Origin of the sequence: Vibrio sp. ECSMB14106 (genome assembly GCF_000972265.1) — a bacterium.
Lineage (GTDB): Bacteria > Pseudomonadota > Gammaproteobacteria > Enterobacterales > Vibrionaceae > Vibrio > Vibrio kanaloae.
In genome coordinates this window covers 115,343-173,013 of sequence record NZ_LAUM01000010.1, presented here as the reverse complement: position 1 = coordinate 173,013, position 57,671 = coordinate 115,343, and the positions used below count along the sequence as shown (strand labels likewise).

The following is a 57,671-nucleotide window of genomic DNA, read 5'->3' as shown; positions in this document are numbered from 1 at the left end:
CAATTTTTGGATCGGTTAGTTGACCAATATTCGTAATGTTATACTTCTCTGCCGTTTTCTTATCAATCAAGTAGCCCTGAGCTGCACCGCTTACATATTGGCCTTCACGATAAAACTTATCATCGCCACCTGCCATTTTGTATTTATCATCATGAAGTGGAAACCAGCCTACTGATAGGAATGTGGCGTCACCTTTTGCGATCGAGGTGTAACCTACGTTGTAGTCCACTTCTTGCGTCGATTTCACGTCATAGCCAAGTTCTTCTAAAGCACGATTAACGATCAAAGTTTGGAATGTTTCTTCCGCTACAGACGATTGAACAGGTTGAACGGAGACACCTTCACCCGGTAAGCTTGCTGCCCACACATTTGTTGATGCGGCTAATGTAGAAACGATGCTAACAGCGAATTTGCTCTTCCATGAATTATTCATTAGTGTTTTTCCTTGATTGTAGTTTTGATTGGTTACCGCGATTTAAAGCATTAAGTAAAATGGAAACAGGTCCCATACGGTACCAGCGTAGTTTTGTATCACCTGCATTAGCCCCTAAAACTTGAGTAATTCGATCAAGTAGGATTGCAAGAATAACAATGCCTAGGCCACCGACAGCAGCAAGCCCCATATCTAAACGACCGATACCTCTCAGTACCATTTGGCCTAAGCCGCCTACTGCGATCATTGACGCTATAACAACCATAGACAGAGACAACATAAGTGTTTGGTTTACACCTGCCATTATGGTTGGTAAGGCAAGCGGCAGTTGAATGCGATAAAGCATTTGCTTTTTATTGGCACCGAATGAATGTCCCGCTTCAATCAATTCTTCCGGTACTTGTTGGATACCCAAGATGGTCAAACGTACCACTGGTGGCAGTGCGAATATGATAGTAACCACCACGCCCGGAACGTTACCGATACCAAACAACATTACGATAGGTACCAAATAAACAAAGGCCGGAGTAGTTTGCATCGCATCGAGAATTGGACGCACAAATTTAGCGGCAGTATTACTTCGGGCCAACCATATACCCATTGGTAAGCCGATCAATAAACAGAAGAATACCGATGTCATCACCAGTGAAAGAGTGGTCATCGCTTCAGACCAAGCGCCAATCAAGCCAATAAAAGTAAGGGATACTGCAGTCGCAACACCAAGCTTGAGGTTTGAAAACTGCCATGCAACCAAAAACAAAATGATCAGCATGAATGGTGCTGGTGTAGACACAAGTGCCGTTTCAAATGAACTTAAAATGAAATCGATAGGTATACGTACTGCCTGAAATAATGGTCGCCCATGTTCAACTAGCCAATTCAATCCAGATTCAACCCAATTATCAACAGGCAACACTGCTTCCACGAATGGGTTCAGTGGATCAAAAGGTGCAGTCTCTACTGTTTCGCTGCTTAGCCAATCAGCCGATGGTGATGTATCACTTGCTTGACCCCATGGGTCACTTGCAGGTTGAGCTGAAGGTTCTGATTTAGTGGATTGTGACCACGGGTCATTATCTATTTGTTCTGACGACATGCTCTACCCCTTATCCAATGTTTGTAGCAGTCGTGATTTAGTTACCACGCCAAAGTAAGTACCTTTATCGTCGACAACAGGAACGGAGTAAGGAACACCGCCAACAAGGCCAAGTACGTCGTTGATTGGTAAATCCGGGTTAAGAGTTAAGCCATCATCTAATTGAGCACTAACTAATGACTTATTTTCTTTGTGCGCTTTACGAAGAGATTCAACAGAAACAATGCCGGAGTAGTGACTGCTCTTCTCAATAACGATGCCGTATTCACGGTCGTTATCCATCAATATCTGTAATGCGGAGGCTGGGCCGTCATGTTCTGACTTCTTAAATACCGCCGCAGGTTTCTTGCGAGCAATATCTTTGACGGTCAATGCACTCGCCACATTAACACCTCGGAAAAAGGCTTCAACATAGTCATTAGCAGGGCTATTTAAGATCTCATCTGGTGTACCAACTTGAACCACCTCACCATTTTGCATAATCGCAATTCGATCCCCGATTCTCATTGCCTCATCAAGATCATGAGAAATAAAAACAATCGTACGCTTGTCGTCATTTTGCAGTCGAATTAACTCGTCTTGCATTTCAGTACGAATCAAAGGGTCGAGTGCAGAAAACGCTTCGTCCATTAATAAAATGTCAGGGTCACAGGCGAGAGCACGAGCCAAACCAACGCGCTGTTTCATCCCACCAGACAATTCATCCGGATAAGATTCTGAATATGGGCCAAGGCCTACTCGTTCTAGTGCTGTAAATGCAGACTGTTTGCGTATATCGGCTTCAACACCTGCGAGCTCAAGGCCAAAAGCTGCGTTCTCGATCACCGTCATATGTGGCATCAAGGCGAAATTTTGGAAAACCATAGAGATGTTATTACGGCGAACTTCGCGGAGTCTATCTTCTGAGATGTGGGCAATATCTTTGCCTCGAAGAAGCACATTGCCCTTGGTAGGTTCAATCAAGCGGTTAAGAAGGCGTACTAGGGTTGATTTGCCAGATCCTGACAGTCCCATTATGACGAAAATTTCACCTTCTTGAATACTCAAAGAAACATCGTTAACACCGATCGTTAGCCCTGTCTCTTCGAAAACTTTGTCTTTATCCGCACCTTCATCAATCATTGAAAAAGCACGATCAGTGTCTTCACCAAACACCTTGTACAGTCCCTTAACTTCCAGTATGGGATCCATGTAATCTAATCCTTTCTTAGTTTTTTTAAGCTTAAAAACGGCTATTTAAGATTAAAAGTAGTTTATTTAAACCCGGAAAACAATTAGCACTCTAAGCAATTGCCTAGTGAGAATCAAGAGATTCTATACTGTAAAAAAACCGATTAAGACTATAATTAGTCATAAAAAAACCGATCAAACACCAACCAAAAACAACATAAAATATTGATATTTATATAAATTCAAAAACAACATAAACCTTAATAATTCTGTGTCAATTGCTGACAGATTATTGAATAATTATTTAAAACTTGAGTGAACAATAGAGTCAACGAACCAATAACAAATAAAATGGTTCGTGTACAAATCATTAGGATGCGAACTATCTATCAAAATTTCAGAACAAGAGATTGACTTTGTTCAATGAGTAAATCAAAGGCAGACTCAAACAAGGCCACGGCTCTCCATAAACTGCTAAAACAAGCTTGGAGTAACTGGTAGCCCCTACTTCCAACCTGGAAGCCAATGTTCCTTGTCGGTTAGATCCCTCCAGTTGATGTCTTCCTCTCGTTTCGTCATCACCGCTTCTATCGAACAACGAATGACCTCCCCTTCTTCAAATTCTACTTCTGTGACCATAAAGTGTTTTTCTTTCTTTAATGGGCTAACAGCAGTCCATTTACTGCGGAGCAGTTTCTTTGGGTTAATTCGATTCATGATTCTTTCCTACTCAGTACATTGATGTTTTATCTATAAGCTTCAAAGAGTTAAAAAGATCATTTTAAGTTGAAAAAGCCCACGACTAAAATCCAGATAAGTCATAACTAAAGTCAATAAAACAAGTCGTAGACTCGGTACACTAGCTGCCATCAGTTCAGAGACAAATCCCCATGAACCAAACAGAATTATTCCAACAAAAAATGGCGAGTTTCACCTCGATTGAACAAGCGCTTGATTACTTCGAAATTGGGTTTGATAGCAAGTTCATCGACCAAAATAGAGTCGAGCTTGTGAAACGCTTTAATGGTTATCTGATCCTGTCAAAACCCGATGATTGGTTCTCTGGACGAAGAGCGCTAAAAAACGCTTATTGTAAGGTTCAACGCAGCAAGTTAGATCGCCACACACGTTCTGCCTGTCGTGGGTGTACAACATGCCAGCGTCGATAGACAGGAAGTACTGTTCAAAATAGAGAACTAAAAAGTAGATAGTTGAAATAACATCTCATTACGATTTAGTTAGTGGTTTGCTCGAAAAAAAGTGTGCTAGTCTTACGGCAACTCAACTACGAGATAAAAACTACAATGAAAATTTTCAGCAATTTCGAAAGCGGCAACATTCACGTCGTTTCAGCAGATTCACCACAAAACATTCAACTGACTATCCCAGCAGACTACCAAACTGAAATCTCTCAGTGGTTTCACTTCCGCTTAGAAAGTGAAGCTCAACAAGCTCACCACTTTGAAATCGGTCAATTGGCAACATCTGCCTACCCTGAAGGCTGGAAAGATTACGATGTGGTTGCATCGTATGACCGTGAAGAGTGGTTCCGTATCCCATCTCAGTTCGATGGCGAGACATTAAGCTTCGATATCATCCCTGAACACGATTCAATGTACTTCGCGTACTTCGCACCGTATTCATACGATCGTCACCAAGATCTTCTGCACAGTGCTCAAACGCACCCAGCTTGTAAGCTTGAAACTTTGGGCCACACGCTAGACAACAATGACATCACTTTGCTAACCATTGGTGAGCCAAGTGAAGAGAAGAAAAATATCTGGGTTATTGGTCGCCAACACCCGGGCGAGACGATGGCTGAGTGGCTGATCGAAGGTCTGCTGCAACGCCTGCTTGATGAAACAGATACAGTCGGTCGCTCTCTTCTAGACAGCGTTGTGTTCCGCGTTGTACCAAACATGAACCCAGATGGCAGCATCCGCGGTCACCTGCGTACTAACGCTATTGGCGTAAACCTGAACCGCGAATGGCAATCACCTTCTATGGAACGCAGCCCAGAGGTATTCCTTGTTCGCGAGCGTATGCTAGAAACAGGCGTTGACCTATGTCTAGACATTCACGGCGACGAAGCGATTCCATATAACTTTGTCGCGGGTAGCGAAGGCACGCCTTCATACAACGAGCGTATTGCTAAACTAGAGAATCACTTCAAGCAAGCACTACTGACGATCACACCAGAGTTCCAAGATGAATTTGGTTACGATAAAGACGAACCGGGCAAAGCGAATATGACGGTTGGCACAAACTGGATCGGTGAGCAGTTCAAGTGTTTAGCTTACACCGTCGAGATGCCATTTAAAGATCACATCAGTCACGCTGACGAACTTTACGGCTGGTCTCCAGAGCGAAGTGTCGCGTTTGGTCACGACATGCTAGCCGCGGTTTGGGCAACAGTAGACGCGCTATAAGGCGAACTAAGCTTATTAGCTTTACCTGTATCGCCTTTGGTTTATAAGAATCTGGGCTATAGATAGAACAAAGCCCAGCACTTGCGAAAGTGCTGGGCTTTTTAACCTCTGTTTAGAATGAGCGATTTGCGCCTTAAGGAATCTAACGTCCGTGACTTTTAAGCCACTCTCAGGCTAGCAAAAAACACTGGGTATCTTTGCCTAATGTGCCTTTGTTCAGACACCATATCTTTGAAGCTTGGTCCTTGTGATAACTGGACAATCACTTCATCGCCTTCTTGTCTCAGCACTGCACCACTAATATCAATAGTATTGTTATCATGCAGTCTTAAGCTGCCCGCCATAGAGAAACCTCGATAAACAGGGATGATGTTACGCATCATCAGGCGTACACCCTTTTCAGACACTTCACTGACATGAAAAAGCTCATCCTTAATTCGCATCACCGGACGTGCCTTTTGAGGGTACTTTAAGCGGTAATATTTGCGTTTCTGGGTGAATGACTCTTCACGCATTGGTGACTCCCTGTCTCTGTTTATTCGGTCAAGCAATAGACTTTATCTTCAATTGGGTTTTAAATTACACATTCACTCAATTAATAGCTAATTATTATATCGGCCTGAGAATATAATACTTTAGGTATTTGATCCGAGCACTAAGTATGAGCTCAATACTGTACAAAAATCTATACTGAACTGTTAGTTGACTATATTCCCAGAACATTTTTTACTTTGTTTTCGATATGCTTGTCATTATGGTTACAAAACTGATTCTCTAACATTTGCAGCCCTGTTAGACTCCACCTCCCTTTTGATACTTGGTTCATTTATGTCATTTGCTAGCCTAACCCTTAACGCAAAAACCGTCTCCGCGCTCCCATCTCAATTCAATAATCCAACAGAGATACAACAAGCGGTAATTCCTACAATTATTGCGGGGAAAGACGTACTTGCATTAGCTCAAACGGGCAGCGGTAAAACATTGGCATTCGGCTTACCTTTACTGAATAACATCAACCAAGATGTACATGAACTGCAAGCACTGATCATTGTTCCAACCCGTGAACTTGCATCTCAAGTGACCAAATCTTTAGAGCCGATCGCGACAACGCTCAATATCAAATTGGTAACGCTAACGGGCGGCGTGAATACTGATGATCAACAGCAACAATTATCGATGAGACCACAATTAGCCATCGCCACACCAGGCCGTCTACTTGCTTTAATTAAAAGTGGTGAACTGGATGCAGCCCAGTGTTCATCATTGGTTCTTGATGAAGCCGATCGCCTGATCGACATGGGCTTTTGGCCAGATATTCAAGCGATTACTGCAGCACTACCGAGCAAACGTCAGTCACTGCTGTTCTCTGCGACACTTCCGCCCGAATTAGTAGGTCAGGCTGAAGAGCTTCTTTCAAATCCAGTTAAAGTCACGACACACCAAGAAAACAGCGTGGTCGCGGCTATTGAAGAAACCCTGTATTTAGTGAACAAAGGCAGTAAAGCTCAAGCGCTCATCGCCCTACTCAATCAACACACATGGCCGCAAGTATTGGTATTTATTGGCGCAAAAGACAATGCCGATGCATTAACCAAACGATTGAATAAAGCCAAAATCAGTGTGAGTGCGTTACATGGAAATAAGAGCCAAGAAGAACGAGAGCAAGCTTTAGAAAGTTTCAAAAATGGCGAGACTCGTGTGCTTATCGCAACCGACGTGATGGCTCGAGGCATCCATATTGACCAGTTACCTGTCGTAATTAACTTCGAATTACCCTCTCACTCAGCAACTTACGTACACCGCGTTGGTCGCACAGCAAGAGCAGGAAGTACTGGCTGCGCGATCTCTCTGGTTAGCCACAGCGAAACAGACTACCTCAATGCAATTCGCACCCTAACCAATAAGCCGTTGGTGCTGCAACCATTAGAAGGTTTCCCGGTTACCGACAAACCTGCATCTGAAGCGACCGCTCGCAAGCGTCCACCTAAAGATAAAATGGCGAATAGAAGAACAGCCAAAAAGAAGAGCATTAAGCAATTTAAAGGCAAGCCAAGTTCTTCGAAATAAGCAAAGAAAGTCGATTAGCCCAGTTTTTACTGGGCTTTTTTATATGCAACAAAACATAAATTCACACCCAAACACCTCCCTAAAGATGCCAACTTAAATGACACTTTTGTGAATTATGATGCCAACGTATTGATTCTTGGTTGCTCAAAAAAAATACTCTTAAATCACGTTGACGCCCCTATATCTGGCAACTAGATTTTTCTATTAGTGTCTACAACAGGAGGTCATTGAAATGAAACGTGCTAGCTCTACATATCGATTACAACTGATTAAGGAAGTGGCAACCCGCCGAGATCGTCAACGTTCCAATGACCCGATGGCAAACTACATACAAACCCTAATAGATAACAAAGATGATTGTGATACTTCGGTTGAACGCAACCAGAGGTTCAGTGGCAGTCATTTTGATGAGCACATAGGTGGTTGGGTAAGTGACCACTGGGGTAACAAGTAGGACAACGAGAGTAATCCAACCAGCATAACCGCTGTAGAATTCGTCTCCGCATTAACCTATCATCTGCAACAATTCCCTATCCTAGAGTAAGCAGAAAGTGTCTGAGTTAAAAAGAGAAAAAGAAGTAATGGTTGCCTTCCAAGTGATACCTCGCGTTAAAGAAGGTAACAACTTCGAAGTGGTTGATAAAGCCATTGAAGTGGTGAAAGCTGCCGATGTACCTTTCCAAGTTGGTGCGATGGAAACCACAATGAAAGGTGAACTCAACCAATTACTCGGTATAATTAAACAAGCAGAACAAGCTTGCTACGATGCAGGGGCTGTAGAAGTGATCACGAACATTAAGATTCACAGTAAAACCACCGAGGCCGATGATACATTTTGCACGTACCATCGTGGTGTAACGAAAGCGAATCACATGTTTATTTAATATCATTTTTGTTTCCGAAAACTGAGCTTTAAGAAAGACTCTGAAAAACCTGTGGTGTTACTGGAAAGGCATGTCTGAGAGGTGAGAAAGGATTTCCATTCGTTCTTCTTCTGACATCGAATGCCAATCACGCGGAGCAACTTCAGGGTCATCTTTTGCCCCGATCGGTTTTCGGTCCAGTGCTTTGACTGGCTCTTTTTTGAGTTTTACGTTCTTTTTATTCATACCGACACCACTCCTTCAGGTACAAAGGTACCTACCTTAATATTACACCCCAACCATTATGTAAAGTAATAGTTACTTCGGAGTTAAATAAAATCTTAATGCTTGCTCTTTAGCCAAAAAGATCTCCTTGGGGACTTGTGTTTCCCTCTTCATCGACCTGCTTACCAACCAAGTTTTTTTGCTTCATTATTTTTCGTCTATAGCGCTGACGACACAGCTTAATCACGTGCAATTGTTCTGACGGAGTCATCGACATCCAATTAAAGCGCTCTTCTCTTTTGCGCATACAACCATTGCAATAGCCTTTATCATCGCTTGAGCAAACCCCAACGCAAGGGCTTGGAACCTGGAAAAACTCTAACTGCTCCACCATGCCTCCTTACACATCAAAATCGAGCTTACTAATTAAAAAATAAGCGATTAATTTGTCGCCCAACTCGTGAAATTCATACTAAACTATGACCTTATACTGACACATATAGTGTTTTGTAAACTATACTTTGAACCCATCAAGTTACACTTATTCGGTAACTTCGTTCTTTCCTTTGGAGCCTTATAATATGAAGTTTAGTTCAAAAAAATTACTAGCAGTAGCCGCTTTACCTATGATGCTAGCAGCATGCACAACAACAGGTGACAACGCGATGCAAGTAACACCAACCGATCTACAGCACCATAATTGGGAACTTGCGCAAGTTGATGGCAAGGACATTGTGAAAAACGAAGACCAAGCAGCTCCTCGTCTAGAGATCGGCGAAAAGATGACGGCAAATGGCATGGCTGGTTGCAACAACTTCTTCGGTCAAGGCGAGCTGAAAGACGGTCAATTCCGTATCAAGCAAATGGGCATGACAATGAAAATGTGTCACGGCTCTGCGATGGAAATCGAACAGTCAGTTTCTGCTACTCTAAGCGAGTGGAGCGACGTAACCCTAACAAACGATACGCTAGTACTGAAAAACGATGTACACACGCTAACGTACACAATTCGTGATTGGGTAAACTAATCCGTTCTCGAAATAGATATTGATTAAAGGAGCCTTCATGGCTCCTTTTTTATTGCCTGCTTACCCTCACAACACCTTCAAAATTAACACTCATCGCCGACTTTTCGTACCAACCTCCAATAAACCTCAAAAATCTCTCATTTAGATGCAATAAATTCAACGGTTCAGCGGTCTGTTACTAGGATGGCAAAAGCCTAGAGTCTGTCGAGTTTTCGAGATGATTACGTATCGAACAAAACTCAACCGCGAACTCCCTGCTTGTTCTCAAGTAATTGATTGAATTTACTGTTGAATTAGAATTTATTTCAGAAACAGATAGAATAACTATTAGCGCATGTTGATCTTTCGTTAACCACGAAAGGTCAACACGCCCTAGGGAGTTTGAAAATACAATGCTCTTGCCCGTTCACTACCAAATGGAAAAGTTTATGAACAAGATAGTAAGTACGTTAGGAATCATGGCAACCGTTGCATACAGCGCAACCATTTATGCTGATGAAGCAACATCCACCGACAGTTGGAACCAAATCGAACAGCAGGCAGAGGGAGAAACTGTCTACTTTCACGCTTGGGGCGGTAGCCAAGAGATCAATCGTTACCTACAGTGGGCGGGCAAGAAATTACAAAGTGAGTACGGTGTCACGTTAAAGCATGTGAAAGTAACCGATATTGCGGAAACCACCACTAGGCTGCTTGCTGAAAAAGCGGCAGGAAAGAACAGTGAAGGCAGTGTCGATATCGTCTGGATCAATGGCGAGAACTTTCGCTCGATGAAAGACAACGCACTATTGTTTGGACCATTTACAGAATCACTTCCAAATTGGCAGTATGTTGATAAGTCTTTACCGATTGATGTTGATTTCTCAGAGCCGACAGAAGGCTTAGAAGCACCATGGGGCGTGGGACAACTTGTGTTCATTCACGATCAAGAGACGCTGCACAATCCACCACAATCATTCTCAGAGATGTTGAGCTACGCTCAGGCTTTCCCGAACCGCTTAAGCTACCCTCGCCCACCAGAGTTTCATGGCACGAGCTTCATTAAGTCTCTACTGATTGAACTAACAAACAATAACCCTGCGCTGGCTCAGCCGGTTTCAGAAGGCAACTTCCAAGAAGTGACGGCACCACTGTGGGCTTACTTAGATAAATTCCATAAAGTGGCATGGCGCGGTGGCAAACAATTCCCGGCAGGCACATCGGAAAGCATCCAACTTCTGGATGACGGACAGATCGATCTCGCGATTACGTTCAATCCAAACTCTGTTTATTCAGCACAAGCAAGTGGTCGCTTAGCCGAAACCACTAAGGCTTATGCGTTAGAAAGCGGCGCTCTGTCTAACATTCACTTCCTTGCGATTCCTTGGAATGCCAATGCAACCGCGGGTGCTCAAGTGACCATCAACTTCTTGTTGAGCCCAGAAGCACAATCTCGCAAAGGTGACCTCAATGTTTGGGGTGACCCTTCTGTATTGAGCAGTAAGTACTTAACCGGCAGCGCTAAAAATACTCAGCAATTTAAATCGATTGATGAACCGCATCCTAGTTGGCAAAACGCGCTCGAGAAAGAGTGGCTTAAGCGATACGGTAACTAACCTCCATGCTACGCGCTCTATATTTTGTTGTTATAGCTGTATGTATCATCCCAACCATTCCTGGGGTAGCGGGAGTCGTGGCTTCGTCACTGAGTTTCATCCCGCCCCTTGGTTTAGAGGAGCCGACACTCAACGGTTTTAGCCAAGTCTTTCAATGGGAAGGGGCTTGGCACTCTATTGGCTTAAGCCTAGGTTCAGCAATTGGAAGCAGCTATATCGCCTGCTTCCTGACCTTTTGTATTCTTCAAGCTTCTTGGGGAAACAAGTTTTGGAGAAAGATTGAGTTAATGCTATCGCCAATGCTTGCCATTCCACATGTGGCTTTCGCTATCGGCTTTGCTTTTCTGTTTAGTCCAACGGGACTTGGCGCAAGAGCGGTACATTACTTGCTCGGCGAATCGGCTACCAGCTCTGAATTGGCGTTATTGGTGAAAGACCCATACGCGTTTGGCTTAATCATTATGCTCGCACTCAAAGAAGTCCCTTTCTTGTTGCTGATGAGCATTTCGATACTTCAGCAAATTGATGTAGAGCGTATCACTAAGGTCAGTGCATCTCTGGGTTATAGCCGTGCTCAGATCTGGTGGAAATGTATTTTCCCACAATGGTTTACTAAGCTTCGCTTCCCAATGCTGGCAGTACTCGCTTACAGTGTCTCGGTTGTCGATATTGCTCTGATCATTGGCCCAACCAACCCGCCGACCTTTGCCGTTTTGGTATGGCAATGGTTCAACGATCCTGACCTTAACCTACTCCCGCGAGCTGCTGCTGGTGCCATCGTTTTATTTGGTTTAGCTTCGTTGATCATCGCCTTGGCGCGTTTAGTTGAATGGGCGGTTCTTAAGTACTTTCGAACTTGGCAGTATTCCGGAAGAACAGGGGCAAACCTCCCGGGGAAAACGGTATTCACAGTGCTTGCTAGTCTTTCACTGCTGATCATTCCATTGATGGTAATTTGGAGCGTTGCTCAGCGTTGGCGCTTCCCTGATTTACTGCCGAGCCGCTACAGCATGCGTTTCTGGGAGTTCGAATGGGATGGCATCATGAGTACTGTGGGTCAAAGCTTATGGATTGGTCTTATTGCCGCTTCAATCGCTTTGTTGCTTGCGCTGGTGGCTCACGAATACAGAATCAAATACAAGTGGCAAGTTCCGGGCTTCATTATCGCTATTCCAATGCTAATACCTCAACTCTCGGTATTGTTTGGTATGCAAGTCACGACCCTCTACATCGGCAGTAGTGCCTATGAGTTCTGGGTGATTTGGGCGCATGTTTTCTTTGCTTTCCCGTTTGTGTATCTGTCTTTGGACGGCCCGTGGAAAAGTTTCAATGATGGGTTGATTAAAGCCTCGCTGAGCCTAGGTAAATCGCCCTTTCAGAGTTGGTATTCGATCAAACTGCCGATCTTGCTTCCTGCTATCGCCTTTGCTTGGGCGGTTGGGATCAGTGTGAGTTTGGCTCAGTACTTGCCGACATTGATGCTCGGTGCGGGCCGTATTAGCACGATCACCACAGAAGCCGTTGCCCTAACCAGTGGTTTCGACCGCAGGGTGACAGCAATCTATGCCATTTGGCAGGCCCTATTGCCTCTGTTCTTTTTCTCTTTAGCGATATTAGTCAGCCGACTTCAACTTAGATATCGCCGTCTTACTTTTAAAGGTTTCCTAAGTAATGAGTCTGTACCTCAACGACCTCGCCATCCGTAAAACCGATGGAGATTCGCTGTTCTCAGCGCTAAACGTAACATTAGAATCTGGCCAAATACTGGCTTTGATGGGGCCGAGTGGCTGCGGAAAGTCGACCTTATTGGATGCGATTGCTGGTCACTTAAGTGAAGAGTTTTCATATTCAGGCACCGTTGTATTAAACGATATTCAGTTGGACGACCTGCCTTCACATCAGCGTGAAGTCGGTATCCTGTTTCAAGATGACTTACTATTCCCTCATCTAAAAGTATGGGAAAACTTAGCGTTCTCTCTGCCTAATTCGGTTAAGGGTTCCGCTCGTCAACAGCAAGCAATGGCTGCGCTAAAAGACATAGAGCTAACTCACTTGGCAGAGTCTTTCCCGGATCAAATATCTGGTGGTCAACGCGCAAGAATAAGCTTAACTCGTATGTTGTTAGCCAAGCCTAAACTAGCCCTGCTTGACGAACCGTTCAGCAAACTGGACCAAGAGTTAAGAGCACAATTTCGAGATTGGGTGTTTGAACAATTGACCAAAGCGAATATCCCTACATTAATGGTCACGCACGACGAAGCCGATGTACCTCAAGGGGCAGAAGTACTGTCTTGGCCATGGAGAAGTAACCATGCTGGATAAGTACTCTATTAAGGTCATTAAGTGGCCATTAAATCAATCAGCCAAACTACTTAATAGATTCGGCATCACAGCCAACCAAACCACCCTGTTTGGGTTTCTGGTTGGATGTTTAGCGTTTCCAGCATTGGCATTTCAACAATACGAATGGGCGTTAGGGTTTATTGTATTTAACAGGGTTTGCGACGGGCTTGATGGGGCCTTGGCTCGAACCCAAGGCATCAGTGATGCAGGCGGGTTCCTCGATATCAGCCTAGATTTCCTATTCTACTCGCTGATCCCTTTTGGATTCGTCATTGCCAACCCAGAACATAACGCCATTGCCGGTGCATTTTTGATCTTCTCTTTTATCGGCACAGGCAGCAGCTTTTTGGCGTTTGCGGTGATGGCAGGCAAGCGAGGCATCGAAAACCCAGTCTATAAGCATAAGTCTTTGTACTACATGTCAGGGCTAACCGAAGGCACTGAAACCATCGCGTGTTTCATTGCCTTTTGTATTTGGCCGCAACACTTTGCGGTTATTGCTTACACCTTTGGTGCGGCGTGTTGGCTAACTACGTTCATGCGAATTTATTTTGGGTTCCAGACCCTCAAGACTCAGCAAGAGAGTTAGCAATCTAACGACAAAAACAAGATACAAAAACGCCGCTCAATATGAGCGGCGTTTTTTCTAACTGGTGTTTAAAAACAATTAAGCGTCAGCAGAAGCGCTAATCTCAAACCTCAGTACCTTAAGGCTTGAATCAAGGTCAACATCGACAAACTCAGGCGGGTTATCTAGGCGCTCAATAAACTCAACGTTTGGCGCTTCTTCTGCCATCGTCTCGATAAGGAAGTTAGGAGAAACCGCTGGTGAGTTAACACACGCAATCACTTCACCGCCTTCTGTTAGAAGCTCAGGCAAACGACGTAAGATCTTTTTGTAATCTTTAGTTAAAGCAAAGCTGCCTTTTTGGAACGAAGGCGGATCAATGATAACGAGCTCGTAAGGGCCGCCCTTCTTGATTTTCCCCCACGACTTAAAGATATCGTAACCAAGGAAGTTAACCGAACGCATATCGTGATCATTCAGACGGTGGTTATCGCGGCCTTTGTTTAGTGAGCCACGCGACATATCCACATTCATGCACTGACGAGCGCCACCAGCGATAGCCGCGACAGAGAAACCACAGGTGTATGCGAACAGGTTAAGAACGTTCTTATCCTTGGCATGATCTTGTACCCATTGACGACCATTGCGCATGTCTAGGAACAAACCGAAGTTCTGATTACGGCCAATATCTAATTGGTACTTAAGACCGTGCTCAACCACAACCGGAGAATCATTCAACTCGCCCCATAGAACCTCTGAAGGCGCGCCATCGGCATAACGGTGTTGCAGAACAATGCTTGTGCCCTGCTTTGATTGCCAGATATCTTTGTTGGTGAGTTCAACCAATCCAGCTTTGAGAGATGACAAGAATTCATCGTCTACTTCTTTAAACACGTTAACCAGTAGTTGTCCATCAACCCAGTCACATGTCAGTTGCTCTAGACCAGGCCAAAACTTACCGCGGCCGTGGAAAATACGGCGTAGTTCGTTTGGTACTTCATTAAGTTGCTGTTCAATATGACTAAAAAACAGAGGTAAAGCTGATGCTTCCATTATTTCACTCACTTAGTGTTTAGCTTTGGCCAAGTTAATGACCAAGGTTCAAGCCAGTTGTCTAAACCGTTCGACACGGTTTCCTGATGCCACTTCTCACCCAAGGAGTTTAGGCTTCTTGGATCGCAAACATATTCGTAGGCCTGTGATTGATAGGTAAATCGAATCGCGAAGGCATGCAGATAACCTCTGTCAGCCTCACTCGACGGATTATAAATAGGGTCGCCAACAATGGCTGAGCCGATCGATTTCATCGCGACACGGATCTGATGAGTTCGCCCCGTATAGGGTTTACATAAAAGCAGACGTTCACCGGGTTCAGCCGTTGCTGATAAAAACTGAGTAATCGCCGGATTCTCTTTGGATGTCAGAAGTTTCCAACTTGAGCGTCTTGATCGCTCCATATCTCCAGAAATCAAACCCTGCTTTTTCTTTGGCTTCTTAGAACCAATCGCAAGGTAATATTTCTCTACTTCACGCTTTGCAAATAGCTGTGAAAGCTCGCTCGCCGCCAACGCATTTTTTGCTAGCAGTAGAATGCCCGAGGTCATTTTATCTAGTCGATGAACGAGATACAGCTTAGGCTCATTAATTGCCTTAGCAACTTCTTGAAGCAACATGGTATCGCCATCGTCTTTGTGGACGCTGACTCCAGGATGCTTATTGATAAGTAAAAAATCAGAGTGGTTCAGAAGAATATCGAACATGTAAAGGCTAGCTCCATTGTAGAGCGTGGAGTATACCGTGTCTGAACCCATAATCCAGCTACGAAAAAGTCCAACGAACTCAATAAACTTTCTTTCTCACGAACAATTTCACACTAAACTTACCTAAATCAAAATGCTGATCAACTAATCGTTAATGGTATTTATACTAAGTACCAAGAGGGTAACTTTAGTTATTGTTATTAACGAATAGAGTCGTAAGCATAAAAAAACGGGAGCCTCAAGCTCCCGTTTATCCATTGACTTTAGCTTACGATTAGAATTTTTTAGAAATTACCGCAGAGCCAGCAATGATACCAATACCTAGTAGCATAATTGCCCCTTTACCGCTGTCGAAGCCAGAAGAGATACCCATAAACGCTACGATAGCGATAGCTACTGGGATGATGTACTTAACTAGCGTGTACCACAGACCGAACAATGGGAAAGAAACTTCACCGTCGTTAGTGATTTCTTTCTCTAGGTCAGCACGGTTTAGTCTCCAACCAGCAAAGATACATACCAACATACCGCCAACTGCCAGGAAGATCTTGTCAGTCAATAGGTCAAAGATATCGAATGCACCAGTATCAAACAGTGTTGGACCGAAGCCACCAAGTGATAAAGAAGCAAAGATACATAGAATAGCCATCACTGAACTTGCAGTCAGTACTGCTGTTACACGCTTCATGCCTTTTTCATCAATTAGGTAAGAAACCACAACTTCAAGTAGAGATACTGAAGAAGTCAGTGCCGCAACACTCAGACCAACGAAGAACATAAGAGCAAATAGAAGACCAACTACGCCGCCCATTTCAGCAAATAGCTGAGGAACAACCACGAATACTAGACCCGGACCAGCTGCAGGTTCCATACCGAATGCGAACATTGCAGGGAACATTGCAACACCAGCTAGGATAGCAACACCTGTATCCATTGCCGTAACCATAGCCGTAGTTTGAACTAGGTTTTCTTTCTTCTTAAGGTAAGAGCCGTAAGTCAACATACAACCCATACCAAGACTTAGTGAGAAGAATGCTTGACCTAGCGCTGCTAGAATTACACCGCTGTCTACTTTAGAGAAGTCAGGGCTGAATAGGAATTCAAGACCAGCCATCGCGCCCGGAAGCATGATACCTTTAATTGATACCACGATAAGGATGATGAAAAGAATTGGCATCAATATCTTACCCGCCTTCTCAATACCACCAGAGATACCTTTAATAACGATAACAACGTTAAGCAATAGATACAGGCCCATCCACATTAATGGTTGAACTGGGTTTGAGATAAAGCCGCCGAAGCTATCACCAATGGCTTCTGGTGCATCAAGAAGACCACCAGCAATTTTACCAATGTATGCGATTGACCAACCACCTACAACTGGGTAAAAGCCCATGATCAATAGGCCGCTAAACACACCGATTACACCGGCGAACGTCCAACGACGGTCTGTTGTTTTAAATGCACCTACTGCTGATCTTTGCGTATGACGGCCAATCGCAAATTCAGTCAACATGACACTGAAACCGATAAAGATGACAAAAAACAGGTAGATTGCAACGAATGCACCGCCGCCGCTTTCGCCTGCTGTGTAAGGGAATTTCCAAATGTTACCTAAGCCAACAGCAGAACCTGCTGCAGCCATTACGAATCCTAACTTCGAACCCCAGGTATCGCGAGGTGTTGTGGTTGTATTACTCGTAGCCACGTGTACTCCAAACTTTTGTGTTATGTGATGTTGTGTTTTGCTTTGGGTGGCGTCTTTAAAAGATAAGGTGTATAAATAAATTTACACAACTAAAAGATTTGATTGACGCTCGTTATATAGCAAGTAAACCAGTTTAAAAATAAAATTGGAAGCGCGAACCGTACATATTTCGTTACCAGTGTAAATTTTTATGGTTAAATAGTACGCTTTCGCTCAAAACAATCGCTTTCTTCTTAAGTTAACTAAAACTTAACAACTTTAACCTATTTACAGCTTTTGCTCTATTTTGTAAATAGTTGATTCCTTAAATTCCCATATTCTTAAAATAGCATTACTATCTAACTGTCTCTTTTTTCGAGTATTCAATGTGGAAAAGTTCTACCATTTTTTAACTTTGGCTTCTGTTGCTTTGTACTGGGTTCTTGTCGCCGGTGTAACTTTACGTATCGTACTAAAACGACGTTCTCTCAGTGTTTCTCTTTCCTGGCTCATGATTATTTACATACTTCCTATTGTTGGAGTCGCTTTTTACTTCCTTTTTGGTGAGCTGAATCTGGGTAAAAAGCGAGCTGAACGTGCGCACCGAATGTTTACTCCCTTTGGTGATTGGTTCCGCCAGTTAAATAATTGCCAACTTCACCAGCCCGGTAAAGTCGGCTCCCCAATCCACAAGATTGATGAACTTTGTAACAATAGGATGGGCATTCCTGCACTCAGTGGTAACACGCTTTCACTGCAAGCTTCTCCTAATGAGAGCTTACAATCAATTATCGAAGATATAGAAAATGCACAGACCAGCATTAAGATGGTTTTCTATATTTGGCACCCTGGTGGCCTGACCGATTCTGTAGCTTCAGCTCTTATCCGAGCAGCAAAACGCGGCGTCGATGTTAAGGTTTTGCTCGATTCAGCAGGTAGCCCTCGCTTCTTCAGGAGCCACTGGCTTCTAATGATGAAAAACGCGGGCGTCCAAGTTGTGCAAGCGTTGGAAGTGAGCCCATGGCGTATTTTTTTGCGACGCTTAGATTTAAGACAACACCGCAAAATCATCGTAATTGACGAATCCATTGCTTATACCGGTTCAATGAACATGGTTGACCCTATCCATTTCAAGCAGAGCTCAGGGGTGGGTCACTGGATCGACGTAATGGTCCGTATAACGGGCCCAACCGTTAACGTGCTGTCGGCAATCCATGGTTGGGATTGGGAAGTTGAAACGGGCGAACGAATTCTTCCCGACTTACCGAAATGTCCTGTTGAAGAAATAATGACTCATCATCCAGTTCAAGTTGTTCCATCAGGCCCGGGGATGCCTGAGTATTTAATCCTGCAAGTTCTAACTATTGCCATTAATCAGGCAAATAAATCTCTATGCATCACTACACCCTACTTTGTCCCTAGCGCAGACTTATTAGAGACACTTAAAATGACAGCTCAACGTGGTGTAAACGTAGAACTGATCATTCCGCACAACAACGATTCGTTAATGGTTAAATGGGCTTCTCGCGCCTTTTATACCGAACTGCTTGAAGCGGGAGTGAAAATTTATGAATTTTATGGTGGCCTTCTCCATACGAAGTCCGTCGTTGTTGATGAAGAATTCTGTTTGATCGGCACGGTCAATATTGACATGCGTAGTCTCTGGCTCAATTTTGAAGTCACACTTGCCGTCGATGATGTGCACTTCACACGACAACTATCAGAATTACAAAAGTCTTACATAGAGTCGGCTCATCAAGTTGAGTTAGAAAGATGGGAAAAAAGAAGCCTACGTAACCGCTTCTTTGAAAGGTTGTTCTATTTGTTCAATCCACTGCTTTAATAAGATCAAAGAATCAGTAACAACTCACTTCCTAACTACGCTTGTAACCGTTAATCCTAAACCACGACAAAAATTAAAAAGTGTAAAAACTCCAGCCTCCCTCTTGATTTGGGGGCTGTTGGCGTGTTTTAAATAGAACATAACCATCGATAAGGAATTCACAGCATGTCCGAAAGCAAAACCACCAAACTCATCACAGCAGGTCGTGATAAGAAGTGGACCAATGGCGTCGTAAACCCACCAGTTCAACGAGCTTCTACTGTCGTTTTCAACACAGTAGAAGAGAAACGTAAAGCGACCGTTAATCGCGCTAACCAGACTCTTTTCTACGGACGCCGTGGCACTACAACTCATTTCGCGTTTCAAGATGCAATGGTTGAAGTTGAAGGCGGTGCAGGCTGTGCTCTTTATCCTTGTGGTACAGCAGCAATCTCAAACGCAATCTTATCTTTTGTAGAAACAGGAGACCATATTCTCATGGTCGACACCTGTTACGAACCAACTCGTGATTTTTGCGAAACCATCATGAAAAAGATGGGTGTGGAAACAACTTACTATAAGCCAACCATTGGCGAAGACATTAAAGATCTTATAAAGCCAAACACCAAAGTGCTTTTTACCGAGTCTCCGGGTTCGGTCACCATGGAAGTACAAGACATCCCAACACTAGCACGTATTGCTCACGAGCATGAAATCATCGTTATGCTAGACAACACTTGGGCAGCAGGCGTTAACTTCTCTCCGTTTGATTTCGGTGTTGATATCTCGATTCAAGCAGCGACCAAATACATCGTTGGCCATTCTGATGTAATGTTGGGGACCGCTGTTGCCAACGAAAAATGCTGGGAACAACTACGAGAACAGAGTTACTTGATGGGACAATGTGTCTCTCCAGATGACGCTTATCTTGGTCTTCGTGGTATTCGGACTCTTGATGTTCGACTACGCCAACACGCAGAAAGTAGCTTGAAAGTCGCAAAATGGTTAGAGACTCGTCCTGAAGTTGACCACGTTCGTCACCCGGCTCTAGAGACTTGCCCTGGCCATGAGTTCTTCAAACGAGATTTTACTGGTGGTAATGGCTTGTTCTCTTTTGTTTTAAAGAACTCAAACCCACAAGCAACGACGGCGCTGCTTGACGGCATGACCCACTTTAGCATGGGTTACTCATGGGGTGGATTTGAGAGTTTGATTCTAGCGAATGAACCAAGCAGCTTTAACAGCCTGAGAACCGTAGCAAACCCAAACTTAGAAGGAACTCTGATACGCGTTCATATCGGCTTAGAAGACGTCGATGACTTGATTGCAGATCTAGAAGGTGGCTTAGAACGTTACAGCGCTCTGGTTTAATTTTAAGAGTCATACCAATCGTATTATTCATATCAAAAAGGCAGGACTATCCTGCCTTTTCTATATTCGATTGCCTCACAATTATTTCGTCAAAAGAAATAGCACTTTATTTATGAGGACAACCGACTAAGTGATCATTGACCATACCGGTCGCTTGCATGAACGCGTAACAGATTGTTTCCCCGACAAACTTAAAGCCTCTCTTTTTCAAAAACTTACTCATCGCTTTAGATTGCTCGGTAGAAGCGGGAACTTGAGACATCTCGGTCCATTGATTCACAATCACTTCGTTATCGACAAATTGCCATAAGGCATTTGAAAGAGAGCCGAACTCTTTCTGTAATTCAAGCGTTGCTCGCGCATTGTTGTATACCGAAGCAATCTTACCCTTATGCTTAACCACATCGAAGTTTTCAATGATATTCGCCACATTGTCTTCATTGAGTTCGGCTAGCTTGTTGAGATCATAGTTATCAAATGCGGCACGGTAGCCTTCGCGCTTTTTGAGTATCGTGATCCAACTCAGGCCAGCTTGTGCCCCCTCTAACGTAATGAATTCAAACAACACTTGGTCGTCGTAAACAGGTACGCCCCACTCAGCGTCGTGATATTCCCTTTCCAGTTCATGTTTAAGAGCCCATGCGCAGGTTCTATCCGATGTGTTCGCTGCCATTTTTGTATTCTCTTTTATCAATCGGTATATAAAAATAACGCCCCATTCAGGGGCACTATTTCAAAGGTTAATTGCCGTTAAGCCACTTTAATCTTATGGAATAGACGATACAACACAGGTACTACGATTAACGTCAGTACAGTCGCAAAGCCTAAACCAAACATAATGGTTACTGCCATTGGCTTGAAAAAGATATCAGGCAGTAACGGGATCATACCTAAAATGGTCGTAATCGCGGCCATGCATACCGGACGAACACGGCTTAATGCAGCGTCAACAACCGCTATGTACGGATCTTTACCTGACTTCATTTCAATCTCAATTTGATCCAGCAGTACAATACCGTTTTTGAGCAGCATTCCCGATAAACTCAAGAAACCTAACAGCGCCATAAAACCAAATGGTGTATTCAAGGCTAACAGGCCTGTCGTTACCCCTATTAACGCCAACGGAACCGTTAACCAAACAATTAAAGGCTCTTTCACTGAGTTAAATAAGAACACGGTAATCAAGAACATGAACAAATAGCCAAGAGGCATGGTTGTGAACAGTGACGCCTGTGCATCTGCTGACGATTCATATTCACCACCCCATTCCAATGAGTAACCCGGAGGCATCTCAATCGCTTCAATTTGTGGTTGTAATCGTTTTTGCAGAGTCGAAGCAGTTTCTTCACCCAACAAGTCATTATCGGCCATTACCGTTAGCATGCGCTTACGGTTCTTACGAATGATCAGTGGATCTTCCCATTCCAGCTCGTAGCCTAACGTGACTTGTTGCAATGGGATGTATTCACTTAATGCTGGGCTCCAGATCTTCATGCCTTCGATGTTACGAATGTCGACACGCTCACCTTCTGGTAAACGAGCCACAATCGGCATCAACGTTGTACCATCACGATACACACCAATCGACTTACCAGAGAAAGACATCGCGAGGAAATCATCAACGTCTGATTTTGTAATACCATAACGGCGTGCTTGGCTTTCATTGAACTGAGGTTTTAGCACCTTGGTTCTTTCACGCCAATCATGACGAATATTAAATGCACCTTCATCGGCATGCATTATATCCATCACTTGAGCTGCAATTGTACGTAATACCGTTGGATCAGAACCTACAATTCGCGCTTCAATCTTCGCACCACCACCTGGACCTAATTCTATTTGTTTGAGTTTATAGTCAATTTCAGGAAACTGACCATTTACATGTTCACGGAAACGCAGCATCAACCCTTCAAGTACTTCGTAACTTTTCACACGAACCGTTATCTCGCCATAGGCGCTATAACTTTTCTCTGGTGAGTAAGTCAGCATGAAGCGTTGTAGACCTTTACCTGCCGTCGTCGTGATATGATCAACTTCTTCCTGCTTTGCTAACCAACTTTCAAGTACTTTAAGCTTGGTGTTGGTCGCACGAATATCGCTCCCTTCCGGCATCCACACATCCACTTGGAACATTGGTGTGGTTGAAGATGGGAAGAAAGCCTGTTTCACAAAACCAAAACCATAAACACTCGCCCCCAAACCGATAATCAAAACGAGCATGGTGAGCCACGCACGCTTCATACAGAACTCAAGGAAGTTTTTATAGATAACAAAAACCATTCCGTTGTATGGGTCTTTGCCTTCGTTGTCAGGGTCAACCTTTTGACCTTTGAAGAACATGTCAGCAAAGAAAGGCGTAATTGAGATAGCAGTAAACCAACTCAGCATTAACGAGACAAGTAGCACCGTAAATAAGGTGCCACAATATTCACCAGTTGAGTCTTCAGACAAGCCAATAGGAGCAAAAGCGGTGACTGCAATAACCGTTGCACCCAACAATGGCCATTTGGTTTGGGTAACGATATCGGTGGCGGCCTGCATCCGGGTTCGCCCCTTCTGCGTGCCGATCAATACTCCTTCCACCACCACAATGGCATTATCCACCAGCATCCCCAAGGCGATAACCAAAGCGCCTAATGAAATACGTTGAAGGTCGATCTTGAGGTATTGCATGAAAATGAAGGTACCGAAAACAGTCAGCAGCAGTATTAAACCGATCAGAAGACCCGACCGTAGCCCCATGAAGAACAAGAGAACCACAATCACGATTGCAACCGCTTGCCCTAAACTGACTACAAAACCGCTTACCGACTTATCGACTTCTTTTGGTTGGTTATAAACCTCAGAAATGTCGATACCAACTGGCTGTTGATATTTAAGCTCTGCAAGCCGTCGGTCAAAGGCTTCCCCCACCTCAACCACGTTCACGCCCTGCGCGAATGAGACACCAAGGTTGAGGGCGAGTTTACCGTTATAGCCAATGATGTTACTCGGTACCTCAACATAGCCACGAGTGACGTCAGCTACATCTTTTAAATAGATGAGGCCTTGAGCACCACCTTCCGTCAAAATCAAATCACCGAGTTGTTCAACATTCTGGAACTCACCCGTGGGATGAATTCGAATGTACTCATCACCAATCCTTACCGCACCAGCACTTGATACAATGTTTTGAGTTGATAAAAGGTTAAATACAGTGCTCGGAGATAGGCCCAAAGAGCTAATACGTTTCATCGATATCTCAATGAACACTTGCTCTTGCTGTTGACCGGAAACAGAGACTTTACTGACCCCATCAACCAACTCCATCTCTCGCCTTAGGTAATCAATATAATCCAGCAGCTCTTTGTAACTATAACCATCTCCCGTCACCGCCAGCAAAATACCGTAAACGTCACCGAAGTCATCAATGACTTGAGGAGCATTAACGCCGGGTGGCAGTTCCACCTTAAGATCATTCACTTTTCGGCGAAGCTCGTCCCAGATTTGCGGAAGATCATCAGGACCATAGTTATTCTTCATCGTTACCGTTATCTGAGATAAACCACGGCTTGAGATAGAGTTAACTTCGTCCACATAAGTAAGCTGTTGAATCGCCTTCTCTAATGGGTAGGTCACTTCCTCTTCCACTTGCTGAGGTGTCGCTCCAGGATAAGAGGTCACGACCATCGCATCTTTGATAGTAAAGGCAGGATCTTCTAAACGACCCAATCCGAAAAATGCTGAGACACCACCAATAAGAAAGATCAAAGATAGCATCCAGCTAATGACTTTGTTACGTATAAAGTAAGAAGCAACACCTGTGATCTGATCATCACCCTGTTGATCGTCATTTTGGGGCTTGTTATTTACTTCACTCATTGTTCGTCTCCTGAGATAATACTTCCACTGTCATCCCATTTCGCAATCGCGATACGCCTGCAACAACAACATGCTGCCCCATTTCTAATCCTTTCATTATCTGCAATGTCTTCTGGTTTGCTTTTCCTAACACAACTTGCTGCTTCGAGACGGTGTTGTCATCATTAAGTACCCACACATAAGAGTTTTGACGAGTTAACTCATCACCATCGGCATTAAAGACAGCTTCGATTGGAATAAGGACGCCGGCTTTTAAATCCAAACCGATATCTCGCCCATTAGAAGTCACATCAACGGCCATACCATCAAGAATCAAATCATCTTTTGGCATAGGTAAAGCAAGTGTAACGGTGAAAGTCCCAGTGCTTGGGTCTGGTTCAGTCGTGAACTCCTTAATACTCGCCGTGTATTCATTACCACTGGGTACTCGAACCAAAGCTTCTACATTCGATAAAAGTTGTTCGCTTGGCTGGTTCACATAAACCTGGTCTGGTAGTTGGATAACCACTTCCACATTCTCAACACTGTGAATATTCACAACCTGTTGGCCAACCTGAATATTTTCATATTGGTCAACACTGACTCGAGAGATAATCCCATCAACTGGGGCACGAAGCTTAGTGAACGATAACCGTAATTTAGCAAGCTCTAATTCCGAATAAGCAATCTGACGTTGCGCGGCGATTTCATCAAACTGCGATTTCGCTAATAGCCCTTTCTTCACGAGCGGACTCGAACGCCTATATTGGCTGTTGATTACCGTGTAACGCGCCTGAGCGTTGTCTACATCCAATTGGTAATCGGTAGGATCTAACTCAGCAATGATGTCTCCGGCTTTAACCCGCTCACCTTCTTTTACATCCAGCTTATTGATCTCTCCTGCGACACGAAAGCTAAGGCGGGCTTTCTCTGCAGCATTAGCCACCGCCGGGAAATAAAGCTTATCGCTAAAATCGATGACTGAAATCTCGACGGCTTTAACCAAGGGCGTGTTATCCACTTCTACCACTTGTTTATCTTCACAAGCCGTCAGTAAGGCTAAACACGACAGGCCGGCGGCCACTTTAAGTGTTTTCATGTTATAGCCCCCTTTCCTTAACCCACTCTCGAACCTTAACACCCGGTTCAAGACCATTAACGCCAGAAGTGACAATACGGTCTCCATCGTTCAGCCCAGAGACAATATGACGCTTTTCATCAATCACGATTGCCACATTCTCAACAATACCGTCATTATTAACACGCCACACTGACACATCATCACCATCGGTCATCATGGCAGAGGTTGGTATTTTGGTTGCCGCAGCGAGAGCAGACACGATATTTACCGTGCCAGACATGCCCGGCAAAATACCGATATCGGTTGGTCTTTCCATCACCATCGTTACTTTATATGAACTTGTTTTCGGATCCGCTTCGGTATCAACCTCTTGGAAGGTTAAAGCGTAAGGGTTTTCAGGGAACGCATCAAATACCATGGTTGCGTCGGTTTCGAACCCAGAAGAAAAGCGCGAGATAAGTTGATCGGGTAATAGGAAAACGACTTTAAGAACCTGATTGGTTTGAATATTCATCACACCTTGTTTCGCAGCGATATATTCATGGTTTTCAGCTGGAATGATGGAAATTGTTCCATCGTAAGGCGCGACTAGGGTCGTGTAACGCAGGTTTGCTTTAGCTTGATTAAGAACAGCTTTAGCGGAATTGTGATTGGCTTTCGCTTGGTCGAAATCTTGTTCTGAAACCACGCGATCTTTACGTAATTTGATCGCACGTTGATACTGTACATCAGCAAGCTTAAAGTTGGCCCTCGCTTGTTTCTCTAACAACTGATATTCATCTGGATTTAGTGTTGCAAGTGCGTCGCCTTTAGTAACCTGTTGACCCGAAGTGACGTCAATAGTCTGAAGTAACCCGGGAACACGGAATGCAAGGACTGCTTTATTACCGGCTTCTGTGGTGGCAGGAAAGCTACGTTCAAAGGCATTATTGCCGACAGAGACAGTGAAGAGTTTGGCGGGCCTAGAATCAGGCTCAGGTACCGGAGGAAGCTCCTTACCACACCCAAACAACCCAGCGATGGCTGTCAATAGGACTACGGAGGCTCTATACATTGGTAATCATCCATAATTATAAATATTTTTATAACATAGATTAATCACAAGTAACTTACCAATTATCGTAAGATTTATTTAGACAAAATTATCAAAAATAATAATGGTTTAGGATCAGCCGTCCCAAACCACTATCTAATATTTTTCGGTTTTACTACTACATTCTCTTAAATTCGCGGTCGACTTTAAAAGTATCTGAGGTGACATAGGCTTCCATGTTGCGCACACTCGTCTCTAACTTCTGGAAATCACCTTCTAGAGTGCCCAATAAAGACTCGGCTGTTTGTCCTTTTTCCCAAGGTTTTTGCTTCAATGTATGCTCTTGCTTGGCTTTCATTTCATCGACATACTGGGACGGTTGTTTTTCAAGCATGAACGTCAAAGCTAAATACGCGAGTAAAACGAGGAAGCTGCCTCCAAGCAGTGCGGCAGAGATAACCAAGATACGAACCAACCATACTTCAAGGCCAAAGTAGTTCGCTAACCCTGCACACACACCAGACAATTTTCCGTTAATCGTATCGCGATACAGTTCTTTACTCATAGTTTCGCCTCCAGTTAGGTGACTCCGAATCCAGTATTTTTTCTAGCGTTTTCACACGGTCTTGCATAGATTCAGCTTGAGCTGAAAGCTTGTGCAAGCGCTGAAGATCCGTTTCAGAAAGACCGTTACTGGACTTCTTCTTGCTGCGGTAATGTAAGAATAACCATAGCGGTGCCACGAAGATCAAGAAGACAATCAGTGGACCTGCAATTAGAAATGTTGACATAGACAACTCCTAAATTATTTATCGCGGTTTTCAACTTGTTGCTTCAGTTTCGCTAGCTCTTGTTCAATTTCATCTTGAGCTTGTAGCTCTGCAAATTCTTGGTCTAGAGATTTTGCATTACCTGTTTTTGCGTAAACGTCTGCTTCAGCTTCTAATTCATCCACTTTACGCGAGAATTGCTCAAACTTCGCCATTGCTTCGTTGGTTTTGCTTGAATGCAGGTGTTTTTGAACATCACGACGATTGCTCGCGGCATTATTACGAATCATTAAAGCTTGCTGCTTTGCGCGAGTCTCGGCGATTTTGGTTTCTAGCTTACCAATCTCGCTGGTTAGCTTTTCAATCGTTTCATGAACCAAAGTTTGTTCGGTATGCAGACTCTTAAGGATATCTTCCAGTTTTTGCTTTTCAATCAGCGCCGCTCTAGCCAAATCTTCACGTTGTTTCGTCAGTGCTAGCGTCGCTTTATTTTGCCAATCTAAAATCTGCGTTTCGATAGCTTCAACTTTACGCGCTAGTTCCTTTTTGTCTGCAATGGCTTTTGCTGAGTTAGTCCGAACTTCAACCAACGTGTCTTCCATTTCTTGAATAATCAGGCGAATCATCTTTTCAGGATCTTCAGCCTTATCTAATAGTGCACTGATGTTTGAATTTACAATGTCTGCAAAGCGAGAAAAAATACCCATGAGGAACTCCTTAATTACAATGACGGCAAATGTGCTTTAAATCGTTGTTCGACTTCTAATTCACTTGCTCACAAATTTACGTTTATTATTAAACCTACTGCAAGTAATCCAAGTAGTGTGCCAACTCTTAAACCATATATAATCAGTAACTTACAATAAAATGGTGATTAATTTGAACCATGCTATGATGAATTTAGCCAAGTATTGGTATTTTTCGCCAATCAATATGGTTACTTAACTTATGTTATCTGAATGAAGATATCTAAACAAAGAACTCTAGATAACGTCCAATAGCACTCAAATCATACAAGGACTTTCTATGCAGCAGAACCTCATAGGTGAATCACCTAGCTTTCTCTCAGTTTTAGATAAAGTTTCTCAATTAGCACCAATCGAAAGACCAGTTCTGATCATTGGAGAGCGCGGTACTGGTAAAGAACTGATCGCTCAACGGCTCCATTATCTGTCTAAGCGCTGGGATCAGCCGTTGATATCCCTAAACTGCTCAACACTCAGTGAAGGGTTGATTGACTCTGAACTATTTGGGCATGAATCGGGCTCTTTCACAGGCTCAAAAGGGCGTCATCAAGGACGCTTTGAAAGAGCCGAAGGTGGTACACTGTTTCTTGATGAACTAGCCACAGCTCCTCTTTCTGTTCAAGAGAAGCTATTACGCGTTATTGAATACGGCCAGTACGAACGCGTGGGTGGGCAAAAGGCGTTAAGTGCGAACGTAAGATTAGTATGCGCGACCAATGCAGACTTGCCAGATATGGCATTAAAAGGCGACTTCAGACCGGATCTATTAGATAGACTAGCGTTTGACGTGATTACTATCCCACCGCTTCGTGAACGTAAAGAAGACATTACATTGCTGGCCGAATATTACGCCATCAAGATGTGTCGAGAATTAGAGCTAGAGCTATTTGTCGGCTTTACCACTTCAGCCGTTGAGACGTTGCTAGATTATTCTTGGCCGGGAAATGTCAGAGAACTCAAGAACGTCATTGAACGAGCAGTCTATCAACACGGTAAAAAACCATATCCTATTGAATCTTTGGTGTTTAACCCATTTAAACCAGTATGGAAAACTGAGCAGGTTTCAACTCAAGAAATTGGCAATAAGCCATCCAGCGACCATACTTCACCTGAAGGCCCATTTCCTCTGCCACTTGACTACAAAGCATGGCAAGAACAACAAGACATTAAGCTACTCAATCAAGCCTTAAAACAAAGCAAATTCAATCAAAAACAGGCTGCAGAATTACTTGGACTGACCTACAACCAACTAAGAGGTATGGTGAGGAAATACGCGATTGTCGGATCGGTTAACGACAAATAGCTGACCACACAGGATTATTATTTGGAGCAGAATAAATAAAATGTTAAATTATGCGGATCTTGAGGCTCTTCTAATGCCTCGTTTCGAAAAGTATTTCTTTTTATGAATGCACTAATAAAACTATCACTGAGCATCTGTACGCTGAGCTTTTTAGCTGGATGTGGTGAAAGTGTGGATCACGAGAAAATTCGAGAGAAAGGCTTCGTTTATTGCGGCCAAGGTAACCCTACTACCTTCAATCCTCAGCTGGTTGATAGTGGAATTACATCAGAGTCGCTGAGCCCTCAAATCTTCGACACACTGCTAACTCTCGACCCTATGACTTATCGACCAAAACAGAACTTAGCGACAAGTTGGTCTGTCGATAAAACGGGTATGGAATACACTTTCATATTGCGTCCAAACGTTTCGTTCCAAACCACAGATTGGTTTACCCCTACTCGAAGTATGAACGCACAAGATGTGGTTTTCAGTTTTAAGCGTGTTATTGATAGTTCGAACCCATTCCATTATGTGGGTGGCGGTCTATACCCATGGTTTGCAGGGATCGATTTCAAAAACTTAATTGTCGATATTACGGCTGTTGATGACCTAACAGTTAAATTCCAACTTAGCCGTCCAGACAATTCATTTCTCAATAATATAGCCACCAGCTATGCGGTGATTCACTCCAAAGAATATGCCAATAAGCTACTCGCTGCTGACGAGAAAAATGAAATCGATTCTAAACCGGTTGGCACCGGTCCATTCTACTTAGATGAATACCAAATCAACGACCTTGTACGCTTGAAAAAGAACAAACAGTACTGGAAGGGTGGCGTAAAAATGGACCAAGTAGTGTTCGACACATCACAACGCGGAACTGGCACACTCGCCAAACTGCTTCGTAATGAATGTGACGTGCTGAACTCGCCAATTTCTAGCCAAATCCCAATCATTCAAGCTAACGAAGAACTGGTGATTACGGCGACACCAGCGGTCAATGTCTCTTTCATTGCGCTTAATACTGAACACCCTGCACTAAGTGACTCACGAGTTCGCAAGGCGCTCAATTTAGCCATAAATCGTCAAAATATACTCGACTCTGTGTACTATGGTACGGGGACTAAAGCTTACGCGTTGTTACCACCAACATCTTGGGCTTATCAGAAAGACACGATTCAAGTTCGCTATGACCGCAATTATGCACTAGCTCTTCTTAGAGAAGCTGGAGTAGAACCAGGATTAGAGCTTTCAATGTGGGTACCGCTAGAACCAAGAGCTTACAATCCAAGTCCAAGAAAAACCGCAGAGCTAATCCAAGCGAACTTGGCCGATATTGGAATCGACCTCAAACTTTATACCGACGACCGTTTCGATCGTACTCAACTATCATCCATAGCATCAACAGACTTACTGCTTACAGGTTGGATAGGTAACACCGGTGACCCTGATAATTTTTTGCGCCCCCTCCTCTCTTGTAGCTCTGAACGCGCAGGCCTAAACGTCTCTATGTGGTGTAATTCGGATTTTGATTTCCTTCTCGACTTAGCCTTGGAAATAAATCAACAAAGGCACCGTGTGAACCTGTATCGACAAGCCCAAAACATATTGAACGAAGAAGTTCCTGTGATCCCTCTCGCACACGGCGTGCAATTCCGCGTCCACGACCGTTCACTGACCGGTTTCAAACAGAGCCCGTTCAACGCTCAACCTTTTGATCAAGTCAGAAGAGAGGTGAACTGATGTTTTGGTATACATTAAGACGTGTAAATTTATTTGTTATTACGCTTGCGATCCTGACTTTAGTGGGCTTTTCGCTACTTCGACTAGACCAAACTTCTCCTTGGGCAATTCAAGATTTCTGGCCCGGTTGGATTAGCTATATTACAGAGTTATCGACCCTTAATTTTGGCCTAAGTAAACACGGTGCACCTATCATCGATGAACTTGCCATCGTATTCCCAGCAACGTTAGAACTGTGTTTCTTTGCTTTCGTTCTGGCTCTATTTATTGGCATTCCTTTCGGCACCATCGCCGGTATGAGACAAGGTAAATTGGTCGATACTACCATCTCGTTTACCTCAATGGCAGGTTACTCTGCTCCTATATTTTGGGTCGCGTTGTTAATGATTATGGTGTTTTCACTGCATTTTGAAATATTCCCAGTCGGGGGGCGATACGATCTACTTTATGAGATTGAGCACGTAACAGGTTTTGCGATGATTGATACTTTCTTTGCAGAAGGTAAGTATCGAGCCCATGCCCTGCAAAGTGTTCTTGAACACATGGCTTTACCTTGTCTTGTTTTGGCATTAGCTCCGACGACTCAAGTTATCCGACTGATGAGATCATCGGTTGCAGAAGTGATGACACAAAACTATATCCGAGCAGCACGAATTAAAGGCCTTTCGACGAGAGAAATTGTCATGCAGCACGTATTAAGGAATGCAATCCCACCGATCATTCCAAAAGTCGGTGTTCAACTGTCGAGTATGTTAACACTCGCGATCATTACAGAGTCCATTTTTAACTGGCCGGGTATTGGTCGTTGGTTGTTAGATGCCCTATCCAACCAAGATTACGTTTCTATTCAAGCAGGCGTCATCGTGGTAGCAACCCTAGTTCTGACCGCTAATATTCTTTCAGATCTACTGGGAGCGATGATCAATCCTCTGGTAAGAAAGGAATGGTATGCTAACAAATAACATCTACCAAGAAGAACAAATTCCAACCCAGTTTGAGCGTTTCTGGCGAAGCTTTCGTGCGAATAACCTCTCGATGTTTGGCTTGTGGTGCTTAGCTTTGATCATTCTAGTGACAATTACTTCACCTTGGTTAGCGCCTCATGATGCTCAAGAGCAAACAGGTCATTTGTTGACCCCACCCTCTTGGGATCCTACAGGCACCGTTGAGTATTTCTTAGGTACTGATGACTTAGGACGAGATATCCTTTCGCGTCTCATCATTGGCTCACAGTTGACGTTTGGTGCCGCTGTTATTATTACCTTCATTGCTGCTGTGATCGGTTGTTTGATTGGTGTATTCGCGGGGATGACGCGCGGCCTCCTATCAAGTACTTTGAATCACTTGCTAGATACAGTGATGTCAATCCCATCTTTGCTACTCGCCATTATTTTCGTAGCATTCCTTGGCTTTGGTGAATTTAATATATTCCTCGCACTCTGTTTGGCACTGATACCACGCTTTATTCGCTCTGTTTACATTGCGGTGCATGCAGAGGTTGAGAAAGACTATATTCTGGCTTCTCGCCTTGATGGTGCGAACAACTTTTATCTATTATGGAATTCAATCGTTCCGAATATTCTTACCGTGGTTGCGCTTGAAATAACACTCGCATTGTCGGTAGCAATCCTCGACATCACAGCGCTCGGTTTTTTAGGCTTAGGAGCACAAGCTCCAAGCACTGAATGGGGGGCTATCTTAGGTGATTCAGTTGAGCTTATTTACTTAGCACCATGGACAGTAACCCTGCCTGGTTTAGCGATTATGTTTACTGTTATTGTTATTAACCTTGTAGGTGAAGGTGTTCGCCAAGCTTTAAACGCAGGAATCGAATAATGCCGTTACTTGATATTCGACATTTGACTATCGAAATTGAAACCCCTCAAGGGCTTGTTAAAGCAGTTGACCGCATGAGCCTTACTCTTAACGAAGGGGAAATTCGTGGTCTCGTAGGAGAGTCCGGCTCAGGTAAAAGTTTGGTTGCAAAAGCGATTGTTGGCGTTTGTAAAGAGAACTGGAAGGTATCTGCCGATCGAATGCGTCTTGGTAATATTGATCTCTTGCAACTGACGCCCAAAGAGCGGCGCAGGGTGATTGCACGCGATATCGCAATGATCTTTCAAGAGCCATCTTCTTGTCTCGACCCTTCGGAAAAAGTCGGTCGTCAACTTATCGAATCAATTCCTTCCCATTCATTTGAAGGAAAGTGGTGGCAAAGGTTTAAGTGGCGTAAGAAACAAGCTATCACCTTAATTCATAAAGTCGGTATCAAAGATCACTCTCGCTTGATGGACAGTTATTCCTATGAGCTTACCGATGGTCAGTGTCAAAAAGTGATGATAGCCATGGCGATTGCGGCTAAGCCAAAAATATTAATCGCTGATGAACCGACCAACGATTTAGACCCAATTACACAGTCTCAAATATTGCGCTTATTGAGCCGAATGAACCAGCTCAATAACACGACTATCGTGCTAATCGGCCATGATTTAACCACCATTACACAATGGGCAACTCGTATTACCGTCATGTACTGTGGCCAATCAGTCGAGTCTGCAGATACCCAGAAGTTACTAGATGCGCCTAAGCATCCCTATACGGTTGCTTTGCTTAAAGCGATGCCAGATTTCAACGATTGGATACCGCATAAAGAGAAGTTGCAATCACTACCGGGGTCTATCCCTCCACTACAGCATCTTCCTATCGGTTGCCGATTGGGCCCTCGTTGTCCCTACGCACAAAGGCAATGTGTTGAGATTCCTTACACCAAACGTATTAAAAGCCATAAGTTTAATTGTCATTTTCCTCTAAATATGGAGAAGAAAAAGAAATCATGAGTGCTTTATTAGAAGTCAATGAATTATCTAAAGACTTTACAACACGCTCCGGTCTTTTCCGTAAAAAGATTCACCAGGCAGTTAAACCTGTAAGTTTCACTCTTGAAGCTGGCCAAACCATTGGGTTTATCGGTCAAAATGGCTCTGGTAAATCAACATTGGCGCGAATGCTGGCAGGCATGGTTGAGCCAACAGGGGGCGAAATTCGTGTGAATGGTGAAAAGCTGGAGCACAAAGACTACTCAACTCGCTGTAAACTGATTCGAATGATCTTCCAAGATCCGAACACATCACTAAACCCGCGAATTCAGATTGGCCTCATTCTTGAAGGTCCGTTAAAAAGAAACACTAACATGCCGCCAGAAGCACGTATGCGCCGTGTGAGAGACACACTATTACGAGTTGGCCTCTTACCTGAACATGCTTATTTTTACCCACAAATGCTGGCTGCGGGTCAAAAACAGAGGGTTTGTTTGGCTCGAGCCTTGATACTTCAGCCATCCATCATTGTGGCAGATGAAGCGTTGAATGGTTTAGACATGGCCATGCGCTCTCAGATCATTAACCTATTCTTAGAGCTGCAAGAAGAAATGGGGGTATCGTTTGTGTACGTATCTCAGCACATAGGTATCATTAAACACATCACCGATAAGATCATCGTCATGCACGAAGGTAGTGTGGTTGAAGCTGGTGATACACATGAAGTCTTAACCAATCCAAGCCATCAGATCACACAAAGGTTAGTGGAAAGCCATTTCTTCAAAGCACCCAATCACTAGCTTATCGCCTAAGCTCCCATCTCTACCATAATTGAGAGGTGGGAGAACAGATTCAATATTGACCTCAATGAGGAGAAACACGTGCTGAGACGAACTTCAATTTTCGCACCACTCCTATTCTTGGTATTTCCCCTATTCACATTGCTTTCTTTCAACGTTGTCAGCACTCCGCTGACTTGGCTTGATAAAACGTTTGTCGAAAATGCATTTTACGATGTTGCGCTCCAACATGAATACTCCCAGGGTAATAAACCTCTCGCCAAATGGAAACAGCCAATCAACATATGGGTCGATCACCGAGTCGGCGATAAAGCACTGCATCAAGAGCTGACAGAGCTTCATATCCAACACTTATCTGAAGTCACCCAGCATCCGATAACAATCGTCAGTAAAGAGTCCGAAGCGAACGTTAAATGGATATACACGAGGCAGAGTCAGTGGGTATCTGAGGCGAAATCGGTGCTCAAGCTCAAATCAACTCAGCATTTAAATAGCGCCATCTGCACGGCGGGCTATCGAACCAATTCTAAAGGTGAGATTGTATACGCTGGGATTGTGATTCCCGTAGATCAGGCAAGATCGCAAGGTAAGCTGATCGCCTGTATCGTAGAAGAGATCACACAGGTTCTAGGCCTACCGAATGATTCAGATAAAGCCTACCCTTCTATTTTCAACGACCACACACCAGAAGACTTATTATCACCCTTAGATGTGTTGCTACTGCAACTACTGTATGAACCAGAATTGATAGCTGGAATGACAAAACCTGAAGTAAAACCGATCGTTCGAAAGATACTCAAGAGATACAGCAAAACAGGTGTGCTTCAGCAAGCTTCTAAAGCCGCACAGCAAGCGCCTTTGTATCAGTTGATTGGGTATTGACGAATATACGTTGAAACAGCTTAGATGGGATAATTGAATGATAGCGCTGCCTAAGAAAGGCAACGCTGACTTACGATGTTACTATATTCGAAAGAACTAGCGCTTAGCGGCCTGCTTTTTCAATTCGAAGTCGAATTCATCAGGGAACAGGATAACGCCTTCTTCTTGCTCGTTCGGGAATACTACAACAGCAAGTTCATCGTCTTCTAGACCGTTCGTCCAACGACTGTGCCACTTGTTTAGCGAAATAGACTCAGCTTTACACTCAGACCAATCACCCGTTGCCCATGACTCTGCGAACTCTTGGTTTGGCCATACTGGAACACAGTCTTCATCTTCTGTGTTCAGCATTACACAACCGTGTTCATCGGTTAAGATCCATACTTCACGGTTTGCTACGATTTCTTTCACACAGTATTTTAGGCGTTGCTCGCCCGTATACTTGTTGATTTCAGCGATTTTTTTATCGTCTAGCTGTGTAGTCATCTTAATTTCCTACTTTAGTCAGTAACTTTGCTCTCAAAGCTATTTTATGCCGAGTGCTTTTAACTTCAAACATTATCGATGAAGAAGAAAGTCTACTTCAAAGAAAAACGCCTGCTAAAGTAGCAGGCGTTTATTATTAAGTAACTTGATTAAACAAGCTCACCTTGCAGCCAAGGCCAGCCTTGCTTCTTACGGCTTAGTGTATTTTCCATCATCAATACGCCGTCTTTCTCGTGCTTAACCAATTTCTCAGCCCACTCACCTTTGTAAAGAAGGCGAGTTTGCGCAGTAGTGATGTCAGTTAGCATTACCGCAGCAAATGCTAGACCATCTTTCTCACAACGCTCTTCAAGATCAGCTTCTAGCGCTTCGATCATGCCGTCTACTTGCTCAAGAGTCGCAAGTTCAACTTGACCAACAACAACATCACGACCGTTAAATGGGTAGCCTTTAAGGTCTTTTTCTACTAGCTGTGCAGCAGATAGGCCTTCAATGTTTGTTTTAGCGATTAGAAGTGCTTTGATGAAAGCATCAACGTCTGTTACGCCAGCGATTTCAGCAAGCTCAGCAACGGCGTCTTTGTCTTTTTGAGTACATGTTGGAGAAGCGAAACCAACTGTGTCTGAAAGAATTGCAGACATCATTAGTTTAGCGATTTGTTGAGAGATTGCGTGACCTTCAATCTTGAACATGTTGAAAAGTACAGTGTTTGTACAACCAACAGGCCAGATCCAAGCTTCCATTGGGTTTACTGTCATCACGTCGCCTAGACGGTGGTGATCGACAATACCTACGATCTCTGCATCAGCAACATCATCCGGTGCTTGTGCTAGGTCTGAGTAGTCTACTAGCCAGATTTTTTCACCAGCAACAGAAGTACGAAGCTCTGGCTTTTCAGCACCAGCAACTTCTAGAATGTGTTGAGTTTCGCGGTTGATCTCGCCTTGGCGAATTGGTGTCGCTTCCTCGCCACGAGCTTTAAGAAGCTCTGTTGCAACTAACGCACTACAAATACTGTCACTATCAGGGTTTTTGTGACCAACAACTAAAATCATGTTTCTTCCTATTACACTAACAATTATGACTCTACCTTTAGAGCCTCTCTTTATTAGCCATACTTTACCTCATTTTTTTAGATTGGTCATGTTTCGTGGGTTTAGCCAATAGTAACAATAGATAAAAAAACAACAAATGCAATTGATAATTATTATCATTCGTATATATTTATCTTAAGCCACTAATTTTGAGTAACACCTATGGATCGACTAATCTCTTTTTTGCCAAGCAGTAGCGCTGCGAAAACAACTCAGTTTTCACTGTCATTTAAGCGCCTGCTTTTGCCTATCTCACTTTCAGCTTTAGTCGCGGTTCCTGCCACGCGAGAATTGACGGTCACCACCTTGTCAGATGCTTTCTGGGCGGTGTCTTGTTATGTCGCTTTAACCTTGGCTATTTACCACTGGTTAAGCCTGTACATCAACAAAGATAACGTCTTCAATAAACTCGTCCATCAATCTCGTTCGAATCAAGTGGTGTTTGCTGCGCTAATGGGTGCATTACCTGGTTGTGGTGGTGCGATAGTCGTTACTACGCAATTTATATCCGGTAAGCTCGGGTTTGGTGCGGTTGTTGCCGTTCTTGTCTCCACCATGGGTGATGCCGCCTTCCTATTAATCGCGAGCGAACCTAAAACAGGTTTAGCCATGATGGCAATGGGCGTGATTGTCGGTACAGCGTCAGGCAGAGTCATTAACCTGTTCCATGCGGATGATTTTTTACGCCCAAAACAGGCTGAACAAAATGAAGCAGTTCTCAGTTGCTCATCTCAATCCCAAGACAAAGAAGCTGTTTCTAAAAAAGCGATCAACCTACAGGGCTACCTATGGTCTGTACTGATTATTCCTGGCGCTGCAGTGGCGCTACTTGTCTCTTTTCAAGTGGATGTGAATGAGTTGCTCGCTTTGCCCGAAATGTCGATGGAATGGGCAGGAACTATTTTGCTGATTAGCTCGATGTTTCTATGGGGGCTGACTCGTGAAATTGAAGATTACAAATCAGTCGTAAGTGAAGACGAGAAATGTGTAGGCTCTCATCCACTACAAAAAACGGCTCAAGATACTAACTTCGTTACTGCATGGGTGGTGGTTGCCTTTCTTTTCTTTGAATTTGGCTCAGTGCTAGCAAATGTGGACTTTACGACGCTATTTTCAAGTTGGGGGATCATGCTCCCCCTCGCGGGCGTATTGATGGGATTGCTACCGGGCTGTGGGCCGCAATTATTGGTCACTAGCTTGTACCTTTCCGGCGCACTGCCACTTTCGGCTCAGGTAGGTAACGCCATTTCTAACGACGGTGACGCATTATTTCCTGCGATTGCGATGGCACCTAAAGCAGCGCTTGTCGCGACGGTGTACTCCAGTGTCCCCGCTTTGATTTGTGCATACGGTTATTGGTTTATGTTTGAGATCTAACTTGAGTAGATTTAACTCCATAGGCTTCTGTAAGGTCGGTACTTTGTATCGGCCTTTTTGTTCCCGTCAGCCTAAGTCTTTCCACAGTTTTTTTCCCTTCCCTTCCTGCTTCACTGTTTCTACTACTGCTCTCAAACAGCACGTTACAGCCTGTATCAAAAATGCCCTCTATTAGCCCTGTACAATGCTTATTTAGAAACACCAACACAGACATCTAAAATACAAAAAGCCCCTGTAAGAGTACTTACAGGGGCTTAATTCAAGCTTTAATCTTGGTTCTTAGGTACAAGACTTAAGAAACTTCGATTGGACCACCGAATGAAGTTACTGGAGGCAATTTGCCTTGGAACTTCTCGAAGTTAACCAAACACGTGTTTGCTGACGTTGCTTGAGCAAGTTCAGACGTACCAATATCTTGAGTTAGTGTGTTTGGATCGCCGTATGTATCTAACGCGCCCACTTTCTCGTTGATCGGACCGTACCAAGCACCTTCTTCGATACGAACAACACCAGGAGCATAGCTATCCATTAGAACAGCACCCGCTAGCAGTTGACCACGGTCGTTGAACACACGTACTACATCGCCATCTTTGATACCTTTCTTCTTAGCATCTACTGGGTTGATGTAGATTGGCTCACGGCCTTGTACTGCGTAAGTCGCACGCCACTCTTCAGACTCACACATCTGAGAGTGAAGACGCTTGTCTGGGTGACAAGATTGTAGCCAGTACGGATGTTTGTCAGAGCCTGGACCACCGTGTGAACGTTCAGATTTCTCAAACCACATAGGGTGTTCTTGACAGTGCTCGTAACCCATGTTGCCAACAGTACGGCTTGTAATTTCGATGAAACCAGAAGGCGTACCTAGTGCGTTGATCTCTGGATCTTCACGGAATGAAGCGTGACGAGTCCATGGCTTACCTTTACCGAAGTCTAGGAAACCTTTCTCCCAGAACTCAGCAAACTCAGGCATTTCGAAGCTGCCTTCGTTTGATGCACGACATTCGTCATACAGAGATTTAACCCACTGCATTTCGTCCATACCACGCGTATAATCGTCGTAACGACCCCAACGCTTAGTTAGGCTAGACATAATCTCGAAGTCAGTTTTAGACTGGAACAGAGGATCGACTAGTTTGTGCATCGCGATCAAACCACGACCAGAGTACGCGCCGTAACCATCAATATCGTTACGTTCCCACTGAGTACATGCAGGAAGCACGATATCAGAGTGACGACAAGTTGCAGTCCAAGCGAAATCAACAGCCACTACAGTTTGTAGGCTCTTGAATGCTTTACGCATCTTGTTGCGATCTTGGTGGTGGTGCCACGGGTTGTTACCACTGAATACCATCATCTTAATATCTGGTAGCGTTACAGTAGAACCGTTCGCTTTGATCTTCTTACCAGGCTCTAACAAGCTATCTACCCAGCGAGCAACCGGAATTACGCGGCTGTAACCGTTGTAATCTGTGTTGGTATGCTTAGGCGATTGACCTTGGTCGATGTTCAATGGGAATGAACCCGGAGCAGCGAAGCCAGTTGAAGATACACCGATACCTGAGTAGTGGTGACCGTAAGAGATACCGCCGCCTGGAAGACCAATTTGGCCAACCATTGCTGCAATAACGGCACACATCCAGTAAGGCTGCTCACCGTGTTCTTGACGTTGGATACTCCAACCAACAAGAATCTGTGTACGACCGTTAACCAGCATCTTAGCGAAATCACGAATTGAGTCCGCGCTTGCGCCACAGATAGCGGAAGCCCATTCCGGAGTCTTCTCAACTTTATCTTTCGTTTCACCTTGAACGTACTTGATGAAGTCTTCAAAACCTAGACAGTAAGTATCGATGAACTTCTTGTCGTATAGGCCTTCGTTGTAAAGAACGTGAGCAACACCCAGCATGAACGCCACATCAGTTTGTGGGTTGATGTACATTTGCTCGTTTTCTAAGTAACGGCCTGTTTTATTTTGAACAGGGTCAACAGAAACAACGTTGATCTCTTTCTTAGCAACTTTCTCTTTCAGCTGTTCTAGGTATGCGAACGACTCGTGAGTCTCACATGTCCAACCTACTTGCAGGTTTTTCACTGGATCGTTACCCCAAAGAACAATGTTGTCACTGTTTTCTAGGATGAGTTCCCAAGATGTCCCTTGCGCGTAAACTTCAGTAGAACCTAGCACGTAAGGCATGATCGTTTGACCAGCACCTGTTGAGTAGTCACCGATTTTCTTCACAGAGTAACCGTGAAGTGCCATTGCACGTTGCATGTGGTTAGTACAACTGTGGAACTGACCTGTTTGTCTCCAACCAGTTTGACCTGTGTGAAGCGCCCATGGACCGTAATCTTTCTGTACGCGCTCTAATTCGCGGTAAACAAGGTCTAGTGCCTCGTCCCAAGTCACACGAATGAAGCGGTTGTTACCACGCGTGTCTGCGCTGTACTTGTGCTTCTTCAACCAATCTAGGCGAACCATTGGGTAACGCACACGAGATGGGCTGTAGATAATACCTTTGATACCTTTCAACATCTCCGTTGGATGTTGATCGATTTCGAGAGGCTTAATTTCTTGTACTTTACCCGCATAAACACGAGCTCGGAATGCCCCCCAGTGAGAACCAGAGACTTTCCACGTACCATCAGTTTCTGCTGCTGAAGCCGACGCTGACGCCAATAAGCTTGGGCCAATAACAGATGCCGCACTTGTAGTAGCGACACCTTTCAGAAAACTTCTTCTTGTAATTGCCATTGTGTTACTCCAATTGACGTCTTATTAGTGATGGCCTTCAGAAAAATCTGATGAGTGCTTCTGTAGATACTTAAGAACAAGTGCTTCTGTATCTGTATCGAAGTTAACGAATGCGATCATACCATCTAGCATGCCTACCCAACTGTTAGCACTAAAGTGAGCTTCATCAGGTTGTGAGTGACAAGTTGAGCAGTTGGTTTGATACGCTTGACCAGCAGCGTTCCAGATTGGCCCAAAATCATCAACCATAGACTCTTTCTTCATCCAAAGTGCTAGGTTAACTTCCTCCCACGGTAGGCCCGTTAGCTCATCTTCTTTCTTCTCACCAACAGTGATTACGTCACTTTGTGAGACTTCTTTCGTCAAGATTGCCGTTGAGATGTTCATACCGAAGTCTTCTTGGATGACACGTCCGAAGCCTTTCGCTTTACGCCAACCGTCGATTTGAATCTTGATCATGTCACCTTTTTCATCGATCACGGCTACTTTACTCGCTGGGCTGAGCAGGCCCGCTTCAACTTCAGCCGTTTCATCCGTGTACATTGGAAGGTGACGGATTGAGATAACCTCATTACCTTCAGAGTAAGACGTGCTGCTCGCAACGTTTTCTAGTTCACCCACGATACCACTTGCCGATTCCATATCTAATGGAAGGTTGTGTGCGATACCTTTGTGACAGTCAACACAGCTTTGGTCACGCTCTGCCGCGTTCTTCATTTGGATACGCGCTGTTGGGCGCATGTTTTCGAAATCCATTGAATCGTAGTTGTGGCAGTTTTTACATTCTAGAGATTTGTTCGAAGAGAAACGATCCCATTCATGCTTAGCCAACTCAATACGACGAGCTTCGAATTTCTCAGGTGTATCTAGGTCACCAAATACCTGAGCGAATACTTCTTTAGATGCTTGCATCTTACGAGCAATTTTTGCTGTCCATTCATGTGGAACGTGACAGTCAGGACAAGTCGCGCGTACACCAGATGTGTTTTTCCAGTGAACCGTTTCTTGAAGTTCTACGTATACATTATCACGCATGGTGTGACAGCTCACACAAAACTCTTCTGTGTTTGTTGCTTCTAACGCAGTGTTAAAACCACCCCAGAAAATAACACCGGCGATAAAGCCACCCATTGTTAGTACACCAAGACTGATGTGTACTGCTGGGCGAGTCATTGTGCGCCATAATTTCACTAAAAATGATTTCATGTTTAGCTCTCTTAAATATTGGTTTAAAAAAAGTTGTTACTAGAGGGCATTACATGCCGCCGTGAGCACCAGGAGGTCCGAATACGAATACTTGTAGTGCCCAAACTATGAAGCCGTAACCGCCTACAAAAGCCACACTTAATATTGGAAAGAGAACCACCGCAATGAAGAGGAATGACTTCCACTCCAACGAGCGTTTTTCGCCAGTTTCAATTTTTTTAACATCACTCATACATTTTGCCTATTTTGTATTTAGTAATTTCGAGTAACCCATTCTATGGGGCTAAAGTTCTTGAGTATCTAACAACAAATTTTAGACCATACTCAAAGTAGGGTTCAATCAAATCTCCCCTTATAACCCTTGCTAATCAATACTTTTTTGAGCTCATCCAAACTTGTTTTTAGTTAAACAAAGTTATTAAAAAGTATTAACAAATGTGAAGAATTAAGTATATTTCACAAATGTTAAAATCCAACATTTATGCAACCGCACTGTAACTAACTTTAACGTTTTACCTACTAAGTAGTAGCCAAAAAAGCCTCAAACAACCAATATTTTGTACTTTGCTTGTTAAATAATTGAGCATTTTTTGAATCGACGGGTTTGAAGCTGAAATGCATCATTTGGCACTTTCAGATATGATGGAGGCCTACTTAAAAGGAAGCACTATGCAAGACGTTATTGATATATCTTGGTGGCAGTTGTTATTCTTCAGTTCACTTCTCTTGCTGCCCATTGCCATCAACCACAAGCTGAAACTCGGCCTTGGAAAAGAAGCCTCTATTAGTATCATTCGCATGGTTATTCAGCTGTTTCTTGTGGGTCTTTACCTAGAGTATTTGTTTACTTTGAATAGTTTATGGGTCAATTTGTTGTGGTTACTCGTTATGATCGTAGTGGGAGCGAGCTCGATTGTTGAAAAGTCGAAGCTACCTAAGAACCTACTTTTAGCACCGGTCATTGTGAGCCTTACGGTCACTTGTGTTCCTATTGTCTTGTTTATTTGCTTTTTCATCATTCAGCCGACACCTGTTTTCAACGCGCAATACCTTATTCCCATTGCTGGTATGTTATTGGGTAATAGTTTAAGCAGTAATATAGTGGCATTGCAGAATTTGTTTGGTGCTTTTGAAACGCAGAAATCAGAATATGAAGCGGCAATCGCATTAGGCGCGTCTCCAACCTATGCTGCTGCACCTTTTGTGCGCAATGCGATACAGAAAGCGATGTCTCCAATTATGGCCTCTATGGCGACCACAGGCTTAGTGACACTACCTGGAATGATGACAGGTCAGATTTTGGGTGGCGCTTCGCCAATGATCGCGATTAAATATCAACTGATGATCATGCTGGCGATTTTCGTGATGATGAGCTGCTCTCTGGCACTGGCTCTTCACCTTTCATTGAAGACTACTTTAACAAAAGAAGGTCGAGTCCTTGCTCAGGTAAAGCCAGAGCACTGACCTCCCCCCAACCAAGAAACTGGTTACTCACTGAATTTGATACAGGTTATCCACAGAAAATGTGGATAACCAAAAACACCACGATCCTTTTTTGTCCATTTTAACCACTGGAAAGATCATTGTTATTGAACCTTGCTTTATTTCAAAGACATATGTCCATATCTTGATTAGCGCTGTTAAGTCTTTAAATGATCATTAGAGAAATAAAGAAGTAGGTTTTCCACAAATAAAAAAGCGCCATTAGGCGCTTTCAACTCAATGATAACAAATACACAAAATTAGTTATGCTAAACCGAAGGCTCAATCTCTTCTTCTGATGATTGCTCTAAAGCCGCATCTTCAAGATTAGATTCAACGTTAGAAGGTACTATGTCAGCATCGCTTTCATTGGCCATTTTACCACCTAAGCTTTTCAAACTGTCCACCAACTCTTCCAAGCTTTTTATATGATCATCACTTTTGGTAATCTGCTCATCTAATAGCTCATTATGTTTGGTCGCCTCAGACAGTTGTTGTACCTGCTGCTGATTCTGACTTTCTAACTTAGCTAACTGCTCGGTCAAAGCTTCGATCTCAGATTTCAACAACGAGGTCATGTCTAAGCTCTTTAGTGCTTTAACGCTCTCTACAATCTTCTGAGATTGTTGACGCAACCCAACATCGCGGTAATCTTCATCATTCACTACTTGCGAAATGCTTAATAGCTGATTCTCAGCATTCAAAACGGATTGTTCGAACTTATCCCCTTTCACGCTCGCGAGCATTTTTACTTCATGAGCGACACTGCGCACGTGGTTCAACTCAAACTCCGCAGCATGAACCGCGTCTTCAATGATCGACTTTTCACGTGGGCTTGCTTTCACTTGATTTTCGGCCAACACGATTCGAGAAGTCGCTTTAGCAAACGTTAATGGAACAACGTCATCAAAGTCTTCATCCTCTAAGAACTCTAATTCGTCCTTCAAAGGTTCGATGTATTTCTTATGCGCGACTTTTATTTCTAATAAACGAGCATTATTGAGAAATTCCACCTGCGCTTCTTGAGCGTCTTCAAGTTCATCAACGAGTACGTATTCAAATAATTCGCTGTATTCTGAATACAACGTCTTATAGCGCGATGTAAACATGGTATCTGCACCAAGAAACTTAAGGTACTCCATTTGCGCTATCGAATCGGCAAGTACTCGATCCGCTTTTGTCTTTAATACTAAAATCGAGTCATAGTTTGATTTGATCACAGCAATTTTTTCATCAAAAGCTTCGGCATACGTTAAACTCGAAAAAATCGAATAACTCTGAGTGAGCCGAGACTTGTCTTTCAGTAGGTCCGCATAAATGCTTTCAGCATCATCCCATGCGTCTAACAGTTCATTGTAATTCTCTGGAGCATAGAGAGACAACTGCGCATAGTCTTCAAGCTTCGCTTCCCACTCGGAGTAAACGCTTTCGACAGAATGAAAAGAACGGATCTCGACTGTTGACCCATTATTGTTGTTTGTGGTTTGATTCGCTTCTGTCTGCTCGGAAGGTGTACTCTGACACCCTGCGATAGCAAATAGCATACTAACAACTAATGCTACTTTGTTCGCTCTCACTGATGCATATCCTTTTTTATACAATATTCGCTCAATGCAATATATTTCTAGCCTCAATATATTACAACCACTTAGCAATAAACATCACCGATGACTCAACCGAGCAAAAATAACCCAACATCACCAAAACAAACCCATCAATCGGCGATTAATCACCCAATTTCGTGTCACTTATCAATTCTTTTTATTTACTATTGATTGAGCTGAGAATGCGCACTAAGGTGAGGATAGAGAACGTTATCAATATAGGTTAATTATGAAGTACAACGCTGAACATATTGCTGATTTAAACCTCCTTCTTCAATTTGATGTAAGTAGCGCCGCTACTGGTATTAAAGTTCATCAAGAGGCTGCTCAAGAAACTCAAGACGCCGTTAAGCGTCTATTCGAAAAGAATCTTTGTACTCAACCAGACGGCGGTTACCTAACTGATGAAGGTATTGAGATGGCTGAGCGCGCAGACAAACTCATTCGCGTACTAAACTAAAGTTCCATTGTTCCAATAAAAACTCCACTTGCCTCGGCCGTGGAGTTTTTTCATTTTTGGGCAAAGGTTTGTTAGGCTTATACCAATCACAGTAATTGACTAAGCAGCAATAGCGTACGAAAAAGCTTGGTCACCCGTTAGTTACTACGGTTGATATTATTGTAAATCCATAACTTACAGTTGTGAGGAACACATGGCTTCTATATTTATAGTCGGTGCGGGATGGGTAGGTGCACCTTTATCTGAGCATCTAGAGAAACATGGTAACCGAGTGGTGGTTACGAAAACGACCCAAGCAGGAGCTGACGCGATTGGCCGCGATCGTATTCCCTGTGAAGTATTTCGGTTTGACTCATCACAGGCAGAGCAAACTGTCGGTCAACTTTATTCGCTGTTACTCGAAAACAATGCCGAGATTGTGATTGGTAGCTTCCCTCCTGGCTTTAGAAAAGGTGCAGGCCAACAGTATGCCGATTACTGGAAACAGCTAACCCAAGCTTGTCAGAAGGCAAACGTTAAGAAGCTCATTATGGTTAGCTCAACGACGGTGTACCCAACCAAACCTGGGGTACTAAAAGAGGAAGATGCCTCACTCACCCTTGCCATTTCAGACGACGAACAAACGTATTCATTTTCCGATAACGCACGAGTTATGCTGCAAGCAGAACAATTGGTGATAGATTCCAGCATCGACTACACCATTTTACGTTTTAGTGGGTTGATTGGGCCTAGTCGTCATCCATCAAGGTTTGCAAGTAAACTGAAACAGGTCAGTACCCAAGCCCCAGCCAATATGCTCCACCTTGACGATGCTATTGGTGCTATCGACTTCGCCATTAACCAGCTACACAATGAAGTTGTTAATGTGACCACCCCAAATACTGTAAGTAAGGCGGAGTTTTATGCCGCAGCACTGAAAAGCGCCAACAGCAGCGAGCCTCTACCACCAGTTGTCGATACACCCGACAAGCTGATCTCATCGAAAAAAATTCTCGACTTAGGTTATTCGTTTAAATTCGAATCCACATTGGATGCACTTCATGACTGAACTATCTACAGCGAAGAAAGATCCCAGCATTAAACTACACCGCGCGATCGACACCCTTTGGAATTTTATGTCTATGGGTCACAAGGTAAAGCCTTCTGACTGTATTTTTGTTTTGTGCAGTAATGATACTCGTGTGGCTGAATACGCATCTGAGCTTTATCACAAAAAAATAGCACCTTATATCGTTTTTTCTGGCGGTGTGGGACGCTTTACCGAAGAGGTTTTTGAGCGCTCAGAAGCCGAAACATTTGCGGCTATCGCAAGAGATTGTGGCGTACCCGACTCAGACATTATTATAGAGAAATACGCAACCAATACGGGTGAAAATGTACGCTTTACTTACGAGTTACTCAAACAACGCGGGCTATCACCAAAGCGACTTACCTTGGTACAGAAACCCTTTATGGAGAAACGTACTTACGCTACTTTCAGTAAACAATGGCCTGACGAAGCTTCGGAACTCACTGTGACTTCACAATGGAGAAATTGGGACGATTATTATAATGAAGAGCTGTCATTAGATATGGTGTTAGGCGCGTTAATTGCCGATTTTGAGAGAATAAAATTATACCCAATCCAGGGGTTTCAGATTGAGATGCCTATTCCCAACGATGTTGATCACGCCTATCGAGCATTGAAAAAATTGGGCTTCGAATAATACCAATCACAGTAAGTGATCATAAATAGCGCAGGAGCAAAGCTGACATTTTCGAGTGTTTAGCAAGCTAGAGTGACCCGTTATTTACGACGATTGATATAAAGCAGAATTAGTAGTTCAATAAGTAAAACGGTGGCTCTTGGCCACCGTTTTTAGTTTTAACAACACCGATTAAAGAGCCGCTTATTTTCCTAATGCTTCTTTATAATGCTGACGGCAAGCAGAAACATATTGGTCATTACCACCAATGGAAACTTGGTCACCTTCAGCAATAGCCACCCCGTGCTCATCAGTACGAATCACCATGTTCGCTTTTCGGCCACAGTGGCAAATCGTTTTTAGTTCTACGAGTTTATCGGCCCAAGATAATAAGTAACGGCTACCTTCAAATAACTCCCCCAGAAAGTCAGTACGTAAACCGTAGCAAAGTACTGGGATATGCAGTTTATCGACCACTTCAGTTAATTGGTACACCTGCTCTTTCGATAAGAACTGGCACTCATCGATCAATACACAGTGGCGTTTTTCTATTTCGTTTAGCTCTTGAACCGCATTAAACAAATTCGTGTCATTCATAAAAAGTTGAGCTTCAGATTGCAGACCAATTCGTGAGCTCACTTTACCAATGCCATAGCGATCGTCTAACGCTGCAGTAAAGATCACTGGCGTCATACCACGCTCTTGGTAGTTGAATGAAGATTGAAGAAGCGTTGTTGATTTACCCGCATTCATTGCCGAGTAATAAAAATACATCTGAGCCACAGAAATATTCCTGTTAGGTAAAGGAGAAATAAAAGAGTTTTTGCTTAAAAAAAAGGGCTGACAATCAGCCCTCTCTATATAGAATTTACTTGCGACGCCATGTCGTCCCTTCTGGACCATCTTCCAGAACAATACCCAACTCGTTCAATTTATCACGTGCAAGGTCGGCGTTCACCCAATCCTTAGAAGCACGGGAATCATTACGCAGTTTGATTAATGCTTCGATTTCAGCGACTTCCTCATCATTATCCACTGCATTACCTTTTAGGAAAGCTTCTGGGTCTTGGTGAAGAATACCAATGATGTCCGCTAATTCACGCATCAACGCACCAAGAGCGCTGGCTTTCTCGATACTTTCAGTCTTAATACGGTTAATGTCGCGAGCCATTTCGAACAATACTGAATACGCTTCAGGAGTGTTGAAATCATCGTTCATCGCTGTCGAGAATCGAGTTACATACTCTTCACCACCAGCAGGAGCTGCCGTTAAATCTAAGCCACGAAGTGACGTATATAAACGCTCTAGTGAAGCTCGTGCTTGGTTCAGATTATCTTCACTGTAGTTAAGTTGGCTACGGTAGTGACCAGACATTAAGAAGTAACGAACCGTTTCAGCATCGTAATGTGCTAATACATCACGAATAGTGAAGAAGTTACCTAACGACTTAGACATCTTTTCTTTGTCTACCATCACCATACCACTGTGCATCCAAGTATTTACATACTGAGTGCCATGCGCACAGCAAGATTGCGCGATTTCATTTTCGTGGTGAGGAAATTGTAAATCTGAACCACCGCCGTGGATATCAAAATGATTACCAAGTATAGAAGAGTTCATTGCTGAACATTCAATGTGCCAACCTGGACGACCAGGGCCCCATGGCGATTCCCATGTTGGTTCACCTGGCTTAGACATTTTCCAAAGCACAAAGTCTAATGGGCTACGTTTTGCAGAATCAACGTCTACACGAGCACCGGCTTGAAGCTGCTCAAGATCTTGCTTAGACAATTTGCCGTACTCGTCAAACTTCTTCACTTCAAACATCACATCACCGTTGCTTGCTACATAAGCAAAACCACGTTGAATTAGTTTTTCTACTAGCTCGACAATTTCAGTGATGAATTCTGTGGCACGAGGCTCAACATCTGGGCGTTTCATGTTCAAAGCATCAAAATCAGCATACATTTCATTGATCAGACGCTCAGTAAGAGAATCACAAGACTCACCGTTCTCGTTAGCACGCTTGATGATTTTGTCATCGATATCTGTGATGTTACGAACAAAGTTCAAATCGTAACCAAGGTAACGCAGGTACCGAGTTACGACGTCAAAAGAGACGAACGTACGGCCATGACCAATGTGACAGAGATCGTAGATGGTTACCCCACAGACATACATGCCGACTTTACCGGCTGTAATTGGCTTGAATTCCTCTTTCTGTCTTGTGAGTGTGTTATAAATTTTCAGCATGATCTCTATCTATATTTGTGTATTAATCAAAATAAGACAGCAAGTATATCAATTCATGCGTTATTAGGTAATCCCCCAAAGCAGTAATTAGCTTAAACAATCCAGTTAAGTGAATGATTTGGTGATTTGAAAGTCAGCCAACATGCGCTAGAATTCGAACTTCATATTAAAAAGACAGTAAGGTAACAATCATGATCATCCTTCACACAAATTTTGGTGACATCAAAGTTCAACTTAACGAAGAAAAAGCACCAGAAACAAGCGCAAACTTCCTACAGTATTGCCGTGACGGTTTCTACGACAACACGCTATTCCACCGTGTTATCGATGGTTTCATGATTCAAGGCGGCGGTATGACTTCTGGCCTTAAAGAAAAAGCGACTCGCGCAACAATCAAGAACGAAGCAAACAACGGCCTAACTAACAAAGTAGGTACACTTGCAATGGCTCGTACTATGGAACCGCATTCAGCGAGCTCTCAGTTCTTTATCAACGTAAACGACAACTCTTTCCTTAACTTCCGTAGCGAAAGCTTAGACGGCTGGGGTTACTGTGTATTTGCTGAAGTTGTTGAAGGCATGGACATCGTAAACAAGATTAAAGGTGTGAGCACTGGCTCTATGGGCATGCACCAAGATGTACCTCTAGAAGAAGTGATCATCACTGGTACTACAATCGAAGCTTAATTCATCGCTTTCGGTTAGAGCGTGTTGCTCTCGAATTAAATATGACCGAGAAAGCTCAACACGCTCTAGTATGAATAATTGATGAGCCGATAAAAATCAGGATATAGGGAGCGAATTGCTCCCTTTTTTGGACCTATGAAAACATATTTTATTTCAGATCTGCACCTTACTCCGTCAAGACAAGACATCACCGACTGCTTCTTAACATTTATGAAGAACGAAGCGGTAGAAGCTGATGCACTCTACGTCTTAGGTGACCTTTTCGAGTTCTGGATTGGTGACGACGACAAAAGTGAGTTCGCGACTTCCATACGCCAAGCGTTTATTGACCTAGTAAAAACGGGTGTACCTTGCTACTTCACTCAAGGTAACCGTGATTTCCTCGTCGGCAAAAAATTTGCCAAACAAACAGGCGTGCAACTTCTAAACGAAGTATCGACGATCGATATCTACGGACAAAAAGCCGTTGTGTTGCATGGTGATACCTTATGTACCGAAGATGTAAAGTATCTCGCCTTTAGAGAAAAAGTTCATCAACCTTGGTTACAATGGATCTTCAATAAAATTCCGTTTTTTATTAAAAAGAAAATCGTCTCTAAAGTTCAATCTGATATCAAAGATGACAAACAGACTAAATCTTTAGACATCATGGATGTGACGCAACAAGAAGTTGAAAGTGTGATGGAGCAAAACCACGTAAATTTAATGATACACGGACATACTCACCGCCCCGACATCCACACCTTTAATGCCAATAGCTGCACTAAAACACGTATAGTACTTGGTGATTGGTACACGCAAGGCTCAGTTTTAGTCTTCACTCCAAAAGGTTTTGAACTACAGAATCGAGAGTTTGGCAATAGCTTTCAACATTACTCTTAAACTTTTACTTTGATTATAATTATCGATCAGACTTTCTAAGATTGTAGATGGTAATTTCTACCGAATTAGCTATCATTTCTCTATCAGAAATAAACCGAACACAGTACCAAGTTGAAATATTCATATGTAGCACGTCAACCAATACTCGACACAGACAAAAAAACCATAGGTTACGAGTTGCTATTCAGGGATGGTCCTAAGAACACTTTCCCTGAAGTAGAACCGGAGCTCGCTACTAGTCGTTTACTTTCAGATCACTTCTTGTCAACTCACTACAATACACTGGGTGATAGGCTTGGGTTCGTTAACTTTCCTTATGCAAGCTTGATTAACTTAGTTCCTACTTTGTTCCCCAAAGAAAGCCTCGTTGTAGAGGTGCTTGAGGACTGCGAACCAACAGACGAATTACTTGAAGCAATCAAGACTATCTATGATGCGGGCTACACCATCGCATTAGATGATTTTGTGCCAAGCAAAGCTTGGAAGCGTTTCTTACCCTACATATCGATTATCAAATTTGATATCCGCCAGATCTCAATTGAGAAAGCTTCGATGTTCATGACCTCGCTAAAAGGGCTGAATATCAAGTTTCTTGCTGAAAAAGTCGAGACTTACGATGAGTATCAAGAGGCGAATCAAGCAGGCTTTACCTATTTTCAAGGTTATTTCTTTAGTAAACCAGAAATGATTCAAACTCGAGCTCTAAATCCTGCCTTTTTAACTATCGTTCAGTTGTTAAAAGAAATAGCTCATGACCCCATTGATTTTAGTGAAGTAGAACGCTTGATAACCTTGGATGTGACACTTTCTTATAAGCTACTCACCTACGTGAACTCCGCCGGCGGTTCAGCAACGATGATTCGTTCATTCCGACAAGCGCTTATTTTTCTTGGAGAACAAAAGCTGCGGAAGTTTGTCTCACTTGTGGCGATTGCATCAGCGAAAGAAGATAAACCAGACTCACTTTATGGTTTAGCAGTACTGCGTGCTCGTCAGTGTGAACTATTGGTAGAAAAGATGAATGTAAAAGTCGAACCCGGACAAGCCTTTTTGACTGGTATGTTCTCCCTACTCGATTCACTATTTGACCAACCGTTGAAGCACGTTTTGGACTCTGTCCCCATTGATGAAGAGATCAAGCAGGCTTTGATACAAAGAAAAGGCGTGTTAGGAGCGATCATGGCAATGGTCATCGCTTATGAGCAGGCTGAATGGGACGAAGCTACGCGTATTCGGAAACTGCTTAACTTAAGTGAAACTCAACTCGGCCAAGCTTATGATGAAGCCACAACTTGGGCTCAAGAACTGTTATCACCTCCATTAAAATAGTCGCCTCACAACTGCTGCGATAGAAACTAAACTTTGGTGAGTAATCATTTCTTGTTAAACTTCAACGCATTTATTTGTGGCCTCTTACTAGAGGCCATTTTTACAGGACCAGACTATGTCTTTATGCCCATGCGGTAGCCAAAACACTTACCAACAGTGCTGTGAAGCGGCACACCTTGACCACAAAAATATTGAAACACCCGAGCAACTAATGCGCTCTCGTTATTCAGCGCACGTGTTGGGTTTGGTTGATTATGTCGTTGCTACCTACCACCCTAGCTGTAATGCAGAAGCACAAAGAGAAGGCATTGCCGAATCTATCAACAGTGGTTGGGCGGGCTTAGAAGTCATCAATACTGCTGCAGGTTCACACGAGAACGAAGGTTTCGTTGAGTTTAAAGCTTACTTCAACGACGGCGATTCACAATTTTGTATGCAAGAGCGATCACGTTTCGTTCGTGAAGGCGGTCTTTGGTACTACATTGATGGAACCTTTCCCGAACAGGAAGAAACCACGCAGCCAGAGGTAGATCCTCGCTTAAATCAAACGGTGGAAAGCTTTAAGATTGGTCGCAATGACCCTTGTATCTGTTGTAGTGGAAGAAAGTATAAAAAGTGCTGCGGGTAAGGCCAACGTTTAAGGTAACAAAGCACTGAATGAGATCTTTTAAGTCACTCAGGCTCCTCGGAATAGCCAGCTAAAAAGCCCCGTAAACATAGCTGTCTACAGGGCTTTTTTCTGTCTTCTAGGTAGTTCTATGACTCTAAAGAGATCTTACTTATGGCGCTCTTTCAGCTTGTTGATAACGTCATCCATCGATAGACCTTGGTCTTGTAGCAATACAAGCAGGTGGTAAATCAAATCTGCTGATTCACACACTAATTCCGCCTTATCACCCGACGTCGCCGCAAGCGCGACTTCAACGCCTTCTTCGCCCACTTTTTGCGAAATACGCTTGGTGCCACGGGCATATAGACTGGCAGTATAAGAAGACTCAGGGTCTGCGTCCTTGCGGGCAGCCAGTAGCTGCTCAAGCTGATGAAGCCACACCATCTGAGACTCTTCTTGCTTGTCTCCATCCCAGCACGTTGTGGTACCAGTGTGGCACGTTGGGCCAATGGGATTAACCTTAACCAGCAAGGTGTCATTGTCACAGTCCAAGGCAATATTTTGCAGCTTTAACACGTTGCCAGACGTTTCGCCTTTGGTCCACAAACGCTCTTTAGTACGAGAGAAAAACGTAACATTGCCAGTTTCACCGGTTTTCTCCAGTGCTGCAGGGTTCATGTATCCCATCATTAACACTTGGCTAGATTGGTAATCTTGAACAATGGCTGGAACTAAACCATCTACTTTTTCCCAGTTAATACGCTCTGATAATGCGCCTACTGTTGTTTTTGATAAGCTTGCGGTTTCAAAACTCATAGTCGCACCTCTACATCTTGTTGTTTTAAATATTGTTTAAGTTCACCAATATTAATGACTTGTTTGTGGAATACCGAAGCCGCTAGCGCCCCGTCCACGTTTGTCTTCTTGTAGGCTTCAGCAAAGTGTTCCATCGCACCCGCACCACCAGACGCAATCAAAGGTACATTACACACTTCGCGTACCATGTTTAACTGATCAATATCGTAACCATTACGAACACCATCTTGGTTCATCATGTTTAACACAATCTCACCTGCGCCACGCTTTTGTACTTCCTTCACCCAATCTTTGGTTTCCCACTTGGTTGCTTTAGTACGCGCTTCATCGCCAGTAAATTGGTAAACCTGATATTTACCGGTCTCTTTGTCGAAGTATGAGTCGATACCAACAACGATGCACTGCACGCCGAACTTATCAGCAAGGTCAGTGATCAACTGAGGGTTAGCTAGTGCAGGAGAGTTGATCGATACTTTATCAGCACCAAACTCAAGAATGCGCGCTGCATCTTCCGCTGATTTAATACCACCAGCCACACAGAAAGGAATATCGATCACTTCAGCTACGCGTTTTACCCAGCTCTTATCAACCACGCGACCGTCACTTGATGCGGTGATGTCATAAAATACCAGTTCATCAGCGCCCTCTTCCGCATAGCGCTGTGCTAACGGAACGATGTCGCCAATGATTTCGTGGTTACGGAACTGAACGCCCTTCACCACTTGTCCGTCACGGACATCCAAACAAGGGATTATTCGCTTTGCCAACATGCAAATGCCTCCTCTGCGGTAAACTTGCCATCAAGTAGCGCACGACCAACAATCACACCCGCAACGCCGCTGCCTTTAAGCGCTTCGATATCAGCTAGGCTGCCAATACCGCCCGATGATTGGAATTGCACTTGTGGATACTGCTTACAAAGGTCAACGTAAAGCTCTACGTTTGATCCTTCTAGCGTGCCATCACGTGAAATGTCGGTACACAGAACGTGTTTAAGACCAACCGTGAGGTAGTCTTCAATTAGCGCTTCAATGGTCACGCCTGAATCTTCTTGCCAACCTGAAATCGCCACTTTGCGTGTGCCGCTTTCGTCAATGTTGATGTCCAGAGCAAGCACGATTTTTTCCGCGCCGTACTTCTCCATCCAACCTTTCACCAACTCTGGTTGCTTAACGGCTGTAGAACCAACCACAACGCGCTGTGCGCCAGCTTCTAGCAGATCAACGACATCTTGTTCGTTACGCACGCCACCACCAATCTGGATATTCGCAGGCGTACTAGCCAGTAGCTTAGCAATCAAGTCTAACTGACGAGCCGTTGTGTCTTTTGCGCCCGTTAAGTCAACAAGGTGCAGCCAACCAGCCCCAGCTTGGTGATACAGATTAAACTGCTCTGCTGGGTCTACTTTGTATTCTGTTACTTGCCCGTAGTCTCCTTGGAATAAGCGAACTACTTGGCCTTCAATTAAATCTAACGCGGGAATAATCATTTACATTCCTTATAGGGCAACGTTAGCCGCTGCCTAATCCTTATTACAATTCCAAGAAATTCTGAATCAGCTTAGAGCCAGCTTTCGAAGATCGCTCTGGGTGGAACTGAACACCATAATAATTGCCACTTTGAACCGCCGCAGTGAACGGGCTACCGTAATCACATTGCGCGATTGTGTAGTCACCCACTGGCATTGCGAAACTATGAACAAAGTAGAAGTATTCGCCTTCTTCAATGTCTTTAAATAGAGGGTGATTAGGTGCTGCGGTGACGGTGTTCCAACCCATGTGTGGTAATGGCAAGTCGCCCGTTTCAAGTAAACGAACTTCACCATCACACAAGCCTAAACATTCAACTATTTCGTCGGCTTTTTGGCCTTTTTCTTGAGATAATTTGCCTAACAGCTGCATACCTAAACAGATACCTAGTAGAGGCTTCTCCACTTGCTTCACAAGAGAAACAAGGTCGCGCTCTTGTAGGTTCTTCATTGCCTCACTTGCAGTTCCGACTCCGGGTAGGAATAGCTTGTCGGCGGCAAGTACCACTTCTGGTTCTTTTGAAATTTCAACTGTATAGCCTAAACGCTCAATGGCGAATTTCACCGAAGAAACGTTGGCACAACCAGTATCAATAATGACAATTTTTTGATCTTTCATTGTTTTTCCTTGCTAACGTTAGCCTTACAGAACGCCTTTGCTGCTTGGCAACTCGTTACCTTCAACTTTAATTGCTTGGCGAAGAGTACGACCAAACGCTTTAAATAGGCTCTCAATGATGTGGTGATCATTATTGCCATTAGAAGAAAGGTGTAACGTACAAGCCAGTGTATCGGTTAGAGAACGGAAGAAGTGAACCACCATCTCAGTTGAAAGATCACCCACTTGCTCGCGGCTAAACTTAGCATCAAATTTTAGGTACGGACGACCAGATAGGTCTAACGCACACTGAGCCAAACATTCATCCATTGGTAGGCTGAAACCGAAACGGCCAATGCCACGCTTTTCACCTAACGCATCTTTAAGTGCTTGGCCTAATGCAAGTGCGGTGTCTTCCACAGTGTGGTGATCATCAATATGTAGGTCACCCTTCACAGTTAGGTTCATTTGGAAACCGCCATGGGTAGCGATTTGATCAAGCATGTGATCAAAAAAGCCCATGCCCGTATCGATCTTGTTGCCACCAGTTTCATCAAGGTTTACTGCCACCTTGATATCGGTTTCTTTAGTGGTACGAACTACTTCAGCAACACGAGCGTTAACCGTTAGATCTTTAACGATTTGTGGCCAGTTAAGCGTGCCTTCCGTTTCTGCATCCGGGCCATATTGAATACCGCGAATTGCCATGTTCTCAGCAAGTTGAAGATCTGTCACTCGGTCACCAATCACGGCTGACTTTTGGAAGTCTACTTTACCGCCCTGTAGGTACTCTTTAACCATACCCAACTTAGGCTTGCGGCAAGAACAGTTGTCTTCATCAAAGTGAGGGCAAATAAGAACATCGTCAAACTTAACGCCTTGAGATTCGAAGAACTCCATCATCATATTGTGTGGTGCACCGAAATCTTCTTGTGGGTAGCTATCGGTACCTAGACCATCTTGGTTAGTGACCATCACTAAGCGGTAGCCTGCATCTTGCAACGCTAACAAGCTAGGAATCACGAGCGGTTCGAATTTTAGTTTGTCTAAACGGTCTACTTGAAAATCGACTGGCGGCTCAACAATTAAGGTGCCATCACGGTCTATAAAAAGTATTTTCTGTTGTTTACTCACTTGAACTTCCTTTTAATTTTAAATCTGGTGGCCTAGCTAAAATCAACCGCTAGCCCAAATGTCTGATTCATTTGCCAGTCATGTTGATTAAACACAACTGACCAATGTGATTACTGGTAAGCGTTCGTTACTGAAAAAAGTTACGAATGAATCCGAGTGTCTTTTCGCACTCTTCGCGGTTACCAATACTAATGCGAACACAATCTTCGATTGGCGAGTTACGTAAGATAAT

59 protein-coding genes (2 of these 59 running past the window's edge) are annotated in these 57,671 nt (G+C 43.7%); 28 read left to right on the top strand and 31 right to left on the bottom strand.

Annotated features, from left to right (window positions below):
- From proX to WR49_RS09555, 4 genes are all read right to left on the bottom strand, one after another.
- Positions 1–433 carry the 5' portion of a glycine betaine/L-proline ABC transporter substrate-binding protein ProX gene (gene proX, locus WR49_RS09570; RefSeq protein WP_046223848.1) on the bottom strand. It extends 575 nt beyond the left edge of the window, so only the first 433 of its 1,008 coding nucleotides appear in the window; the start codon lies at positions 431–433; the stop codon falls past the left edge of the window.
- Entirely contained in the window at positions 426–1,529 is a 1,104-nt protein-coding gene (gene proW, locus WR49_RS09565; RefSeq protein ID WP_017057123.1) for a glycine betaine/L-proline ABC transporter permease ProW, read from the bottom strand. Before proW ends, proX begins: the two co-directional genes overlap by 8 nt.
- 3 nt (positions 1,530–1,532) lie before the next feature.
- Positions 1,533–2,720 (bottom strand): glycine betaine/L-proline ABC transporter ATP-binding protein ProV, encoded by a 1,188-nt coding sequence (proV, locus tag WR49_RS09560; protein WP_046223847.1) that lies wholly within the window; start codon positions 2,718–2,720, stop codon positions 1,533–1,535.
- 483 nt (positions 2,721–3,203) lie between these two features.
- Positions 3,204–3,416 (bottom strand): TIGR02450 family Trp-rich protein, encoded by a 213-nt coding sequence (locus tag WR49_RS09555; protein WP_046223846.1) that lies wholly within the window; start codon positions 3,414–3,416, stop codon positions 3,204–3,206.
- A gap of 173 nt (positions 3,417–3,589) precedes the next feature.
- Between WR49_RS09555 and WR49_RS09550 the strand changes: the two genes are divergently transcribed.
- Positions 3,590–3,868: a nitrogenase-stabilizing/protective protein NifW gene (locus tag WR49_RS09550; RefSeq protein WP_046223845.1), complete on the top strand. Its 279-nt coding sequence runs from the start codon at positions 3,590–3,592 to the stop codon at positions 3,866–3,868.
- A 135-nt stretch (positions 3,869–4,003) separates the two neighbouring features.
- Positions 4,004–5,128, top strand: a complete 1,125-nt coding sequence (locus WR49_RS09545) for a M14 family metallopeptidase (RefSeq protein WP_046223844.1) — start codon at positions 4,004–4,006, stop codon at positions 5,126–5,128.
- A 158-nt stretch (positions 5,129–5,286) separates the two neighbouring features.
- Here WR49_RS09545 and WR49_RS09540 read toward each other — a convergent pair whose 3' ends face one another.
- Positions 5,287–5,643: a hypothetical protein gene (locus tag WR49_RS09540; protein ID WP_017057118.1), complete on the bottom strand. Its 357-nt coding sequence runs from the start codon at positions 5,641–5,643 to the stop codon at positions 5,287–5,289.
- A gap of 313 nt (positions 5,644–5,956) precedes the next feature.
- Here WR49_RS09540 and WR49_RS09535 point away from each other — a divergent pair, with 313 nt between their 5' ends.
- The 3 genes from WR49_RS09535 (at position 5,957) to WR49_RS09525 (ending at position 8,079) form a co-directional block, all read left to right on the top strand.
- A complete protein-coding gene (locus WR49_RS09535; RefSeq protein ID WP_046223843.1) occupies positions 5,957–7,195 on the top strand; it encodes a DEAD/DEAH box helicase in 1,239 nt (412 codons plus the stop codon).
- A 232-nt stretch (positions 7,196–7,427) separates the two neighbouring features.
- On the top strand, positions 7,428–7,649 hold the full coding sequence (locus WR49_RS09530; RefSeq protein WP_017057116.1) for a hypothetical protein: 222 nt from the start codon (positions 7,428–7,430) through the stop codon (positions 7,647–7,649).
- Positions 7,650–7,776: 127 nt separating this feature from the next.
- Positions 7,777–8,079 carry a thiamine-binding protein gene (locus WR49_RS09525; RefSeq protein WP_046223842.1) on the top strand — a complete coding sequence of 101 codons (303 nt, stop codon included), beginning with the start codon at positions 7,777–7,779 and terminating at the stop codon, positions 8,077–8,079.
- A gap of 57 nt (positions 8,080–8,136) precedes the next feature.
- On the opposite strand, the gene WR49_RS21455 is transcribed toward WR49_RS09525, so the two are convergent.
- The gene (locus tag WR49_RS21455) at positions 8,137–8,304 is read right to left on the bottom strand and encodes a hypothetical protein (protein ID WP_017057114.1); all 168 of its coding nucleotides are present in this window, start codon (positions 8,302–8,304) and stop codon (positions 8,137–8,139) included.
- Between the two features lie 109 nt (positions 8,305–8,413).
- Positions 8,414–8,677 carry a DUF1289 domain-containing protein gene (locus WR49_RS09520; protein ID WP_017057113.1) on the bottom strand — a complete coding sequence of 88 codons (264 nt, stop codon included), beginning with the start codon at positions 8,675–8,677 and terminating at the stop codon, positions 8,414–8,416.
- 187 nt (positions 8,678–8,864) lie between these two features.
- Here WR49_RS09520 and WR49_RS09515 point away from each other — a divergent pair, with 187 nt between their 5' ends.
- The 5 genes from WR49_RS09515 (at position 8,865) to WR49_RS09495 (ending at position 13,838) form a co-directional block, all read left to right on the top strand.
- A complete protein-coding gene (locus tag WR49_RS09515) occupies positions 8,865–9,311 on the top strand; it encodes an META domain-containing protein (RefSeq protein ID WP_046223841.1) in 447 nt (148 codons plus the stop codon).
- Between the two features lie 428 nt (positions 9,312–9,739).
- Positions 9,740–10,906, top strand: a complete 1,167-nt coding sequence (locus WR49_RS09510; RefSeq protein ID WP_046223840.1) for an ABC transporter substrate-binding protein — start codon at positions 9,740–9,742, stop codon at positions 10,904–10,906.
- A gap of 5 nt (positions 10,907–10,911) precedes the next feature.
- Positions 10,912–12,612 carry an ABC transporter permease gene (locus WR49_RS09505; protein WP_046223839.1) on the top strand — a complete coding sequence of 567 codons (1,701 nt, stop codon included), beginning with the start codon at positions 10,912–10,914 and terminating at the stop codon, positions 12,610–12,612.
- Complete coding sequence (locus WR49_RS09500; RefSeq protein WP_046223838.1) at positions 12,578–13,228, top strand: ATP-binding cassette domain-containing protein; 651 nt, start codon at positions 12,578–12,580, stop codon at positions 13,226–13,228. Before WR49_RS09505 ends, WR49_RS09500 begins: the two co-directional genes overlap by 35 nt.
- A complete protein-coding gene (locus tag WR49_RS09495) occupies positions 13,218–13,838 on the top strand; it encodes a CDP-alcohol phosphatidyltransferase family protein (RefSeq protein ID WP_046223837.1) in 621 nt (206 codons plus the stop codon). Before WR49_RS09500 ends, WR49_RS09495 begins: the two co-directional genes overlap by 11 nt.
- A gap of 78 nt (positions 13,839–13,916) precedes the next feature.
- On the opposite strand, the gene WR49_RS09490 is transcribed toward WR49_RS09495, so the two are convergent.
- From WR49_RS09490 to WR49_RS09480, 3 genes are all read right to left on the bottom strand, one after another.
- Positions 13,917–14,870, bottom strand: coding sequence for a class I SAM-dependent methyltransferase (locus WR49_RS09490; RefSeq protein WP_046223836.1), 954 nt, complete (start codon positions 14,868–14,870; stop codon positions 13,917–13,919).
- An 8-nt stretch (positions 14,871–14,878) separates the two neighbouring features.
- Positions 14,879–15,577 carry a TIGR01621 family pseudouridine synthase gene (locus WR49_RS09485; RefSeq protein WP_017057106.1) on the bottom strand — a complete coding sequence of 233 codons (699 nt, stop codon included), beginning with the start codon at positions 15,575–15,577 and terminating at the stop codon, positions 14,879–14,881.
- Positions 15,578–15,851: 274 nt separating this feature from the next.
- Positions 15,852–17,285 (bottom strand): sodium-dependent transporter, encoded by a 1,434-nt coding sequence (locus WR49_RS09480; RefSeq protein WP_082082756.1) that lies wholly within the window; start codon positions 17,283–17,285, stop codon positions 15,852–15,854.
- Positions 17,286–17,652: 367 nt separating this feature from the next.
- On the opposite strand from WR49_RS09480, the gene cls reads away from it, so the two are divergent.
- Both cls and WR49_RS09470 read left to right on the top strand, forming a co-directional pair.
- The gene (gene cls, locus WR49_RS09475) at positions 17,653–19,107 is read left to right on the top strand and encodes a cardiolipin synthase (protein WP_017057104.1); all 1,455 of its coding nucleotides are present in this window, start codon (positions 17,653–17,655) and stop codon (positions 19,105–19,107) included.
- 165 nt (positions 19,108–19,272) lie between these two features.
- On the top strand, positions 19,273–20,457 hold the full coding sequence (locus tag WR49_RS09470) for a cystathionine beta-lyase (RefSeq protein WP_046223834.1): 1,185 nt from the start codon (positions 19,273–19,275) through the stop codon (positions 20,455–20,457).
- A gap of 106 nt (positions 20,458–20,563) precedes the next feature.
- Here WR49_RS09470 and WR49_RS09465 read toward each other — a convergent pair whose 3' ends face one another.
- From WR49_RS09465 to pspA, 7 genes are all read right to left on the bottom strand, one after another.
- Positions 20,564–21,130, bottom strand: a complete 567-nt coding sequence (locus WR49_RS09465) for a DNA-3-methyladenine glycosylase I (RefSeq protein ID WP_017057102.1) — start codon at positions 21,128–21,130, stop codon at positions 20,564–20,566.
- Positions 21,131–21,207: 77 nt separating this feature from the next.
- A complete protein-coding gene (locus tag WR49_RS09460; protein WP_046223833.1) occupies positions 21,208–24,318 on the bottom strand; it encodes an efflux RND transporter permease subunit in 3,111 nt (1,036 codons plus the stop codon).
- Complete coding sequence (locus tag WR49_RS09455; protein WP_046223832.1) at positions 24,311–25,396, bottom strand: efflux RND transporter periplasmic adaptor subunit; 1,086 nt, start codon at positions 25,394–25,396, stop codon at positions 24,311–24,313. Before WR49_RS09455 ends, WR49_RS09460 begins: the two co-directional genes overlap by 8 nt.
- A 1-nt stretch (position 25,397) precedes the next feature.
- Positions 25,398–26,432: an efflux RND transporter periplasmic adaptor subunit gene (locus WR49_RS09450; protein WP_046223831.1), complete on the bottom strand. Its 1,035-nt coding sequence runs from the start codon at positions 26,430–26,432 to the stop codon at positions 25,398–25,400.
- Positions 26,433–26,589: 157 nt separating this feature from the next.
- Positions 26,590–26,976, bottom strand: a complete 387-nt coding sequence (gene pspC / locus WR49_RS09445; RefSeq protein WP_046223830.1) for an envelope stress response membrane protein PspC — start codon at positions 26,974–26,976, stop codon at positions 26,590–26,592.
- The gene (pspB, locus tag WR49_RS09440) at positions 26,969–27,202 is read right to left on the bottom strand and encodes an envelope stress response membrane protein PspB (RefSeq protein WP_017057097.1); all 234 of its coding nucleotides are present in this window, start codon (positions 27,200–27,202) and stop codon (positions 26,969–26,971) included. The genes pspC and pspB overlap by 8 nt, the downstream gene beginning before the upstream one ends.
- Positions 27,203–27,216: 14 nt before the next feature.
- Positions 27,217–27,888, bottom strand: a complete 672-nt coding sequence (pspA, locus tag WR49_RS09435; RefSeq protein WP_017057096.1) for a phage shock protein PspA — start codon at positions 27,886–27,888, stop codon at positions 27,217–27,219.
- 319 nt (positions 27,889–28,207) lie between these two features.
- Here pspA and pspF point away from each other — a divergent pair, with 319 nt between their 5' ends.
- From pspF to WR49_RS09400, 7 genes are all read left to right on the top strand, one after another.
- Positions 28,208–29,230 carry a phage shock protein operon transcriptional activator gene (gene pspF, locus WR49_RS09430; protein ID WP_046223829.1) on the top strand — a complete coding sequence of 341 codons (1,023 nt, stop codon included), beginning with the start codon at positions 28,208–28,210 and terminating at the stop codon, positions 29,228–29,230.
- Between the two features lie 102 nt (positions 29,231–29,332).
- Positions 29,333–30,955, top strand: a complete 1,623-nt coding sequence (gene sapA / locus WR49_RS09425; protein ID WP_046223828.1) for an ABC transporter substrate-binding protein SapA — start codon at positions 29,333–29,335, stop codon at positions 30,953–30,955.
- Complete coding sequence (locus tag WR49_RS09420; protein ID WP_046223827.1) at positions 30,955–31,917, top strand: ABC transporter permease; 963 nt, start codon at positions 30,955–30,957, stop codon at positions 31,915–31,917. Before sapA ends, WR49_RS09420 begins: the two co-directional genes overlap by 1 nt.
- Positions 31,904–32,791 carry a putrescine export ABC transporter permease SapC gene (gene sapC, locus WR49_RS09415; RefSeq protein WP_017057092.1) on the top strand — a complete coding sequence of 296 codons (888 nt, stop codon included), beginning with the start codon at positions 31,904–31,906 and terminating at the stop codon, positions 32,789–32,791. Before WR49_RS09420 ends, sapC begins: the two co-directional genes overlap by 14 nt.
- The gene (locus tag WR49_RS09410; RefSeq protein ID WP_017057091.1) at positions 32,791–33,792 is read left to right on the top strand and encodes a peptide ABC transporter ATP-binding protein; all 1,002 of its coding nucleotides are present in this window, start codon (positions 32,791–32,793) and stop codon (positions 33,790–33,792) included. The genes sapC and WR49_RS09410 overlap by 1 nt, the downstream gene beginning before the upstream one ends.
- A complete protein-coding gene (locus tag WR49_RS09405) occupies positions 33,789–34,571 on the top strand; it encodes a peptide ABC transporter ATP-binding protein (protein WP_017057090.1) in 783 nt (260 codons plus the stop codon). The genes WR49_RS09410 and WR49_RS09405 overlap by 4 nt, the downstream gene beginning before the upstream one ends.
- 81 nt (positions 34,572–34,652) lie before the next feature.
- Positions 34,653–35,453 carry a DUF2927 domain-containing protein gene (locus WR49_RS09400; protein ID WP_443083152.1) on the top strand — a complete coding sequence of 267 codons (801 nt, stop codon included), beginning with the start codon at positions 34,653–34,655 and terminating at the stop codon, positions 35,451–35,453.
- 96 nt (positions 35,454–35,549) lie between these two features.
- Here the strand turns inward: WR49_RS09400 and WR49_RS09395 are convergent, their stop codons facing one another.
- The gene (locus WR49_RS09395) at positions 35,550–35,939 is read right to left on the bottom strand and encodes a DUF2750 domain-containing protein (protein ID WP_004734596.1); all 390 of its coding nucleotides are present in this window, start codon (positions 35,937–35,939) and stop codon (positions 35,550–35,552) included.
- Between the two features lie 149 nt (positions 35,940–36,088).
- On the bottom strand, positions 36,089–36,994 hold the full coding sequence (locus WR49_RS09390) for a manganese-dependent inorganic pyrophosphatase (RefSeq protein ID WP_017060302.1): 906 nt from the start codon (positions 36,992–36,994) through the stop codon (positions 36,089–36,091).
- A 201-nt stretch (positions 36,995–37,195) separates the two neighbouring features.
- Here WR49_RS09390 and WR49_RS09385 point away from each other — a divergent pair, with 201 nt between their 5' ends.
- The gene (locus tag WR49_RS09385; protein WP_046223826.1) at positions 37,196–38,410 is read left to right on the top strand and encodes a putative manganese transporter; all 1,215 of its coding nucleotides are present in this window, start codon (positions 37,196–37,198) and stop codon (positions 38,408–38,410) included.
- 292 nt (positions 38,411–38,702) lie between these two features.
- Here WR49_RS09385 and torA read toward each other — a convergent pair whose 3' ends face one another.
- From torA to torE, 3 genes are read right to left on the bottom strand one after another with little or no spacing between them, the layout of a single operon-like run.
- Positions 38,703–41,165, bottom strand: a complete 2,463-nt coding sequence (gene torA / locus WR49_RS09380) for a trimethylamine-N-oxide reductase TorA (RefSeq protein WP_046223825.1) — start codon at positions 41,163–41,165, stop codon at positions 38,703–38,705.
- Between the two features lie 24 nt (positions 41,166–41,189).
- Positions 41,190–42,371, bottom strand: coding sequence for a pentaheme c-type cytochrome TorC (gene torC / locus WR49_RS09375; protein WP_046223824.1), 1,182 nt, complete (start codon positions 42,369–42,371; stop codon positions 41,190–41,192).
- Positions 42,372–42,420: 49 nt separating this feature from the next.
- Entirely contained in the window at positions 42,421–42,603 is a 183-nt protein-coding gene (torE, locus tag WR49_RS09370) for a trimethylamine N-oxide reductase system protein TorE (protein ID WP_010440051.1), read from the bottom strand.
- A 437-nt stretch (positions 42,604–43,040) separates the two neighbouring features.
- Between torE and WR49_RS09365 the strand changes: the two genes are divergently transcribed.
- The gene (locus tag WR49_RS09365) at positions 43,041–43,835 is read left to right on the top strand and encodes an ABC transporter permease (protein ID WP_046223823.1); all 795 of its coding nucleotides are present in this window, start codon (positions 43,041–43,043) and stop codon (positions 43,833–43,835) included.
- Between the two features lie 287 nt (positions 43,836–44,122).
- Here WR49_RS09365 and WR49_RS09360 read toward each other — a convergent pair whose 3' ends face one another.
- On the bottom strand, positions 44,123–45,430 hold the full coding sequence (locus tag WR49_RS09360; protein WP_046223822.1) for a hypothetical protein: 1,308 nt from the start codon (positions 45,428–45,430) through the stop codon (positions 44,123–44,125).
- 256 nt (positions 45,431–45,686) lie between these two features.
- On the opposite strand from WR49_RS09360, the gene WR49_RS09355 reads away from it, so the two are divergent.
- The 3 genes from WR49_RS09355 to WR49_RS09345 all read left to right on the top strand — a co-directional run bounded on the left by WR49_RS09355 (position 45,687) and on the right by WR49_RS09345 (position 47,623).
- Positions 45,687–45,917, top strand: coding sequence for a TIGR02647 family protein (locus WR49_RS09355; protein WP_010440041.1), 231 nt, complete (start codon positions 45,687–45,689; stop codon positions 45,915–45,917).
- 193 nt (positions 45,918–46,110) lie between these two features.
- A complete protein-coding gene (locus WR49_RS09350; RefSeq protein WP_046223821.1) occupies positions 46,111–46,965 on the top strand; it encodes an NAD(P)H-binding protein in 855 nt (284 codons plus the stop codon).
- Entirely contained in the window at positions 46,958–47,623 is a 666-nt protein-coding gene (locus tag WR49_RS09345; RefSeq protein ID WP_046223820.1) for a YdcF family protein, read from the top strand. Before WR49_RS09350 ends, WR49_RS09345 begins: the two co-directional genes overlap by 8 nt.
- Positions 47,624–47,806: 183 nt before the next feature.
- On the opposite strand, the gene WR49_RS09340 is transcribed toward WR49_RS09345, so the two are convergent.
- Entirely contained in the window at positions 47,807–48,385 is a 579-nt protein-coding gene (locus tag WR49_RS09340; RefSeq protein ID WP_017057078.1) for a thymidine kinase, read from the bottom strand.
- A gap of 85 nt (positions 48,386–48,470) precedes the next feature.
- Positions 48,471–49,856: a cysteine--tRNA ligase gene (cysS, locus tag WR49_RS09335; protein ID WP_046223819.1), complete on the bottom strand. Its 1,386-nt coding sequence runs from the start codon at positions 49,854–49,856 to the stop codon at positions 48,471–48,473.
- Positions 49,857–50,047: 191 nt separating this feature from the next.
- On the opposite strand from cysS, the gene WR49_RS09330 reads away from it, so the two are divergent.
- From WR49_RS09330 to WR49_RS09315, 4 genes are all read left to right on the top strand, one after another.
- Positions 50,048–50,542, top strand: coding sequence for a peptidylprolyl isomerase (locus tag WR49_RS09330; protein ID WP_017057076.1), 495 nt, complete (start codon positions 50,048–50,050; stop codon positions 50,540–50,542).
- Positions 50,543–50,677: 135 nt separating this feature from the next.
- Positions 50,678–51,424, top strand: coding sequence for a UDP-2,3-diacylglucosamine diphosphatase (gene lpxH, locus WR49_RS09325; protein ID WP_046223818.1), 747 nt, complete (start codon positions 50,678–50,680; stop codon positions 51,422–51,424).
- 111 nt (positions 51,425–51,535) lie between these two features.
- On the top strand, positions 51,536–52,753 hold the full coding sequence (locus WR49_RS09320; RefSeq protein ID WP_029627081.1) for an EAL and HDOD domain-containing protein: 1,218 nt from the start codon (positions 51,536–51,538) through the stop codon (positions 52,751–52,753).
- A 115-nt stretch (positions 52,754–52,868) separates the two neighbouring features.
- Positions 52,869–53,381: a YchJ family protein gene (locus tag WR49_RS09315; protein ID WP_046223817.1), complete on the top strand. Its 513-nt coding sequence runs from the start codon at positions 52,869–52,871 to the stop codon at positions 53,379–53,381.
- Positions 53,382–53,528: 147 nt separating this feature from the next.
- Here WR49_RS09315 and hisIE read toward each other — a convergent pair whose 3' ends face one another.
- The 6 genes from hisIE to hisC all read right to left on the bottom strand — a co-directional run.
- Positions 53,529–54,179 (bottom strand): bifunctional phosphoribosyl-AMP cyclohydrolase/phosphoribosyl-ATP diphosphatase HisIE, encoded by a 651-nt coding sequence (gene hisIE / locus WR49_RS09310; RefSeq protein WP_046223816.1) that lies wholly within the window; start codon positions 54,177–54,179, stop codon positions 53,529–53,531.
- A complete protein-coding gene (gene hisF, locus WR49_RS09305) occupies positions 54,176–54,949 on the bottom strand; it encodes an imidazole glycerol phosphate synthase subunit HisF (protein WP_017057071.1) in 774 nt (257 codons plus the stop codon). Before hisF ends, hisIE begins: the two co-directional genes overlap by 4 nt.
- Entirely contained in the window at positions 54,931–55,668 is a 738-nt protein-coding gene (hisA, locus tag WR49_RS09300) for a 1-(5-phosphoribosyl)-5-[(5-phosphoribosylamino)methylideneamino]imidazole-4-carboxamide isomerase (protein ID WP_012604374.1), read from the bottom strand. Before hisA ends, hisF begins: the two co-directional genes overlap by 19 nt.
- 43 nt (positions 55,669–55,711) lie before the next feature.
- Positions 55,712–56,326, bottom strand: coding sequence for an imidazole glycerol phosphate synthase subunit HisH (gene hisH, locus WR49_RS09295; protein WP_046223815.1), 615 nt, complete (start codon positions 56,324–56,326; stop codon positions 55,712–55,714).
- Between the two features lie 24 nt (positions 56,327–56,350).
- A complete protein-coding gene (gene hisB, locus WR49_RS09290) occupies positions 56,351–57,439 on the bottom strand; it encodes a bifunctional histidinol-phosphatase/imidazoleglycerol-phosphate dehydratase HisB (protein WP_046223814.1) in 1,089 nt (362 codons plus the stop codon).
- A 127-nt stretch (positions 57,440–57,566) separates the two neighbouring features.
- Positions 57,567–57,671, bottom strand: partial view of a histidinol-phosphate transaminase gene (hisC, locus tag WR49_RS09285; RefSeq protein WP_046223813.1) — the 3' end only. It continues 936 nt past the right edge of the window; 105 of the gene's 1,041 nt are visible here — the last part of the coding sequence; its start codon lies off the right edge, out of view; its stop codon occupies positions 57,567–57,569.

Coding starts and splice junctions, on each gene's coding strand:
- WR49_RS09490 (WP_046223836.1), bottom strand. CDS start 14,870: ATGGAAGCATCAGCTTTACCTCTGTTTTTTAGTCATATTGAACAGCAA.
- WR49_RS09545 (WP_046223844.1), top strand. CDS start 4,004: ATGAAAATTTTCAGCAATTTCGAAAGCGGCAACATTCACGTCGTTTCA.
- WR49_RS09365 (WP_046223823.1), top strand. CDS start 43,041: ATGCAAGACGTTATTGATATATCTTGGTGGCAGTTGTTATTCTTCAGT.
- hisIE (WP_046223816.1), bottom strand. CDS start 54,179: ATGAGTTTTGAAACCGCAAGCTTATCAAAAACAACAGTAGGCGCATTA.
- WR49_RS09540 (WP_017057118.1), bottom strand. CDS start 5,643: ATGCGTGAAGAGTCATTCACCCAGAAACGCAAATATTACCGCTTAAAG.
- WR49_RS09500 (WP_046223838.1), top strand. CDS start 12,578: ATGAGTCTGTACCTCAACGACCTCGCCATCCGTAAAACCGATGGAGAT.
- WR49_RS09395 (WP_004734596.1), bottom strand. CDS start 35,939: ATGACTACACAGCTAGACGATAAAAAAATCGCTGAAATCAACAAGTAT.
- proW (WP_017057123.1), bottom strand. CDS start 1,529: ATGTCGTCAGAACAAATAGATAATGACCCGTGGTCACAATCCACTAAA.
- WR49_RS09505 (WP_046223839.1), top strand. CDS start 10,912: ATGCTACGCGCTCTATATTTTGTTGTTATAGCTGTATGTATCATCCCA.
- WR49_RS09455 (WP_046223832.1), bottom strand. CDS start 25,396: ATGAAAACACTTAAAGTGGCCGCCGGCCTGTCGTGTTTAGCCTTACTG.
- torA (WP_046223825.1), bottom strand. CDS start 41,165: ATGGCAATTACAAGAAGAAGTTTTCTGAAAGGTGTCGCTACTACAAGT.
- WR49_RS09385 (WP_046223826.1), top strand. CDS start 37,196: ATGGATCGACTAATCTCTTTTTTGCCAAGCAGTAGCGCTGCGAAAACA.
- hisH (WP_046223815.1), bottom strand. CDS start 56,326: ATGAAAGATCAAAAAATTGTCATTATTGATACTGGTTGTGCCAACGTT.
- pspC (WP_046223830.1), bottom strand. CDS start 26,976: ATGAGTAAAGAACTGTATCGCGATACGATTAACGGAAAATTGTCTGGT.
- WR49_RS09510 (WP_046223840.1), top strand. CDS start 9,740: ATGAACAAGATAGTAAGTACGTTAGGAATCATGGCAACCGTTGCATAC.
- lpxH (WP_046223818.1), top strand. CDS start 50,678: ATGAAAACATATTTTATTTCAGATCTGCACCTTACTCCGTCAAGACAA.
- WR49_RS09465 (WP_017057102.1), bottom strand. CDS start 21,130: ATGGCAGCGAACACATCGGATAGAACCTGCGCATGGGCTCTTAAACAT.
- WR49_RS09515 (WP_046223841.1), top strand. CDS start 8,865: ATGAAGTTTAGTTCAAAAAAATTACTAGCAGTAGCCGCTTTACCTATG.
- WR49_RS09555 (WP_046223846.1), bottom strand. CDS start 3,416: ATGAATCGAATTAACCCAAAGAAACTGCTCCGCAGTAAATGGACTGCT.
- WR49_RS09450 (WP_046223831.1), bottom strand. CDS start 26,432: ATGTATAGAGCCTCCGTAGTCCTATTGACAGCCATCGCTGGGTTGTTT.
- proV (WP_046223847.1), bottom strand. CDS start 2,720: ATGGATCCCATACTGGAAGTTAAGGGACTGTACAAGGTGTTTGGTGAA.
- WR49_RS09330 (WP_017057076.1), top strand. CDS start 50,048: ATGATCATCCTTCACACAAATTTTGGTGACATCAAAGTTCAACTTAAC.
- pspF (WP_046223829.1), top strand. CDS start 28,208: ATGCAGCAGAACCTCATAGGTGAATCACCTAGCTTTCTCTCAGTTTTA.
- WR49_RS09535 (WP_046223843.1), top strand. CDS start 5,957: ATGTCATTTGCTAGCCTAACCCTTAACGCAAAAACCGTCTCCGCGCTC.
- WR49_RS09520 (WP_017057113.1), bottom strand. CDS start 8,677: ATGGTGGAGCAGTTAGAGTTTTTCCAGGTTCCAAGCCCTTGCGTTGGG.
- hisA (WP_012604374.1), bottom strand. CDS start 55,668: ATGATTATTCCCGCGTTAGATTTAATTGAAGGCCAAGTAGTTCGCTTA.
- torC (WP_046223824.1), bottom strand. CDS start 42,371: ATGAAATCATTTTTAGTGAAATTATGGCGCACAATGACTCGCCCAGCA.
- cysS (WP_046223819.1), bottom strand. CDS start 49,856: ATGCTGAAAATTTATAACACACTCACAAGACAGAAAGAGGAATTCAAG.
- sapC (WP_017057092.1), top strand. CDS start 31,904: ATGCTAACAAATAACATCTACCAAGAAGAACAAATTCCAACCCAGTTT.
- WR49_RS09355 (WP_010440041.1), top strand. CDS start 45,687: ATGAAGTACAACGCTGAACATATTGCTGATTTAAACCTCCTTCTTCAA.
- WR49_RS09470 (WP_046223834.1), top strand. CDS start 19,273: ATGTCCGAAAGCAAAACCACCAAACTCATCACAGCAGGTCGTGATAAG.
- WR49_RS09420 (WP_046223827.1), top strand. CDS start 30,955: ATGTTTTGGTATACATTAAGACGTGTAAATTTATTTGTTATTACGCTT.
- WR49_RS09405 (WP_017057090.1), top strand. CDS start 33,789: ATGAGTGCTTTATTAGAAGTCAATGAATTATCTAAAGACTTTACAACA.
- pspB (WP_017057097.1), bottom strand. CDS start 27,202: ATGTCAACATTTCTAATTGCAGGTCCACTGATTGTCTTCTTGATCTTC.
- WR49_RS09485 (WP_017057106.1), bottom strand. CDS start 15,577: ATGTTCGATATTCTTCTGAACCACTCTGATTTTTTACTTATCAATAAG.
- WR49_RS09530 (WP_017057116.1), top strand. CDS start 7,428: ATGAAACGTGCTAGCTCTACATATCGATTACAACTGATTAAGGAAGTG.
- hisF (WP_017057071.1), bottom strand. CDS start 54,949: ATGTTGGCAAAGCGAATAATCCCTTGTTTGGATGTCCGTGACGGACAA.
- WR49_RS09345 (WP_046223820.1), top strand. CDS start 46,958: ATGACTGAACTATCTACAGCGAAGAAAGATCCCAGCATTAAACTACAC.
- WR49_RS21455 (WP_017057114.1), bottom strand. CDS start 8,304: ATGAATAAAAAGAACGTAAAACTCAAAAAAGAGCCAGTCAAAGCACTG.
- WR49_RS09495 (WP_046223837.1), top strand. CDS start 13,218: ATGCTGGATAAGTACTCTATTAAGGTCATTAAGTGGCCATTAAATCAA.
- WR49_RS09460 (WP_046223833.1), bottom strand. CDS start 24,318: ATGAGTGAAGTAAATAACAAGCCCCAAAATGACGATCAACAGGGTGAT.
- WR49_RS09390 (WP_017060302.1), bottom strand. CDS start 36,994: ATGATTTTAGTTGTTGGTCACAAAAACCCTGATAGTGACAGTATTTGT.
- pspA (WP_017057096.1), bottom strand. CDS start 27,888: ATGGGTATTTTTTCTCGCTTTGCAGACATTGTAAATTCAAACATCAGT.
- WR49_RS09350 (WP_046223821.1), top strand. CDS start 46,111: ATGGCTTCTATATTTATAGTCGGTGCGGGATGGGTAGGTGCACCTTTA.
- WR49_RS09410 (WP_017057091.1), top strand. CDS start 32,791: ATGCCGTTACTTGATATTCGACATTTGACTATCGAAATTGAAACCCCT.
- WR49_RS09550 (WP_046223845.1), top strand. CDS start 3,590: ATGAACCAAACAGAATTATTCCAACAAAAAATGGCGAGTTTCACCTCG.
- sapA (WP_046223828.1), top strand. CDS start 29,333: ATGAATGCACTAATAAAACTATCACTGAGCATCTGTACGCTGAGCTTT.
- WR49_RS09315 (WP_046223817.1), top strand. CDS start 52,869: ATGTCTTTATGCCCATGCGGTAGCCAAAACACTTACCAACAGTGCTGT.
- WR49_RS09525 (WP_046223842.1), top strand. CDS start 7,777: ATGGTTGCCTTCCAAGTGATACCTCGCGTTAAAGAAGGTAACAACTTC.
- torE (WP_010440051.1), bottom strand. CDS start 42,603: ATGAGTGATGTTAAAAAAATTGAAACTGGCGAAAAACGCTCGTTGGAG.